This is a genomic window from Acinetobacter sp. UNC436CL71CviS28 (assembly GCF_000620525.1).
GTDB lineage: Bacteria > Pseudomonadota > Gammaproteobacteria > Pseudomonadales > Moraxellaceae > Acinetobacter > Acinetobacter radioresistens.
On the sequence record NZ_JIBB01000001.1, the window covers coordinates 170,625 to 219,414 of the forward strand.

General features: G+C 41.7%; 41 protein-coding genes, 6 tRNA genes and 1 pseudogene (1 of these 48 running past the window's edge). 25 read left to right on the forward strand and 23 right to left on the reverse strand.

Features of this window, described 5'->3' with window-relative positions:
- The 4 genes from ftsI to N518_RS0100920 all read right to left on the reverse strand — a co-directional run.
- A protein-coding gene (ftsI, locus tag N518_RS0100905) for a penicillin-binding protein PBP3 (RefSeq protein ID WP_026443906.1) crosses the window boundary here: on the reverse strand, positions 1-219 show its beginning. 1,605 nt of this gene lie to the left of the window's left edge; the window shows 219 of its 1,824 coding nt (coding positions 1-219); it begins with the start codon at positions 217-219; its stop codon lies beyond the left edge, outside the window.
- Positions 220-229: 10 nt separating this feature from the next.
- Positions 230-577 (reverse strand): cell division protein FtsL, encoded by a 348-nt coding sequence (ftsL, locus tag N518_RS0100910; RefSeq protein WP_005018026.1) that lies wholly within the window; start codon positions 575-577, stop codon positions 230-232.
- A gap of 11 nt (positions 578-588) precedes the next feature.
- A complete protein-coding gene (rsmH, locus tag N518_RS0100915) occupies positions 589-1,500 on the reverse strand; it encodes a 16S rRNA (cytosine(1402)-N(4))-methyltransferase RsmH (protein WP_005024193.1) in 912 nt (303 codons plus the stop codon).
- Between the two features lie 201 nt (positions 1,501-1,701).
- The gene (locus N518_RS0100920; protein ID WP_005024191.1) at positions 1,702-2,718 is read right to left on the reverse strand and encodes a sulfate ABC transporter substrate-binding protein; all 1,017 of its coding nucleotides are present in this window, start codon (positions 2,716-2,718) and stop codon (positions 1,702-1,704) included.
- A gap of 454 nt (positions 2,719-3,172) precedes the next feature.
- Here N518_RS0100920 and N518_RS0100925 point away from each other — a divergent pair, with 454 nt between their 5' ends.
- The 5 genes from N518_RS0100925 to N518_RS0100945 all read left to right on the forward strand — a co-directional run bounded on the left by N518_RS0100925 (position 3,173) and on the right by N518_RS0100945 (position 5,825).
- Positions 3,173-3,514 (forward strand): hypothetical protein, encoded by a 342-nt coding sequence (locus tag N518_RS0100925; protein WP_005024189.1) that lies wholly within the window; start codon positions 3,173-3,175, stop codon positions 3,512-3,514.
- Between the two features lie 113 nt (positions 3,515-3,627).
- Positions 3,628-5,139, forward strand: a complete 1,512-nt coding sequence (gene gltX, locus N518_RS0100930; protein ID WP_005024187.1) for a glutamate--tRNA ligase — start codon at positions 3,628-3,630, stop codon at positions 5,137-5,139.
- Positions 5,140-5,195: 56 nt separating this feature from the next.
- Positions 5,196-5,271, forward strand: a tRNA-Ala gene (locus N518_RS0100935).
- Positions 5,272-5,304: 33 nt separating this feature from the next.
- Positions 5,305-5,380 (forward strand) — tRNA-Glu (locus N518_RS0100940).
- Between the two features lie 106 nt (positions 5,381-5,486).
- On the forward strand, positions 5,487-5,825 hold the full coding sequence (locus N518_RS0100945) for a hypothetical protein (RefSeq protein WP_005024185.1): 339 nt from the start codon (positions 5,487-5,489) through the stop codon (positions 5,823-5,825).
- Between the two features lie 13 nt (positions 5,826-5,838).
- Here the strand turns inward: N518_RS0100945 and N518_RS0100950 are convergent, their stop codons facing one another.
- Positions 5,839-6,765 (reverse strand): cation diffusion facilitator family transporter, encoded by a 927-nt coding sequence (locus N518_RS0100950; protein ID WP_005024183.1) that lies wholly within the window; start codon positions 6,763-6,765, stop codon positions 5,839-5,841.
- A 232-nt stretch (positions 6,766-6,997) separates the two neighbouring features.
- Complete coding sequence (gene ettA, locus N518_RS0100955; RefSeq protein WP_005018007.1) at positions 6,998-8,659, reverse strand: energy-dependent translational throttle protein EttA; 1,662 nt, start codon at positions 8,657-8,659, stop codon at positions 6,998-7,000.
- A gap of 284 nt (positions 8,660-8,943) precedes the next feature.
- Here ettA and N518_RS0100960 point away from each other — a divergent pair, with 284 nt between their 5' ends.
- Both N518_RS0100960 and N518_RS0100965 read left to right on the forward strand, forming a co-directional pair.
- Positions 8,944-10,221, forward strand: coding sequence for an O-acetylhomoserine aminocarboxypropyltransferase/cysteine synthase family protein (locus N518_RS0100960; protein ID WP_005024181.1), 1,278 nt, complete (start codon positions 8,944-8,946; stop codon positions 10,219-10,221).
- Between the two features lie 411 nt (positions 10,222-10,632).
- Complete coding sequence (locus tag N518_RS0100965; protein ID WP_005018003.1) at positions 10,633-11,520, forward strand: SDR family NAD(P)-dependent oxidoreductase; 888 nt, start codon at positions 10,633-10,635, stop codon at positions 11,518-11,520.
- Positions 11,521-11,579: 59 nt separating this feature from the next.
- Here N518_RS0100965 and N518_RS0100970 read toward each other — a convergent pair whose 3' ends face one another.
- The 3 genes and pseudogenes from N518_RS0100970 to N518_RS0100980 all read right to left on the reverse strand — a co-directional run bounded on the left by N518_RS0100970 (position 11,580) and on the right by N518_RS0100980 (position 18,404).
- Complete coding sequence (locus N518_RS0100970) at positions 11,580-13,766, reverse strand: SulP family inorganic anion transporter (RefSeq protein ID WP_010699886.1); 2,187 nt, start codon at positions 13,764-13,766, stop codon at positions 11,580-11,582.
- Positions 13,767-13,985: 219 nt separating this feature from the next.
- Positions 13,986-15,962 (reverse strand): annotated as a pseudogene (locus N518_RS16045) (DUF2075 domain-containing protein).
- A gap of 84 nt (positions 15,963-16,046) precedes the next feature.
- A complete protein-coding gene (locus N518_RS0100980) occupies positions 16,047-18,404 on the reverse strand; it encodes a Tex family protein (RefSeq protein WP_005024174.1) in 2,358 nt (785 codons plus the stop codon).
- Between the two features lie 336 nt (positions 18,405-18,740).
- Here N518_RS0100980 and ompR point away from each other — a divergent pair, with 336 nt between their 5' ends.
- The 3 genes from ompR (at position 18,741) to N518_RS0100995 (ending at position 22,890) form a co-directional block, all read left to right on the forward strand.
- Positions 18,741-19,505: a two-component system response regulator OmpR gene (gene ompR, locus N518_RS0100985; protein ID WP_005017991.1), complete on the forward strand. Its 765-nt coding sequence runs from the start codon at positions 18,741-18,743 to the stop codon at positions 19,503-19,505.
- Positions 19,506-19,715: 210 nt separating this feature from the next.
- A complete protein-coding gene (locus N518_RS0100990; protein ID WP_026443907.1) occupies positions 19,716-21,173 on the forward strand; it encodes an ATP-binding protein in 1,458 nt (485 codons plus the stop codon).
- Between the two features lie 202 nt (positions 21,174-21,375).
- A complete protein-coding gene (locus N518_RS0100995; RefSeq protein ID WP_005017988.1) occupies positions 21,376-22,890 on the forward strand; it encodes an acetyl-CoA hydrolase/transferase family protein in 1,515 nt (504 codons plus the stop codon).
- 71 nt (positions 22,891-22,961) lie between these two features.
- Here the strand turns inward: N518_RS0100995 and N518_RS0101000 are convergent, their stop codons facing one another.
- The 4 genes from N518_RS0101000 to N518_RS0101015 form a co-directional block, all read right to left on the reverse strand.
- Entirely contained in the window at positions 22,962-23,468 is a 507-nt protein-coding gene (locus N518_RS0101000) for a hypothetical protein (RefSeq protein ID WP_005024169.1), read from the reverse strand.
- Positions 23,469-23,673: 205 nt separating this feature from the next.
- Positions 23,674-23,749, reverse strand: a tRNA-Phe gene (locus N518_RS0101005).
- Positions 23,750-23,872: 123 nt separating this feature from the next.
- Positions 23,873-23,948: transfer RNA gene (locus tag N518_RS0101010), tRNA-Phe, on the reverse strand.
- 166 nt (positions 23,949-24,114) lie between these two features.
- Positions 24,115-24,492 (reverse strand): GNAT family N-acetyltransferase, encoded by a 378-nt coding sequence (locus N518_RS0101015; protein WP_005017967.1) that lies wholly within the window; start codon positions 24,490-24,492, stop codon positions 24,115-24,117.
- A 104-nt stretch (positions 24,493-24,596) separates the two neighbouring features.
- Here N518_RS0101015 and hisB point away from each other — a divergent pair, with 104 nt between their 5' ends.
- The 6 genes from hisB to N518_RS0101045 all read left to right on the forward strand — a co-directional run bounded on the left by hisB (position 24,597) and on the right by N518_RS0101045 (position 29,568).
- Positions 24,597-25,190 carry an imidazoleglycerol-phosphate dehydratase HisB gene (hisB, locus tag N518_RS0101020; protein ID WP_005024164.1) on the forward strand — a complete coding sequence of 198 codons (594 nt, stop codon included), beginning with the start codon at positions 24,597-24,599 and terminating at the stop codon, positions 25,188-25,190.
- Complete coding sequence (gene hisH, locus N518_RS0101025) at positions 25,190-25,807, forward strand: imidazole glycerol phosphate synthase subunit HisH (RefSeq protein ID WP_005024162.1); 618 nt, start codon at positions 25,190-25,192, stop codon at positions 25,805-25,807. Before hisB ends, hisH begins: the two co-directional genes overlap by 1 nt.
- A 168-nt stretch (positions 25,808-25,975) precedes the next feature.
- A complete protein-coding gene (locus tag N518_RS0101030) occupies positions 25,976-26,509 on the forward strand; it encodes a DUF805 domain-containing protein (protein ID WP_026443908.1) in 534 nt (177 codons plus the stop codon).
- Positions 26,510-26,582: 73 nt separating this feature from the next.
- Positions 26,583-27,239 (forward strand): 3'-5' exonuclease, encoded by a 657-nt coding sequence (locus N518_RS0101035; RefSeq protein WP_026443909.1) that lies wholly within the window; start codon positions 26,583-26,585, stop codon positions 27,237-27,239.
- A 422-nt stretch (positions 27,240-27,661) separates the two neighbouring features.
- Positions 27,662-28,402, forward strand: a complete 741-nt coding sequence (gene hisA, locus N518_RS0101040) for a 1-(5-phosphoribosyl)-5-[(5-phosphoribosylamino)methylideneamino]imidazole-4-carboxamide isomerase (RefSeq protein WP_026443910.1) — start codon at positions 27,662-27,664, stop codon at positions 28,400-28,402.
- A 218-nt stretch (positions 28,403-28,620) separates the two neighbouring features.
- Positions 28,621-29,568, forward strand: a complete 948-nt coding sequence (locus N518_RS0101045; RefSeq protein ID WP_026443911.1) for a DMT family transporter — start codon at positions 28,621-28,623, stop codon at positions 29,566-29,568.
- Positions 29,569-29,597: 29 nt separating this feature from the next.
- Here N518_RS0101045 and N518_RS0101050 read toward each other — a convergent pair whose 3' ends face one another.
- From N518_RS0101050 to N518_RS0101060, 3 genes are read right to left on the reverse strand one after another with little or no spacing between them, the layout of a single operon-like run.
- Entirely contained in the window at positions 29,598-29,993 is a 396-nt protein-coding gene (locus N518_RS0101050; RefSeq protein WP_005407278.1) for a DUF4870 family protein, read from the reverse strand.
- A 31-nt stretch (positions 29,994-30,024) separates the two neighbouring features.
- Complete coding sequence (locus tag N518_RS0101055; RefSeq protein WP_026443912.1) at positions 30,025-30,642, reverse strand: DUF1294 domain-containing protein; 618 nt, start codon at positions 30,640-30,642, stop codon at positions 30,025-30,027.
- 8 nt (positions 30,643-30,650) lie between these two features.
- Positions 30,651-31,601, reverse strand: a complete 951-nt coding sequence (locus tag N518_RS0101060; protein ID WP_026443913.1) for a homoserine kinase — start codon at positions 31,599-31,601, stop codon at positions 30,651-30,653.
- 112 nt (positions 31,602-31,713) lie between these two features.
- Between N518_RS0101060 and hisF the strand changes: the two genes are divergently transcribed.
- On the forward strand, positions 31,714-32,472 hold the full coding sequence (gene hisF / locus N518_RS0101065; protein WP_026443914.1) for an imidazole glycerol phosphate synthase subunit HisF: 759 nt from the start codon (positions 31,714-31,716) through the stop codon (positions 32,470-32,472).
- Between the two features lie 323 nt (positions 32,473-32,795).
- On the opposite strand, the gene N518_RS0101070 is transcribed toward hisF, so the two are convergent.
- Positions 32,796-33,440: a sterol desaturase family protein gene (locus N518_RS0101070; RefSeq protein ID WP_004797727.1), complete on the reverse strand. Its 645-nt coding sequence runs from the start codon at positions 33,438-33,440 to the stop codon at positions 32,796-32,798.
- A 114-nt stretch (positions 33,441-33,554) separates the two neighbouring features.
- Between N518_RS0101070 and N518_RS0101075 the strand changes: the two genes are divergently transcribed.
- Positions 33,555-34,562, forward strand: coding sequence for an AraC family transcriptional regulator (locus tag N518_RS0101075; protein WP_026443915.1), 1,008 nt, complete (start codon positions 33,555-33,557; stop codon positions 34,560-34,562).
- Positions 34,563-34,601: 39 nt separating this feature from the next.
- Here N518_RS0101075 and N518_RS0101080 read toward each other — a convergent pair whose 3' ends face one another.
- Complete coding sequence (locus N518_RS0101080; protein ID WP_005156717.1) at positions 34,602-34,844, reverse strand: hypothetical protein; 243 nt, start codon at positions 34,842-34,844, stop codon at positions 34,602-34,604.
- Positions 34,845-34,915: 71 nt separating this feature from the next.
- Positions 34,916-35,992 (reverse strand): DNA/RNA non-specific endonuclease, encoded by a 1,077-nt coding sequence (locus N518_RS0101085; protein WP_026443916.1) that lies wholly within the window; start codon positions 35,990-35,992, stop codon positions 34,916-34,918.
- A gap of 262 nt (positions 35,993-36,254) precedes the next feature.
- On the opposite strand from N518_RS0101085, the gene N518_RS17510 reads away from it, so the two are divergent.
- Positions 36,255-36,905: a hypothetical protein gene (locus tag N518_RS17510; protein WP_005024142.1), complete on the forward strand. Its 651-nt coding sequence runs from the start codon at positions 36,255-36,257 to the stop codon at positions 36,903-36,905.
- 123 nt (positions 36,906-37,028) lie between these two features.
- Here the strand turns inward: N518_RS17510 and N518_RS0101095 are convergent, their stop codons facing one another.
- Positions 37,029-38,906 carry a potassium transporter Kup gene (locus tag N518_RS0101095; RefSeq protein ID WP_026443917.1) on the reverse strand — a complete coding sequence of 626 codons (1,878 nt, stop codon included), beginning with the start codon at positions 38,904-38,906 and terminating at the stop codon, positions 37,029-37,031.
- Positions 38,907-39,026: 120 nt separating this feature from the next.
- On the opposite strand from N518_RS0101095, the gene N518_RS0101100 reads away from it, so the two are divergent.
- From N518_RS0101100 to N518_RS0101110, 3 genes are all read left to right on the forward strand, one after another.
- A tRNA-Ser gene (locus tag N518_RS0101100) sits at positions 39,027-39,116 on the forward strand.
- Positions 39,117-39,588: 472 nt separating this feature from the next.
- Positions 39,589-40,647 (forward strand): type II asparaginase, encoded by a 1,059-nt coding sequence (locus N518_RS0101105; RefSeq protein WP_005024138.1) that lies wholly within the window; start codon positions 39,589-39,591, stop codon positions 40,645-40,647.
- 137 nt (positions 40,648-40,784) lie between these two features.
- Positions 40,785-40,860, forward strand: a tRNA-Thr gene (locus tag N518_RS0101110).
- Between the two features lie 27 nt (positions 40,861-40,887).
- On the opposite strand, the gene N518_RS0101115 is transcribed toward N518_RS0101110, so the two are convergent.
- The 3 genes from N518_RS0101115 to N518_RS0101125 all read right to left on the reverse strand — a co-directional run bounded on the left by N518_RS0101115 (position 40,888) and on the right by N518_RS0101125 (position 44,877).
- On the reverse strand, positions 40,888-41,724 hold the full coding sequence (locus N518_RS0101115) for an SAM-dependent methyltransferase (protein WP_010699884.1): 837 nt from the start codon (positions 41,722-41,724) through the stop codon (positions 40,888-40,890).
- A gap of 7 nt (positions 41,725-41,731) precedes the next feature.
- Entirely contained in the window at positions 41,732-43,030 is a 1,299-nt protein-coding gene (locus tag N518_RS0101120; protein WP_005024134.1) for an FAD-dependent oxidoreductase, read from the reverse strand.
- Positions 43,031-43,458: 428 nt separating this feature from the next.
- The gene (locus N518_RS0101125; RefSeq protein WP_005405281.1) at positions 43,459-44,877 is read right to left on the reverse strand and encodes an iron-containing redox enzyme family protein; all 1,419 of its coding nucleotides are present in this window, start codon (positions 44,875-44,877) and stop codon (positions 43,459-43,461) included.
- 670 nt (positions 44,878-45,547) lie between these two features.
- Between N518_RS0101125 and N518_RS0101130 the strand changes: the two genes are divergently transcribed.
- From N518_RS0101130 to N518_RS16645, 3 genes are all read left to right on the forward strand, one after another.
- A complete protein-coding gene (locus N518_RS0101130; protein WP_005405282.1) occupies positions 45,548-46,018 on the forward strand; it encodes a CinA family protein in 471 nt (156 codons plus the stop codon).
- Between the two features lie 52 nt (positions 46,019-46,070).
- A complete protein-coding gene (gene katE / locus N518_RS0101135) occupies positions 46,071-48,194 on the forward strand; it encodes a catalase HPII (RefSeq protein ID WP_005024128.1) in 2,124 nt (707 codons plus the stop codon).
- Between the two features lie 362 nt (positions 48,195-48,556).
- On the forward strand, positions 48,557-48,790 hold a 234-nt coding region (locus tag N518_RS16645; protein WP_202852379.1), incomplete at its 3' end, for a helix-turn-helix domain-containing protein.

Below are 48,790 nucleotides of genomic sequence, written 5' to 3' on the forward strand. Positions count from 1 at the left end.
TTTTAAAGACTCAGTTCTTAAAATATTGGCATTGGCCTTGTTTTGCAGAAAGTCCTTATTAATAATCTGTACATAAAATGCACGCGCAATCAATATGACAAAACACAGTAATACCACGCCCCACATTAAATAGAAGCGCCACATATCAAAGGCAAGAGTAGGTTTTTCCGAAATCGACTGCTGTTTTCTTCGTGTTTGCTTAATTCGCTTGTCTACCATACAGCATGCCTTATTTTTTTTGCTCAGAAGTCATAGGTAAGGAAATCACCACAGTTTGTGAAGCCGGCGGAGAATACATACGCAACTGGGTTACTGCCCGGGTTCCAATCTGGGCAGTGGCACCAAAAGTCTGTTGTTCAATCAGCAGGCGTCCCCATTCTGCGTTCAGGTCATCCCTTTCACGCATATAGGAACTCAGATCTCGGTAATCATGACGATATTGAAAAACCTGAAAAACCACCATGACCGCACTCATAAAAACCAGCAGTACCAGAACTGTGTAAACCACAATTTTCTTGAGAGCCGGTTTCTGCAAGAGAGGTTGTTCAGCTTTTTCTTCAACAACTTTTTTTTTCATTGTGCGCCTTACTATGCTAAGCGTTCTGCTACTCTTAACCAAGCACTACGTGAGCGTGGGTTTTCTTTAACTTCGGCATCACTGGCTTTAATACGTGAAATTTTCTTCAGACGGCGAGTGTCCTGCTGTATTTGCGGCATTCCCCAGCCTGAATCTTCGGCCAAACTTGATTCTTTTTGTATAAACTGTTTGATCAGACGGTCTTCCAGTGAATGGAAACTGATTACCGCCAGGCGTCCATATGGTTTAAGAATATCGACTGCCTGTGGTAGAAACAGCTCAATATCTTCTAATTCTTTATTGATGGCAATACGAATAGCCTGAAAGGTACGCGTAGCAGGATGCTTGTGTTTTTCCCATTTTGGATGGGCAGTTTTCACGAGTTCAGCCAGCTGGCCAGTGGTTGCAATGTAGCCTGCCTGTTTAATTGCGCGGGCTATGCGGCGACTGTAACGCTCTTCCCCATACTGATAAATAATATTGGCTAATGCCTCTTCTTCAATATTGACCAGCCACTCTGCTGCGGTTTGGCCTTGGGAATTATCCATACGCATATCTAAGGGTCCGTCTTGCATAAAGCTAAAACCGCGTTCAGCCTGGTCAAGTTGTGGCGATGAAACCCCTAAATCTGCCATGATCCCATCGACTTCAGTTATACCAATTTTTTCAAGCTCCTGTTTAAGGTCAGCAAAACTGGCATGAATAATTTTAAAGCGAGCGTCCTGCTGCTCGAGCTCGGCAGCAACAGCCAAAGCCTGAGGATCTTTATCGAAGGCATAAACCTGAGCATCTGTATTGAGCTGAGCCAGTAATTCACGGCTATGGCCACCTCGGCCGAAGGTTGCGTCTACATAAATTCCTGTATTGCGCTCTGCCAGTACGGCAGCAACAGTTTCATGGAGTAATACAGAAATATGCGACATAAGATCGGTTCAGACAGCTAAAAATTTAACTGCACATTATTACCCTGTTTTTATAAAGCTCCAAATGGCTTTTTGTAGGGAAATATTATTTTCTATAGAGAAAACCGTTTTGCCGATCTTTTTTAAAGCATCATTAAAAAGCCCTGACAGAATTATTCTGCTACAGGGCTTTTCCAGAGGAACTACTTGAACGACGAATGGTTAGCGACGATCATTATAAATCTGGTCAAATGTTGCCCCATTTACAAAATGGGTTTGCTGTGCCTTGCTCCATCCCCCGAATACTTCATCAATAGTGAAAGTTTTCAGCTTAGGAAATTGAGCAGCATATTTCGCCATAACTTTCTGGTTACGTGGCCGATAATAGTATTTTGCTGCCATTTCCTGGCCCAAAGGAGAATACAGATAATTAATATAGCCGGTAGCCAGCCATTTATTACCATTTTTTTTAACTGTCTTGTCAACAATTGCAACCGATGGTTCCGTTAAAATTGAAATTGATGGATAAACAATATCATATTTATCACGGCCTAAAGTTTTAAGCGTGACTAGAGCTTCATTTTCCCAGGTTAGCAGTACATCACCCATGCCACGTTCGGCGAATGTCGTCATAGAGGCACGTGCAGCAGAGTCCATCACCTTGACATTCTTATACATGCTTTTAACAAACACTCGTGCCTTAGCATCATTACCGCCCGGCTGTTTCAGCGCATAGCCCCAAGCCGACAGATAAATCCAGCGTGGCAAGCCGCCTGTTTTAGGGTTAGGTGTAATAATCTGCACACCCGGTCTGGTTAGATCTTTCCAGTCCTGAATTTTTTTCGGATTACCTTTACGTACCATAAAAACGATAGTTGAAGTATAGGGTGCAGAATTATAAGGAAATTCTTTTTGCCAGCCTGCTTTAATCTGGCCAGATTTTACGATCTCATTAATGTCATTTGCCAAGGCTAAAGTCACTACATCACCTTTTAAACCATCAACTACTGAGCGTGCCTGTTTACCTGAACCGCCATGTGACTGTTTAAATTCAACTGTTTGTCCAGTACGGCTTTTCCAGTAAGCACCATATGACTTATTGAACTCATCATAAAATTCACGTGTCGCATCATATGAGACATTCAAAAATTGACGGTCAGCAGCTTGTGTAACTGAACCACATAGTATTAAGGTGGCTAACATGCCACCTTTTAAACCCCATTGGAAATGCTTTCTCATTTACTTCTCTAGGTCACTTGATAAACAATTTGCAATATACTGAAAATTTTTATAAAACAACAACTCATTATACGGTTGAGTATTGCATTCCATTCAATTGATTAAGTTCTACAATTCCTGATTTTTATATAACGTTGTTTTAGGTACAGTTATCAGGTTTTCTCTAACTGAAACTGTCATCTTTTATTTAGCTTCTAGTACAGTCAAAAAATCCAAGTATCTTGGGCACTCTTAAGTCTCCTATTTTCTCTTCACCTCCTCTACACATTTATCTGTTAAAAATACACTTCCAATACAGCTTAGGGTTTATTGTAATTTTTTAACTAGAGTTAGTTTAAAATTTTGTAATGAATTGTGAGTCTATACTGTAACTGTTAAGACAAAGCTGTTTTAATTCATGCGATTTTCGGCAAACTTTATAAGAATTAGCCGATTTATAGGGGACTCTTCTTACATGAACATGAATTTATTTAAGATTTTTTACTTAAGTTTGAGTATGCTTACACTCAGCCAGATAGGGCATAGCGCAGTTATTGTACAAGGCAACAGTCTTAAAAATCAGGATTTATCTAAAATATCTGGTTCTACCCATGCTCCTGCTAAAACAGGCTCTCTTATCGAAAAAGCTTTAAACCAGCGCCAATCTGAGAAAACTACGCCTTCAGTTGAAAGATCTGAGCTGGATTTAAAAATGTTGACTTCTATGCGTGCTGCTCCTACCCAGAATTTTCTGGCGGCACAGAACCAGCGTTTTAGCCGTCTGGTACAGATTATTTTTCCACAGCAAACCTCTTAATTTTATAATTTTCATAGTCTTTTCTAGCCTGACCTGCCTGGGGTGAATTAACCCTTAAGCTGTCAGGCTTTTTCGTTATAATAGTCTTAATCTGTTATTGAAAATTAAGAGTTATGAACGTCCGCACCCGTATTGCTCCTTCTCCAACTGGCTTTCCCCATGTTGGTACTGCTTATATCGCCCTGTTCAATATGTGCTTTGCCAAGCAGCATGGAGGCGAATTTATATTGCGTATTGAAGATACCGATCAGCTGCGTTCAACCCCTGAATCAGAAAAAATGATTCTGGACTCATTAAAATGGCTGGGACTGAACTGGTCAGAAGGACCAGATATCGGTGGCCCACATGCACCATATCGCCAGTCCGAGCGTATGCATATCTATAAACAGTATGCATTAGAACTAGTTGAAAAAGGTCATGCTTTTTATTGCTTTGCAACTCCAGAAGAACTCGACCAGATGCGTGCCGAACAGCAGGCCCGTGGTGAAAGTCCACGCTATGACGGTCGGGGTCTGCAGCTCTCTCATGAAGAAGTTGAACGCCGTCTGGCAGCTGGTGAACCTCATGTTATTCGCATGAAAGTGCCTGCTGAAGGCGTATGCAAATTTAATGACATGCTGCGTGGTGAAGTTGAGATTCCTTGGGCTCAGGTAGACATGCAGATTCTGTTAAAAACTGACGGACTGCCTACTTATCATCTGGCCAATGTGGTTGATGACCATCTTATGCAAATTACGCATGTCATCCGTGGCGAAGAATGGATTCCATCGGCACCAAAACACCAGTTGCTGTACTCCTACTTTGGCTGGGATATGCCGACAATCTGTCATATGCCACTACTACGCAATCCGGATAAGTCCAAATTATCTAAACGGAAGAACCCAACATCAATCAATTATTACCGTGATATTGGTGTATTGCCAGAGGCCCTACTAAACTATCTGGGTCGTATGGGTTGGTCTATGCCAGATGAAAGTGAAAAGTTTACGCTGGCAGAAATGATCGAACACTTTGACATTAAACGTGTATCACTAGGCGGTCCGATTTTTGATGTTGAAAAGCTTAACTGGTTAAATGGTCAGTGGATTAAGGCATTGTCTCCTGCAGAATTGTTAAATACCCTGCTCAACTGGAAGGCAGACCGTAATAAACTTGAAGAGATTGCTGCAGCCATCCAGCCGCGAATTAACCTGCTTTCTGAGGCAGTAAACTGGGCGGGCTTTTACTTCAATCAGTTCCCGAATATTTCCAAAGAACAGTTTGAAAGTAAAAAACTGACTGAGGAGCAGGTTCGTCAAAGCCTGCAATTTGCCATCTGGCGGCTGGAAAGTCTATTTACCTGGAATAATGATACGGTCAGCCAGACTCTAATGGATCTGTCTAACCAAATGGGCATCAAGCTACGTGATTTCATGCCTGCTTTTTTTATTGCGATTGCCGGTTCAACCTCATCCACGCCTGTCATGCAATCTATGGTGATTTTAGGTCCCGACTTGACCTTTGCCCGTTTGCGTCGTGCACTAGAAATTGTAGGTGGTCCGAGCAAAAAAGAGTTAAAAGCCTGGGAAAAACTTAATGAAAGCCTGAAATTGCCGAAAAATGAAGCAGATGATCAAGGCGAGTAAATATTTGTGTTGACGTATGAGCGCAATGCCCCTAATATTGCGCTCACACAAACGCTGGGGTCATAGCTCAGTTGGTAGAGCGCTACAATGGCATTGTAGAGGTCAGCGGTTCGATCCCGCTTGACTCCACCAGAAGCTGTTCTACTTTGTGTAACTGCCTCATAAGTCCCTATCGTCTAGAGGCCTAGGACATCGCCCTTTCACGGCGGTAACCGGGGTTCGAATCCCCGTAGGGACGCCAAATTCTAAAAGCCACTGACCTATTCAGTGGCTTTTTTTATGCTTACACTTTCGGCTTACCTACACTATTCAGTAAAATAGACAGCAAAAGAGTTTAGGAGTTTTCCATGCAATATCGCTGCCCGCAATGCCAGAGTCCCAAGATCATACCAGTCAGTCAAGGAACCAATACCCCCCGTCCTGTGGTTCCCAAAAGTCTGGTGTTCCTGATTCCAGCTATTTTTATTTTATTACTACTGGTGGTAATCAGTATCGGCATGTGGATTTTTGGTGATGGTGCCGGCAGTACATTGCAAATGGCGACTGTAGCTGTATTTATTATCTGCCTTATAGCCGGATTCCTGTTCTGGCGCGATTTGCCAGACTTTAAACTGTCCATGCAGGCATTTATGCAATCCCAGAAACAATGGAAGTGTCGTGAATGTGGCCATGAGTGGCAGATCTAAACCCTAAAATAACTTAGTGACTGTGTTCATGATCATTCTGATGGTCATGAGCAAGTGTCTGACATGGGTCCTCCTCAATCTGTAACGTCACTTCGGTAATACCATGCTCATGGGTCAACATTTCGAGAGCATTTTGATAAAGTTGGTTCCGGTTTGCATGTGGTGCATACAAATGCACAGTTAGATGCACATTTTTAGAAGTAATAGCCCAGACTTTAAGCTGATGAATGCTCTCGACACTATCGAGTTCCAAGAGGTCATTACGCAGCTTTTCAATATCGATCTCTTCAGGTACGCCTTCAAGTAGAATATTGATACTCTGTTTCAGCAATATCCAGGTCCGTGGTAATACCCAGAAACCAATTAGCACTGCGATTAGGGTATCTACCCACATCCAGCCAGTAAAATAAATAATTAAGGCGCCAACAATAACACCAACTGAACCCAAGGCATCACTCAGAACCTCAAGATAAGCCCCTTTCACATTCAGACTATCTTTCGAACTTGAAAACAGAATGCGCATGGAAATCAGATTGATCACTAGACCAATAATTGCCACGGAGAGCATGCCAAGGCTCTGAATCTCGGGTGGCTGGCTAAAACGCTGGTAGGCTTCATATAAAATATAAATAGCCACCACAAACAACATACAGGCGTTGAAAAGTGCTGCCAGAATTTCAAAGCGTTGATAGCCAAAGGTACGCTTATTATCAGCGGGACGTTTAGCAATTTTAATGGCAACCAATGCAATAGCTAACGCTGCGGCATCGGTAAACATATGCGCGGCATCTGATAACAGAGCCAAACTTTGGGTTATAAAGCCCGCAACTATCTCAATAATTAAGAAGGTCGTAGTTAGTGCCAAAGCAAAACCAAGCTTTTTGGCATTACCTTCAGTGACGACTGCATGACTGTGATCGTGCCCATGATGCGCGCCCATTGACAGTCTCCTCGATTCTTAGTGGATTACTCTACAGTTCTTATCCTCTAAGGTAACAGTATGCTACTGGGATATCCAGTTCACTTCTGACAGTAAAACAATGTTTAATTTACTAATTTGAAAGCCATAGTAACTAATTGTTACTACAGACTTTTCTATTGGTATGGTCTGAGATGTCAAAATCCTATAAACAAAAAAACCAGCCCTCAGGCTGGTTTTTCAGTTGTGGCTATTATCCACTGATTTTTTTATATTTGGCGCGTTTGGTTACAGCTGCATCGCCTAGGCGTGACTGACGATATGCTTCATATTCAGCATAGTTACCCGTGTAAAATTCAGGCTGCTCATTTTCAAACGACAAAATATGCGTTGCAATACGGTCCAGGAACCAGCGGTCATGCGATACCACCATAACTGTACCCGGAAAGACCAAAATTGCATCTTCAAGTGCACGCAAAGTTTCAATATCAAGATCGTTTGAAGGTTCATCAAGCAGGATTACATTAGCACCCTGCTGTAAGATTTTTGCCAGCTGCAAGCGGTTTCGCTCACCACCAGAAAGTTCACCTACACGTTTCTGCTGGTCTTGGCCTTTAAAGTTAAAACGGCCAATATAAGCGCGAGACGCAATTTCGTAATCACCTACTTTCAAGATGTCCAGACCGCCAGAAACCTCTTCCCATACGGTTTTGTTGTTATCCAAGGTGTCACGAATCTGGCCAACATAGGCCACTTTAACTGAATCACCCAGAGTAACTGTTCCGGTATCTGGCTGCTGTTCCCCAGTCATCATACGGAATAGTGTGGTTTTACCCGCACCGTTTGGACCAACAATACCAACAATTGCTGTTGGTGGTACAGAAAAGGTCAGGTTTTCATAAAGCAGACGTCCATCAAAGGATTTACTGATGCCTTCAACTTCTACTACCTTATTACCTAAACGCGGACCAGGTGGAATATAAATTTCAGAAGTTTCATTGCGCTGCTGGAATTCTTTAGAGTTTAACTCTTCAAAACGCTCCATACGAGCCTTGTTCTTTTTCTGCTGGCCTTTGGCATTTGAACGAACCCATTCGAGTTCTTTTTTCAAGGCTTTAGCAAAAGACTCTTCCTGTTTCTGTTCCTGTTCTAGACGGGCATTTTTCTGTTCCAGCCAAGACGTATAATTGCCCTGGTAAGGAATACCATGTCCGCGGTCAAGCTCCAGAATCCACTCAGCAACGTTATCAAGGAAATAACGGTCGTGCGTAATAGCAACAATGGTACCAGGAAAGTCTTTTAGGAAACGTTCTAACCAAGACACAGATTCTGCATCCAAGTGGTTAGTCGGTTCGTCAAGAAGAAGCATGTCCGGTTTAGATAGAAGCAGACGGCAAAGTGCAACACGGCGGCGTTCACCCCCTGAAAGTAGAGTCACGTCAGCATCCCAAGCCGGCAAGTTTAATGCAGCAGCAGCCTGTTCCATCTGGTTATTCAGATTATGTGCATCCCAAGTCTGGATGATGGCTTCAAGTTTCTCTTGTTCTTTTGCAAGTGCATCAAAGTCAGCATCTTCTGCTGCATATTCTGCAAACACTTCATCCAGGCGGGCTAATGCATCTAACGGTTCACGCAGACCATCTTCAACATTTCCACGTACATCTTTGTTCGGATCCAGAGGTGGTTCCTGTTCCAGATAGCCGATTTTAATACCTGGTTGCGCACGTGCTTCCCCAGAGAAATCTTTATCTACGCCCGCCATGATACGGAGCAGAGTTGATTTACCTGCACCGTTAAGACCGAGCACACCAATTTTTGCACCCGGAAAAAATGACAAAGAGATGTCTTTCAGGATTTCACGCTTAGGCGGAACCATCTTCGACACACGGTTCATCGTGTAAATATATTGGGCCACGCAGGACTCCTCAATTGAAAATCAGAATATCGCAAACTGCGAAAAAATAACCAGCGTATTATACGATGAATACCATGAAAACATAAGGCGTACTCTGGGTATTCTGCGGGTTATCTCATAGCCTTTTGTGACTAAAAATTAAACTCACACCAAGATTTTGAGTTTGCTTAAACTCATCACTATACTTATGAAATAAATAGATATAGACAAAGAATAGGAAAGCTTTATTTCATATTAAAAAATGCTAGACTCGATTAGGTTTTAACCCACATCGAAGAAATAATATGACATATAAAGATGAAACTTTGGCAATTCATGCCGGTTATAGTCCTGAAGCGACGACGAAAGCCGTAGCGGTACCTATTTACCAGACCACGTCCTACTCTTTCGATAATACTCAACATGGGGCCGACCTGTTCGATTTAAAAGTCCAAGGCAATATTTATACCCGTATTATGAACCCTACAACAGCGGTTCTTGAACAGCGTATCGCAGCTCTAGAGGGTGGAATAGGTGCACTGGCACTTGCTTCGGGTATGGCGGCAATTACCTATGCGATTCAGACTATTGCCGAAGCAGGCGATAATATTGCTTCTGTTTCCACCCTATATGGTGGTACATATAATCTGTTTGCCCATACATTGCCCAAACAGGGAATTGAAGTGCGCTTCTTCGATTATCAGAATCCAGAAGCATTACACTCTCTGATTGATGATAAAACTAAACTGGTATTTGTCGAGTCAATTGGTAATCCGCTTGGCAATATCATTGATCTGGAAGCCATCAGTAAAATTGCCCATGAATATGGTATACCGGTGGTAGTTGACAATACGGTAGCGACACCGGTTTTGCTCAAGCCTTTTGAATTTGGTGCTGATATTGTGGTGCACTCGCTAACCAAATATATTGGAGGTCACGGTAACAGTATTGGTGGTGCGATTGTCGATAGCGGTAAATTCCCTTGGGGTAAATATCCGGACCGTTTTAAAGTGTTAAATACGCCCGACCCAAGTTATCATGGGGTTAACTATGTCGAGGCGCTTGGTGAAGCTGCTTATATTGCCCGTGCACGTGTTGTGCCTTTACGTAATACTGGCGCCGCCATTAGCCCGATGAATGTTTTCATGATTCTGCAAGGACTGGAAACTTTAAGCCTGCGCATGGAGCGCCATACCGAAAATGCTCTAAAAATTGCCGAGTATTTGAAAGCTCATCCAAAAGTCAAATGGGTAAATTATGCAGGCCTGACAGACCATCCACAGCATGCGCTGGCACAAAAATATGTTCAGGGTAAACCTTCGGCTATCTTATCCTTTGGGGTACAGGATGGACTTGCTGGCGGTACCCGTTTTATTGATGCACTGCAGCTCTTCACCCGCCTGGTCAATATTGGCGATGCGAAAAGTTTGGCTTGTCATCCGGCAACCACTACCCATCGTCAGCTCAATGAACAGGAGTTGAAATCTGCAGGGGTTAGCGAGGATATGGTGCGTTTATCTATCGGGATTGAACATGCTGATGACCTGATTGCCGATCTAGAACAGGCACTTGCCGCAGTTTAAGTTATACACAAGCAGGGTCACTATACATGACCCTGTTTATATTCTCTCAAATACCAGTCAGTCTGACTAAAAAGCTTGAACTCGAATGCTTCTGATAATTAGCCCTACCTGATAGCTTTATTTTAATCCGGTATATGCTTTTACTTTTCATTTATGAACTGCTTTTTTAAAGCTTTATCTTTTCAACCATTTTAACTTGTGTTAAAACACAGTATAAACACATACTCAAATTAGAGTAATTACTCTAAATATTATTTTTAGATTCAATCACTTAACTCTGGATTTTTCCTGTCATTTCGTTAAGATAAAAACCGACTGAGCCCCTTGGCCTATTGCAGGTCATGGCTATAACATATTTAAAAAAAATTATATTTATTTTGCCTCAGCAAATTTTCAGCCAGGAAGATCTACGTGAACAACAAATTAGAGAAACTTTTCAAAGACAAGGTAAATGGCAAGGTAGCACTCATCACCGGTGCTTCCAGTGGAATTGGCCTAACTACAGCCAAGAAACTTGCTCAAGCGGGTGCACATGTGCTGCTGGTTGCCCGTACTGAATCTACCTTGCAAGAAGTTCAGGCCGAAATTGAAGCAGAAGGTGGAAAAGCAACTATTTTCCCATGTGATTTAAATGATCTGGATGCTATTGATGCATGTTCCCAGAAAATTCTGGCGTCTGTAGACCATATTGATATCCTGATTAATAATGCTGGACGTTCTATTCGCCGTGCCGTCCATGAATCAATTGACCGCTTTCATGACTTTGAGCGTACCATGCAGCTGAATTATTTCGGTGCAATCCGTCTGATTCTAAATATATTGCCGCAAATGATGCAGCGTCGTGACGGACAGATTATTAATATCAGTTCAATTGGTGTGCTGGCTAATGCAACCCGTTTTTCTGCTTATGTGGCTTCTAAAGCCGCGCTAGATGCTTTTAGCCGCTGTCTGTCAGCAGAAGTGCATTCACACAAGATTGCAATCACTTCAATTTATATGCCTCTGGTGCGCACGCCCATGATTGCACCGACCAAAATTTATCGTTATGTCCCTACGCTGTCGCCTGAGCAGGCAGCTGATCTGATTGCCTATGCCATTATCAAGCGTCCGAAACGCTTGGCTACGCATCTTGGCCGTTTGGCATCCATTACTTATTCGATTGCTCCTGAAATCAACAATATGTTTATGTCAATTGGCTTTAATCTGTTTCCAAGTTCCAGCGCATCAGTGGGTAAACAGGAAAAACTTAACTGGGTTCAACGCGCTTATGCCCGTATTTTTCCAGGTGAACACTGGTAAATATAATTACTTTATCAATAAAAATGCCTCCTATTCTGGAGGCATTTTGCTAGTTTCTTTTATTCCAGAAAATTGACCCGACCGGTCTGCACATCATAAATTGCTCCCACAATGGCTATTTCTCCACGTTCAAGCATCTCTTTTAAGACAGAGCTGTGGTTAACAATATACTGGATATTGTAATGAACATTCAGGGTAGTTACCTGATCAATAAAAGGCCGGTTCAGCTCACGCGGCTGCATAATATCGTAAGCGCTCTGAACCGAATGCATTAGCGGCCCCAAGATATACTGAATATACGGCATTTCTTTAATATCAGAAATACTTTTATGCTGTAACCGCAGCTGGCAGGCACTAGTTACTGCTCCGCAGTCAGTATGGCCCAGCACCACAACTACTTTTGAACCCTTAGCCTGACAGGCAAACTCAAGAGAGCCTATGACTTTCTGTCCGGCCACATTTCCTGCAATACGCAGGCTGAATAAATCCCCAATTCCGACATCGAACAGCATCTCTGTAGGAGCTCTTGAGTCCATACAGCCGAGTACGGCAGCAATCGGATGTTGACCCTGATCAGCAGTGACCCGGATCTGCCGGTAAATATCACGTTGTAAACGTTCATTTTTCACAAAGCGCTCATTTCCTTCCTTAAGCAAGTTCAGTACTTGGGCAGGTGTCAGTTGCTGCTGCAAATCGCGAGTACTGATATCAATATCTAGTACTGCGTCATCCAGTTCATGATAATGCTGTTTGAATCCGATTAGTTTTAAATCAATCTTGCGTTTAATGGCAGTTTCATTCTGATACTCCTGAATAACTTGATAAATATCTGGATCGATTGAATCGGACTGAGTCGCATCCAGAATTAACTGCTCATCTTTATGAACATGTTCGAGAGCTGAAATGAGTGCTGAACGGTTTAAAAAAGTAACCTGTGAAGGCAGTTCAATCCGTGTAACAATACCGTGCAAATGCTTTTCCTTATATACACGTACGCCCTTATTCAAATTACCGTATAGGATAAAAGCACTACTGACCAATAATCCAATTAGAATTCCAGTGAGCAGATCTGTGAGTAAAATCGCAACTAATGTGATAATAAAAGGCAAAAACTGTTTCCAGCCCTGCTGATAAAGCTTTTTAAAGAGTTTTGGATGGGTAAGTTTAAAACCCGTTAAAATTAAAATCGCAGCTAGAGCTGATAAAGGAATCATATTCATCAATGGCACAAAAAACATCACTGCCAGTAGCAGGAAAATGCCATGAATAATGGTCGAACATTTACTGCGTGCGCCAGAATTGGCATTGACGGAGCTACGTACAATTACCGACGTAATTGGCATACCTCCAATTAAACCGGAAACAATATTGCCTGTGCCTTGTGCCCATAACTCGCGGTTCGGTGGTGATGAACGTTTTTGTGGATCAAGTTTGTCTGCCGCTTCGAGATTCAGAAGTGTTTCCAGAGAAGCGACTACCGCAAGGGTAATAGCTCCGGTGTAAATCAGTGGTTCTGCTAAATAGCCAAAATCCGGGAAAATCAGTACATCTCTTGGAGCTTCCAGTAAATTAGGTAACTGAATCAAGTTATGATTCTGAACTGCCAAAGGAGAACCCATCGACATTAAAATAAAATTTAATAGCGCAGCGGCAACCACAGCTACCAGTGCCGATGGCAGAACCAGTTTTTTAAGAGGACTACTGTCCCAAGCCAGAATTAAAAATAGACTGAGCAGACCAATCAGTGCTGCGCCTTTATCAAGGGAGCTAAAATTTGAAAAAAATGTTCCAGACCAAACTGCTGACCATGAGAAATCATGGATACCCAATAAATAAGGTAATTGGGTTGCTATCAGAATTACGCCAATTGCTGCGAGCAGCCCTAAAATAACGTTATTGGGAATAAAATTAGCAAAAAAACCTAGCTTGAATAGACCAAAGCCAATTTGAAGTAAACCGGCAAAAATAATACACAATAAAAAAGCGGCATAATTGCCGCTTAATTGATCCAGTTGTACCAGAATGACTGCCGTGAGCCCGGCCGCCGGGCCTGCCACACTGATGTGTGAGCCACTCAACACCCCGACGACAATTCCGCCTACAATCCCCGCAATAATACCGGAAATAATGGGTGCACCTGAGGCTAAAGCTATACCTAAACACAAGGGTAATGCGACCAGAAAAACGACAAGTCCAGAGAGTATATCTTTTAAATAAAAGGGTTTTCTCAAATTTAAAACTGACATAAAACAACCGTTTGGAATAAAAATTAGAATCGACTTCGAGGTCAGATGTAACACTAACATCGATGTTTTTATAAAAAGCGAGTTGATATTGTCTGACAATCTTTCTGAATTAAAGCCTGATTATGCTACTATAATGTGTGATTTTTACACTATTTTATTTAACTTTTATCTAACTCTGCCTTATGCTTGCTAGAGTTGGATTTTTTTCATCTTACTTTTTCATTTTAAGGTTTCGAAACCGCAATCCATTAAAAATTGATACGTAGAATTATAATATTTCGCTGGCCGGGTCCAGTCGGCCTGCTCTATTTCAGGCACATAAATTACCATGCCTTGTCGCGCGCGAGTCAATAAAACCCGATACGCATTTAGCAAGTATTTTTGCTTGGCTTCATTTTTAATTTTCTGCCATGTACTACCTTTGAAAGCCTGATACTTCCACTCCTGATCAAAATAAAAATTAATATCCCAAGCAACACAGGTATAGTCAATTTCCAGACCCTGTATATCAAATTCGGTAGCGACCTCTTCTAGGTAATATGAAGAGCGTACATCTGTATCTAGATTTAGAAACCAATGTTCAGGAGTAATTTTACTTTTAATATCTATTCCATCTGCTCTTAAACGCTTTGCCCCAGAGCTTGCTACAATACCGTAACGCTCCGATCCTTTTGCCCTGGTTTTTAACCATTGCTTAGCTTGCTTCAAATTTCTGCTCAATACGACAGGATAATCAGAACTGATCTCTGAATAGAGCTGTTGAGCAGCCTAAGAATTCCCCTCTAAAATATATTGAATTAATTGTGATACCCGCTCACTTCTAAATGAACGTACAGAGACAGCTAAATGTAAATCCTGTTCATTAATGCCTGTAGTTTGTAGCCAGTTCCTATGTTCTGTAGAGTCCAAATAAACGCTGTCTTCTAATATCTTTTCGGAATAATAAATTTGCCACTCAGAAAACTTCTGTTTCAAGGCTTCTAACCATTCAGTAACGCCAGCTTCTCCTGTATTGATTTCTTGACCACCACCGATTAAACAGACTACAACACACCAATCTATATGCCGGTTCATCACATTGATCAAAAACTCGGGTTCAGACATAGTAAAATTATCAATTCCCTTTTTGAGTTTCATAAAATTGGAAACCTGTTCTTTTTGCCAGGCCCGCTGCGCCTCATCAAAAACCACTACCTGCTCAACAGGTATTTCTGTAGAGCGTAAATAATAATCTCGAAAATGATGAATATTCTGTATAAACGCTTTTGCTGAACGCTCTGCCGCTAGACGACTTTTTGACAGGCCCTGCAATTTAAAATTTTTTACTGTATCGCGCACCAATGCTTCACGTAATACATCGACCAATGGCCCATTACCTGAAAGAAAAACAGCATGCTCTGTCTGATCCTTTTTCAATCGCTGATTCGCAATATTTAGACCAGCAAGCGTTTTGCCTGCACCCGGTACCCCGGTTAAAAAGCAGATCGACTTTATGTTATTCTGCTTGGAGTATTCAATGATTTCCTCAATCTTATTAGAGGTAATTTCAAGATTAATCGTACCTGCATCACTACGAGAAATCTCTTGGACTTGATGGCCTTTATATAAAGCTTGTGCTGCTTCAATAATTGTCGGTGTCGGTTTGTAGGGAGCTTCCAGCCAAGATTGGGTATTAATGACTGAATTATGAGAAAATTGCTGAATAATTTCAGAAAATATCTCTCCAAAATTTTCTGCATTACAGCATGCTACCTCATTTAATGAGGCTATTTCCTCCCAATTCTGCCTAGTTTCTGCTGCCTGTGTAGCCACCAAAACTGGAATTACTTTCTGATTATGACTACCTGCATGAAAATTAAGTAAGTCCAAACAGTAATCAATTACTTGTATTTGTGCTGAGTGACTGTATTGCGTATCTCCCACTTTGAATTCAATGACCAAAATTAAATCTTGAATGATCAAAATATTATCTACACGTTTCCCCATACGTGGAATATGAAATTCAAAAAAGATCTCGCCTTGATCAAGTATACAAAGAGCTCTCTTTAAAATCGTAATTTGCTTAAGCCATGCACTTTTTTGTAATTCATCAAGACTGAACTCATGCTGATAAGCCAGTGAACCTAATATAGCCTCTTCATTTTCATTCCTGAATTCTAAAAAATTATTCTGGTAGTAACTTTGTGCAAGACCCATTCTTTTTAGCCAAACTTTCTTCAATTTATTTTAGATAAAAAAGAAAACCTCCCACTTGGGAGGTTTCCGTTTACTTCGCAGAGATTATTTAGATCCTTTAATACCTGCTTGCAATAATAAAGCGCCTAATCCGCCAATTTTCTGTTCCTGCGGTTTAGCTGCCTGTGGTTTCTTCCCTTGTGAGCGTTCACCTTGCGGACGGGCATGTTGAGGACGTTTACCTTGTGGCTTACGCTCAGGACGCTGCTCCTGATTTTGTTCACGACGCGGACGTGGTGATGTTTTTACCGGCGCAGCAGCACCCTCAGGTCGCATAGAAAGATTAACGCGATTACGCTCTGCATCGACCTGAATCACACGTACCTGTACGATTTGTCCCGGCTTTACAATCTTGTGCGGATCTGAAACAAATTCGTTTGCCAATTCTGAAATATGTACCAGTCCATCTTGGTGTACGCCAATATCAACAAAAGCGCCAAAGTTAGTAACATTGGTTACCACGCCTTCCAGTTGCATACCTTCAGTCAGCTGTTTTACATCAGTAATATCATCACGGAACTTGGCAGTACGGAATTCAGGGCGCGGATCACGACCCGGTTTTTCCAGTTCGGCCAATACATCCTGGATAGTAGGCAGACCAAACTTGTCATCAATAAACTGGTTAGGGTCTACCTGACGAATAATTTCACTATTTCCAATAATATCTTTTACAGTAGTGGCTTTGGCTTCAACAATTTTCTCAACCAGACCATAACTTTCCGGATGAACAGAAGATGCATCTAATGGCTGATTACCTTCTTGAATACGCAGGAAGCCAGCTGCCTGTTCAAATGTACGATCGCCCAAACGGGGAACTTTTTTCAAGTCCTGACGGTTGTCGAAGCGACCGTTCTCTTTACGGTATTCTACAATTTGTTGGGCAATTGCTTTATTTAAACCAGCAATATAACCTAAAATTGCAGAAGAGGCGGTATTAACGTCTACGCCCACCGCATTTACACAATCTTCAACTACCGCATCTAACGTTTTTGCAAGACCGGCCTGATTTACATCATGCTGATACTGCCCCACGCCGATTGATTTCGGATCAATTTTAACTAGCTCAGCCAGTGGGTCCTGTAATCGACGGGCAATAGATACTGCTCCACGAATAGACACATCCAGTTCAGGCAATTCCTGAGAAGCCAGCTCACTCGCTGAATAGACTGACGCACCGGCTTCACTTACAGTCACACGGGTCAGTTTTAGATCCGGGTTGGCTGCCATCATTTCAGCCACTACAGCTTCAGTCTCGCGGCTGGCTGTACCATTACCAATTGCAATCAGTTCAATATCAAATTCACGGCACAAACGCGCAAGTTCGGCCACTGAACCTTCTTTATCTTCTTTTGGAGCAAACGGATAAATCGTACTATGGGCGAGTACATCACCTGACTCATTCACTACTGCCAGTTTTACGCCAGTACGTATACCCGGGTCTACGCCCAATGTACGTCGGCTACCTGCCGGTGCAGACAAGAGTAAATGACGCAGGTTTTCTGCAAAGACCTGCATAGCTTCATTTTCAGCAGCTAAACGCTTTTCGGTCAGTAATGAATGCTCAACCTGTGGACGTACTTTACCCATCCAGAACAGTTTTGCAGTTTGCTTGAGAAAATCCTGACGTGTCTGTGGCTGAATTTGATCCAACTGATATTCAACCTCAATACGCTGAATCGCCGGATCATTTTCACCATCAACTTTAAGGCCCAGCACATTTTCCTGACGTCCGCGCAACATGGCCAGTAAACGATGTGAAGGGACTTTGTTCAAATTTTCTGAAAATTCAAAATAGTCACGGAATTTTTTGCCAACTTCTTTCTTCTCTTCACTTGCTACTGCACTTTTCAAAACGGCAGTTTTTGCAAAGTTGGCTTTAAGCTCAGCCGTCAGCGCAATATTCTGTGCCCACTCATCAATAATAATATGCTGAATGGCATCCAGCTGGCTTTCCAGGTCTGGGTACTCTTCATGCGAGAACCCTGCAAGTGCTTCACTCGGGTCAACCTGTTCAGCCAATATTTTCTCAGCAACCGGCCCTAAACCAGCTTCTCTTGCCTTGAAAGATTTGCTGGTCCGTTTTGGACGATAAGGTGCATAAATTTCTTCAAGAGCATTTTTGGTTTCGACGGCCTCGACCCGGGCCAGCAAGTCATCGCTTAATTTATTCTGTTCTTTCAGCGATTCGATGACTTTAGCGCGTCGCTCATTTAAATCACGTAAATAGGATAAACGCGTATCAAGCTGACGTAGCTGCGTATCGTCTAAGCCTTGTGTCACTTCTTTACGGTAACGGGCAATAAAAGGAACACTGGCACCTTCATCTATAAGCTTGATGGCAGCTTCAACCTGATCTGGACGTACGGCAAGCTCGCTTGCCAGCTGCTGAACTAAGTCAGTCATCGTGTTTGATTCCACAAGGATAAATACTAAAAGCTGTGATTATAAAGACCAAGGCCATAAAATCTACTATTGTTTTATCTAAATTACACATCAGCAATAATGCTAATTTAGTGAAGTTCCATGGTTTTTATGCAATTTTACGACAAAATTCCCGTAAATTACCAAGATCTGGCCGTTCCTGTTTATTTTTTACCTGTATATATTTGGTATCTATGTCTTGATTTTTACTGCAATATTTGGTGCTTTAGAGCATAGTAAAACTCATTGTAAGCATCGTATACTCAATACTGTATATGGGTCTGATCACGATGACAATAAACAATAAAGGAGCACATCATGAGTCTAGTTGTACCTGCTGAACATACAGATGCTGTACAAGCCGATACAGATCGCGTTGAACGTATCCTCGTGGTCGATGATGATGTGCGTTTGCGTACTCTGTTACAACGTTTTTTGGAAGATAAAGGCTTTGTCGTTAAAACTGCACATGATGCTACCCAGATGGATCGTCTGCTACAACGTGAACTGTTTTCACTGATTGTACTCGACTTTATGTTGCCGGTTGAAGATGGCTTGAGTATTTGCCGTCGTTTACGACAGTCCAATATTGATATTCCTATTATTATGCTGACCGCACGTGGCAGTGATTCTGACCGCATTGCCGGTCTTGAAGCAGGTGCAGATGATTATCTGCCTAAACCATTTAATCCAAACGAACTTCTTGCCCGTATCCGGGCAGTTCTGCGTCGCCAGGTCCGTGAAGTACCTGGTGCTCCTAGTCAGCAGGTAGAGGTCGTAAGTTTCGGACCATGGTCTCTAGATTTATCGACCCGTACGCTGACACGTGAAGGTCAGGTGGTCACTTTAACCACTGGTGAATTTGCAGTACTTAAGGCATTGGTTCAGCATCCACGTGAGCCACTAACACGTGACAAACTGATGAATCTGGCGCGCGGTCGTGAGTGGGGCGCTATGGAGCGTTCAATTGATGTTCAGGTGTCTCGCCTGCGTCGTCTGATTGAAGAAAATCCGGCACGTGCACGTTATATTCAGACAGTCTGGGGCGTAGGTTACGTTTTTGTACCAGATGGCGCTGAATAACCCGTTTATTTTATGATCGGAATTATCCTAATGATTTGTACATGCCATTCACTACTGGGAGGTTTTATATCTGCCAATAAAGTGAATGGCTAGTTCGTATAAGAATGCTTAAAAAACCGTATTGTCTATGGCCTTTGAGCCAAGACAAGCCGCTAAAATTCTGTCATAAAATTACAGTCTGAGTATAAAATACACTTATAGGAATCCAGAGTGAAACTCGACCCTATTGATCCGCAAGAATTTACTGACTATGTAGCTTATTCAGAGAAAAAACGCACCCGTGGGGAACGTTTCCTGGACAAGATCAAGCCACGCTCCGCAGCAATGCGTACTACAGTTCTGGTCGGTTTTGTGGTGCTGTTCAGTCTGGTCATGTCACTCTGGTTTTTCTGGCGTACTTTATATTTACCTGAAATTCAGCAACATGCCCGTTATCTGGCTGTTGAGCTTGAAATTATTAACAACCCCAAACTGCGTATCTTCCATGACAATGTTGAAATGGATATAGATACCTGGCTCAAAAATCGGGTCGGAATTGAATATGTCACTGACCCTAAAGAGTATCCCAATGTTCGGGAAAAGGTGATCGCCGAATTCTTTACTAACCATATTGAAGAAAAGCTGGCTAGAGAGTTAAAAGTCGATAATGTTACGGTGTATTTCCAGTTTAAGCCAAGCCCAAGAATCTGGATACAGACCCCCGAAATGCACGGAAACTGGGTCCGTGAACCATTAAAAACTTATGCCAACTATAGCCCTGAACTGATTTTTGGTTGGCTGCTCGGTGTTCCAATTATTGCATCTATTATTATTTTGACATTGGTTCGGCAGTTAAATCGCCCCTTACGTCGGCTGCAAAATGCGGCAAACCAGTACAGCAAAACCGGGAAGGCACCTTATCTAGAAACTAATCATGGTCCACTAGAAATCCGTCAGGTAAATCAGGCCTTTAATCATATGGTTTATACACTGGAGCAGACAGAGCGCGAGCGGATGATCATGCTAGCAGGTATTTCACATGATTTACGTACACCGTTGACCCGAATTCGTCTGACTGCTGAAATGTTACCGGATGAATTCCTGCGTGAAGGGCTGATTTATGACGTTGACGATATGGATGCAATTTTGAATCAGTTTATCTCCTATATGCGTGATGGCTCTGACGAAGAATTAAAAGACACCAATATCAACATCTTGCTACAGGAATTGATTGTACAGTTCAAACCGCTAGATATTCGTTTTGAAGCACAGGATGTTCCTATCATTCCAGCACGTAGCCTGTCATTGAAACGCCTGATTGGCAACCTGATCAATAATGCCAAGCGTTATGGTGCTGAACCAATCGAACTCTCTGCCTATACAGAAAATGACCGGATTATCATCAAGGTAGCAGATCATGGCGAAGGGATTCCAGAAGACCAGATTCAGGATCTGATGCAACCTTTTGTGCGTGGAGACTCCGCCCGTACCGTACAAGGTAGTGGTTTGGGCTTAGCAATTGTCAAACGTATTGTTGATATCCATCAAGGTGAGCTTAAAATCCATAATCGTCCTGAAGGCGGATTAGAAGCTATTATCTCACTGCTGATACCTAAAGAGAAAACTGAAGAAAACAATAGTCATAATCCGCTAGAAAAGATCAAGCAAAGTCTAAGTGACCGTTTTTAATCATGATTAAATTTTAGACATTTGAATTTTACAATTATCTTAGCCTTTAAAAATATTTATTTAAAAAATAGTAGTTTAAAAAGCATCAAAAATATTTATACCTTCATTTCCTGAAAAAATTAGACCTTAGCCTAACAGGCATGCACAATTTGTTTTTTGGGCGGTACAATCCGTCTAGTTTCGAGCATATTGAGAGTAAACCATGTCTTTAGATCGTATTCGATTAGCCTCCCTTCATGACAAAGTAATCAGTGCAGATCAAGCTGCCGAGTTCATCCAAGATGGCATGACTATCGGTATGAGTGGCTTTACTCGTGCAGGTGAAGCCAAAGCAATTCCTCAGGCACTGGTAAAACGTGCCAAACAGCATCCTTTAAAAATCTCCCTAATTACCGGTGCAAGCTTGGGTAACGATCTGGACAAACAGATGACTGAAGCTGGTGTACTGGCTCGTCGCATGCCATTTCAGGTAGATAACACACTGCGCCGTGCGATCAACAATGGCGAAGTAATGTTTATTGACCAGCATTTGTCTGAAACTGTAGAACAGATGCGTAACCTGCAGCTTAAACGCCCGGATATTGCAGTTATTGAAGCAGTTGCAATTACTGAAGATGGCCATATTGTGCCAACAACTTCTGTAGGTAACTCTGCAAGCTTTGCTATTTTTGCAGAAAAAGTCATTATTGAAATTAACACTTCAGTAAGTGAAGAATTTGAAGGTCTGCATGACATCTATATTCCGACTTACCGCCCAACCCGTACACCAGTACCTTTAACTCAGGTAGATGACCGTATCGGTTCAACTGCGATTCCAATTGATCCTGCAAAAATCGTTGGTATTGTATTTAATGAAACACCAGATTCTCCATCTACAGTAACACCACCAGATGTGGAAACTCAGGCAATTGCCAATCATTTGATTAATTTCTTTGAAAAAGAAGTTGCTGATGGCCGTTTACCGAAAAATTTGGGCCCTTTGCAAGCAGGTATCGGCTCAATTGCCAATGCTGTACTGACCGGCTTTAAAGATTCAAACTTTGAAGATCTGGTGATGTATTCAGAAGTATTACAAGACTGTACTTTTGAGCTGATCGATGCCGGTAAAATGAAATTTGCTTCTGGCTGTTCAATGACATTGTCTACCCAGTGTGGTGAGCGTGTTTTCGGCAACCTGGAAGCATATAAAGACAAGTTTGTATTACGTCCACAAGAAATTTCAAACCACCCTGAACTGGTACGCCGTTTAGGTATTATTGGTATTAACACTGCGCTTGAGTTTGATATTTACGGTAATGTGAATTCTACCCATGTTTGTGGCACCAAGATGATGAATGGTATTGGTGGTTCAGGTGACTTTGCCCGTAATGCACACTTGGCAATTTTTGTAACCAAATCGATTGCAAAAGGGGGCGATATTTCTTCAATCGTTCCAATGGTATCTCATGTTGACCATACCGAACACGATGTTGATATTCTGGTTACAGAACAGGGTCTAGCTGACCTTCGTGGACTGGCTCCACGTGAGCGTGCTCGTGTAATTATCGAGAACTGTGTACACCCACTTTATAAAGATGCCTTGAACGACTATTTTGACCGTTCAACTGCTAAAGGTGGCCATACACCACATCTGCTTCGTGAAGCGCTGCAATGGCATATTAACTTTGAAGAAAATGGACATATGCTGGCTGTTGAGCCTGCAGTAAAAACTGCTTAATAGCATTCAGTTAAAAAACGCCCATCTGGGCGTTTTTTCTTGTCTGAATTATTGCAATAGCAAGAACTGGATTAATTTATGCGAAGGCGGGGTGTAGTGGTAACTGGCTGACTAAAGTCTATCTCTCTAAGGGCCTGAGTCTCTAGTGTACCTAGCGAAACCTTACCCAAATCCCACTGAATCTGTCCTGATTCATTACGAAATGGCTGTAACATGATCTCCAGCCCACGCATCGGGTTATCTGACTGTAAACCTGCTGCTATCGCCAGTAAATGCTGTTGTAAGGCTAAGGGCAGATGATCCATATTAACCTCTGGCCTGCCCTCACTCGCTTCAATATTCCGCACCGGATGGGCATTAACAGTGATATTCTGCAAGTCATCCTCAATCTGCATCATCCGATGCTGTAAAGCACGCTGCTCGCTTTTCCTCTCCTGATAGGGAATAAACCCAGTTTCCTGGCGCATCTCAGGCTCAGCCATGACTTTTAATACTGGCAGTTCGACACTTTGTGCAAAAACTGCTGTCGAAGCATTTATGCTAAAAACCATCAGAACAATGTATTTAAAGAAGTGCATAACTATGTCACTCCAGAGCTGGTATCAGTTCAATATATGATTCATTTTTTTCATTTTGTATAAGAATTAACCATCAATTCTGTTACGCTCAGTTAAATCAGTATCTAAATATTAATAAAGACCGCTGATTTTGCCCTTTAGCTATATTCATCATTTTTAATCAGCATAAAAAAAGCCCCATACAGTATATGGGGCTTTTCAAATATGGTGGCGTGAGGCAGGATCGAACTGCCGACACACGGATTTTCAATCCGTTGCTCTACCGACTGAGCTATCGCGCCGATGAGGTGTATTAAGCCGTATCTGCTGGCAAGAGTCAACAAAAATCAGTTTTTTTTAGTTTAAATGCATATATTTTAAGCAAAAAAAATCCCTGATGGGATCAGGGACTGAAAACACAAATATGGTGGCGTGAGGCAGGATCGAACTGCCGACACACGGATTTTCAATCCGTTGCTCTACCGACTGAGCTATCGCGCCGATGTGGGGCGTATTAAACAATCTAATTAACTGATCGTCAAGTCTTTCCTTTATAAAAATATTTAAAAGTTTATTTTTCATGCAAAATTAAAAAGATTGAACAAGCAGTAATAGCGAGACTGATAAACTTAACATCCTCTTAAACTATATTTGCCTAGTTATATCTTTACAGTTTGCCTAGATGTGCCAAGCAACGATGGATAGCCCCACAGCCTGGCTCAAACCTTTTGACTTCTTTTGCCTCTTCATAGCGGCAGACTTCACTGACCAGACGTTCAGCAACTCCACGACCACGATTTGCCGGATGTACTACGATATATTCCAGAGTTTTGCTCTCCCCTTGTCCCGTACACCAGATTGCACCTATAATTTTGGTATTAAACTCTGCTGTATACAACGTTGTATACTGGGCCAGATGCTGTTCAAGTTGCTCGACCGCATCCTGCCCGTCTCCGAATTCGGGACTGGTGTCATACAATCGCTCAAGCTGACTGCGGACTTCTGCATTTTCTAGAGAAGTATGAGCATGTACGGTAATAGGCATTGATTAACCCTCCTGAGCAATCTAATATGCTGTGGCTTTGACCTTGATCAACACAGCGCAAGTTTTCACATCAAACATTTTTGACGTTTTTGAGGAATGTGTCCATGACGCAACGTATCAGTGAAGTGGTAAGAAATACTAACGAAACCAAGATTCGAGTTCGTCTCAACCTTGATGGTACGGGTCAGGGCACCTTAAATACTGGCATTCCCTTTTTAGATCATATGATTGATCAAATCAAGCGTCATGGTCTTTTTGATATTGATATTCATTGTGATGGTGATCTGGAAATTGATGACCACCATACAGTAGAAGATTGTGGTATTACGTTAGGTCAGGCTTTTGCCCAGGCACTGGGTGATAAAAAGGGATTGCGCCGCTATGGACACTTTTATGCGCCACTGGATGAATCACTGTCACGTGTTGTAGTCGATCTCTCTGGCCGTCCGGGTCTGTTTATGGATATTCCATTTACCCGTGCCCGTATTGGCAGTTTTGATGTAGACCTGTTTTCTGAATTCTTCCAGGGCTTTGTCAATCATTCCTTAATGACCTTGCATATCGACAATCTGAAAGGGAAAAATTCACACCACCAGATTGAAAGTGTATTCAAAGCCTTTGCACGTGCCCTGCGTATGGCATGTGAAGTCGATCCACGTGCAGAAAATACTGTGGCCTCAACTAAAGGTAGCCTGTAATGACCCGTATTGCTTTACTTGACTATGGCATGGGCAATCTGCACTCAGCCGCGAAAGCACTAGAGTATGTGGGTGCTACTGTTGATGTCACCAATGACCCTAAACTCATTGCTCAGGCAGATAAAATTGTGTTCCCCGGTGTTGGGGCAATGCGTGACTGTATGCAAGGTATGCATGAAGCCGGAATTGATGATGTTGTTAAAAATGCAGTATTCAATAAACCGGTTCTAGCTATATGTGTCGGCATGCAGGCATTAATGCAATATTCTGAGGAAAATGGTGGCGCCGATGCCTTGGGTATTTTCGCAGGCGCAGTGAAGCGTTTTCCTGAGATTGAAGGTTTAAAAGTTCCCCACATGGGCTGGAACCAAGTTAAGCAGACTGAACCAAGTCATCCAATGTGGAAAAATATTGCTCAGGATAGCCGTTTTTATTTTGTGCATAGTTTTTATGTCGAACCACAGAACCCTGAACTGGTTGCAGCAACCTGCCATTATGGACTGGACTTCTGTACAGCTATCCAAAAAGATAACCTATTCGCCACCCAATTTCATCCGGAAAAAAGCCATACTGCCGGTCTACAGTTACTGAAAAACTTTGTGGACTGGAAGATTTAAACAGGTCTGAAAATTTTTACCATAGCTCATCATCAGGTGGGCTTTTTTATTGTAATTCAGCTTTAAACCTATAGTTTAGAAGTTTTCACTTTTCCTTTTGTTCAAGCTTGTTTATGATGCCTACTGCTTTAAACAAAAACTTAATAAAAACATTAAGGATTATAAAAAATGACTTCCAGTTTCAGTTCAACTACAGATTCACCTTTAAAAGCACATGGCCGTTTTGGACGTCTGTCCTTTTTAGGATGGAACATGCTGATGAGTTTCGGCGTTATCCTGCTTGTTTTCTTAATAGGGCTTTTTGCACCGGGTTTATTTAATACTGCTAAGGGTGCAGAGAACATCTCTATACCTGGTCTGATCATGATGGGGATCTTGTATATTGTCCTGATATACTTTAGCTTTATTTTTACCATTCGGCGTCTGCATGACCGCAATCATACCGGCTGGTTATCACTGCTGATGCTAGTACCGCTGGTGAATCTGTTTTTAATATTATACCTGTTCTTTGCCCGTGGTGATGAAGGCATAAATAACTATGGGCTGCCGCGTGCAACCGCAACTTGGGAAAAGGTGCTAGGCTGGTTATATATACTAATTGTTCCACTCGGAATTTTAACAGCTATTGCTGTTCCAGCTTATCAGGACTATGTACAAAAAGCACAATATAGCCAGCTTGAAATACAGCAACGGGCCGATTAGCAGGCCTATACTCAAGCCATGTATAGGCTGGAGTATTATAAATAATTGATACTTTTACTCGGGAGCTTTTTTTATGCCTGAAAGCACTGAACTTCCTCTGCTCCCGAATAAAGAAGAAATCAACAAGCTTCCTCTCTTTAAAAATTTAGATGCTTCACATATCTATGTGCTTAGCAGTCTGAAAGACTGTCTACCTCTGCAATATGAGCTAGTTACGGCTACTGTACTGGGTTTTGATTCAGAATCTAAACCGACTTTTAGACGTGGCGAGATTTCAACGGGACCTCATCTTATCCAACTGGCCACTGCAGAAAAGGTGTTCCTGTTTCAGCTTAACCCAGACATCCTCAATTTTCTCAGGCCAATATTGGTAAATCAGAAACAGGTGAAGGTCGGTTTTGGCTTAAAAAATGATGTCCACCTGTTCCGGAAAAAAGGTATAGAACTGCAAAGTACAGTAGAACTCTCAAAATGCTTTTCTGCATTTGGCTTTAAACAGTCTGTAGGTTTAAAAAATGCTGTGGCCCTGCTATTCCAGCAAAATTTTCCTAAATCTAAAAAAATCAGTATGTCTGACTGGTCTAATATGCGTTTAAGCTCAGCACAAATCGACTATGCAGCAGCAGATGTTTATGCAGCACTGCTGGTATTTCAGGAACTCAGAAAACGTAGCCTATTGCCTGAGCATACTTTACGGCTGCTTGAACAGGTAAACTGTTTAGACCAGTGACCGCGTCATGGTTATCCAGATTTTCTGTTTTATAGATGATGTGCCTAATCTTATGTAAAGATAGCTGCATCTATGAATAGAATTTTAATTGATCAGCAGCGAATCAGATAAGTGATTTGATATTCCCTTTAATTGCGGGACATAGTTACTAGTTCAGACTGGTAATAGCAGCTCAATTACCACACCTTATCATTTGGATACTTAGCCTAAAGTTAATTGCTGAATTCACTTAATAACATGTTTATTTTTATATAGAATGCCATACTGAATAATACAAAAACATAACTCTAAGCTGACAATATCTAGCCTAATTTAAGTCAGTCTTATTTTATTGATAGATAAAAATATAGCATTTAGAAAATTCAAGTTTATTGTTAAGATTAGACCAATAAAATTCAACAGGTTAAGCAAGGAGCGAAAGCATGCTGATCATCCCGGCAATTGATCTAAAAGATGGTAAATGTGTCCGTTTAAAACAGGGCCGTATGGAAGACGATACGGTGTTTTCTGATGATCCGGTAGCAACTGCACAGCATTGGGTCAATGAAGGGGCACGTCGTTTACATCTGGTCGATCTGAACGGTGCTTTTGCAGGTACACCCATTCATAAACCTGTAGTTGAAGCTATTGTACGGACACAACCAGAACTGCCTGTGCAAATTGGTGGCGGAATCCGCTCTCTGGAAACGATTGAACATTATCTTGAAGCCGGGGTGTCTTTCGTTATTATTGGAACTAAAGCAGTTCGAAATCCTGAATTTGTTGAAGAAGCCTGTAAAAAATTTGCTGGACGCATTATTGTGGGTATCGATGCCAAAGATGGTATGGTCGCTACTGATGGCTGGGCTAACGTTACTGATGTTAAAGCGACAGAATTGGCCAAACGATTTGCAGATGCGGGTGTATCCAGTATTGTATATACTGATATTGCGCGTGACGGGATGATGCAAGGTGTAAATATTGAGCAGACCGTAGCCTTGGCCCAGTACTCGGGGTTACCTGTTATTGCGTCTGGTGGCGTAACCAATATGGAAGATATCCGTATGCTGAAAGACCAGCCAGGCATCTTAGGTGCAATCACCGGTCGTGCAATCTATGAAGGTACGCTCAGTCTGCGTGAAGCACAATTGCTTCTCGACGAGCAATCGCCTGTAGTGCTGTAAATTATACAGCCAGATTTAAAGAGGCCATCTGGCCTCTTTTTTATATTAACTGAAACCTCTTTTTATAGTGTATTGCCGCTTTATAAATGAGCAGCAAGTGAAACAGAGTAAAAATATAATATCTGCTTATGAATAGGGTTTAACTGGAAACTAGCAAAGGTTGTATCTGGTGCAGGCTTATCGCAATATAGGCAGGCCTTAAAACCAAGCCAGATGTAATGAATACTGCAAATTTATCCAAACTCGCTTCCTCTTCACTGCTGCCACAACTGGCCCTGATTCTGATAACAGTGATCTGGGGTGGAACTTTCCTGACAGTCCAGTTTGCTCTGAATTATAGTTCACCAATGTTTTTTGTAGGCTGCCGGTTTGCAGCCGCAGCTTTGGCGGTGCTGCTGCTATCCTGGAGAATTATGCGGGGCCTTAATCTGCGAGAATTGTTAGCAGGCTTCCTAATTGGCTGCACCATTGCGATTGGATATGGTACGCAGACTATTGGTTTACAGACTATTAGTAGCAGTGAGTCAGCATTTCTTACAGCAGTCTATGTTCCGCTTGTTCCATTTTTACTCTGGATTATTTTTCGCAAAACACCACATATCATGACCTGGATAGGTGTCATTCTGGCCTTTAGCGGATTGGTACTCTTGACTGGTAATGGTTTTATGCAGATCTCTTTTAGTTTTGGGCAGGCACTCACTTTATTTGGTGCTATCGCCATTGCACTGGAAATTATCCTGATCGGCTATTTTGCAGGAAAGGTAGATTTGCGGCGGGTAACAGTTATTCAGCTGGTTTTTACTTCGGTGTTAAGTTTTATGAGTATGCCATTTCTGGGAGAGCAAAGTATTCCGGTATTTTCCTGGCAGCTTGCAGTAGCAGCTTTTGGTTTAGGAATAAGCAGTGCGATTATCCAACTGGTCATGAACTGGGCACAGCGTTATGTAGAGTCATCCCGTGCGGCAATTATCTATGCAGGAGAACCCATCTGGGCCAGCCTGTTTGGCCGGCTGGCAGGTGAGCGTCTGGCGCCATTAGCTTTAATAGGCGGTGCTCTGGTTGTTCTGAGTATTATCATAAGTGAATGGCGACCTAAATTTTTAGGTTCAAAAGATATAGAGCCTGTTACTGAAGATTTAAATACTTTAAATAATAAAAAAGCCTGATGTTTCAGGCTTTTGAAATTAATTTAAAATCATTCATACATGGCTTTATTTTCATTTAAACGTAATAAACCTTTAATAGCACGGTATACAATCCATAGCCATGCTAACCCGATTACTCCTACACAAAAACCTGAGGCAAGTAGCAGAACAGAGGCAAAAGCATCGGCATTATTATCTGTAAACAGCAAAAAGATAAAAGGAATAAAAGCCACAATATTCCAAATCAGATACCACCAGAATGTCCGAATCTGCCAAGTAAAATGACTTTCATAAATACTGCCGCGCATCTGGTCTTGTTTAACATAATTGATCACTAGCGCCACTACAGCCAGCAATCCAGCTGTGAAAATCGCCAGAATATAAAGAATATACAGACTGAAAGTCAGACTGCGTCTTGAGTCATTCATGACAGAACCAGAATTCATTTATTTTTCCTTTTTTAAGTATGAATTTGAATCAATAGGGATTCAAAGGAGAAATCAGCCATAAAACCAACAGGATATTTAGAACTATAGTAATCCAATATATTTTTCGAAAAGGTTGTTTTTGTGTTTTATGTCGCAGTTTCTGTTGGGCTAACCAGGCAGCAGGCCACCCTCCCAGAAAGGATAATATATGTAGAGTCTGCTCAGATATACGGCGCCGTCCAGCCTGTGCTGCTTCTTTATCCTGAGCATAAAACCAGTAAGTTGCTACATTCATGAGCATAGTAAATAATAAAAGCAGTCCATTTATAAGACCACTCGCAGTCACTATACCCAACATTATAAAATAGACTGCGATCAGAAGCTGAAAGGGCTGCAAAGCTTTTTTAGATTGTGAACGTGTCTGCTGCCGGGCTGGTTTTTTACGGGCCTGTGCAGCTGTGAGATAGGTCACCTGCTGAGCACGATAGCGGCCCTGTGCATCCAGAATAACCAGATATTCTAGTGCACAACCAATAATTGGCCGGGGTCCAGGTCGGGCAAAATCCTTTATATGTAAAAATACCCGTCCTTTATCAGGCTCATTGGGTTGAATGAATCCATAACCTTTTTCATCAAACCACTCTACCAGTCGCCCCTGATCACGCATCATTTGCCTTACTTCCCGATAAGTGCCAGACGATTTTGTAGCATATTACGCATTTCTAGCGGGTCTTTTTGCAAGATATCCTCTCCACCTCGCTGTTCCTGCGCATTCTTCTGTGCTACTTGCAGACGCATTAACCAGAAACGGCAGGCTGCCATGGCCAGATAAACCGGCAGACAGGCTTTTTCATCTTCTGTCAGCATACGCACAGTCTGATAATTTTCCAGATATGCTCGTACCCGTGTCTGATCAAGTTTCACCGCCGGATAATCGCTACAGAAATCATTAATCGTAATGGCAATATCAAACAGCAATTCATCATGGTTTAGTTCATAAAAGTCCAGAATTCCCTTTAAAGTGTCACCCTCGAATAAGGTATTGTCACGAAACAGATCGGAATGAATGAAGCCAAGCGGGCGCTGCGGGTATTTGGCCTGAAATACTTCAAACTGCTGAAATACACTATCCAGTAAAAGCTGGTCTTGTACATCCATGTCAGGTCTTAGTTCAGCAGCAACCTGACTCCAGTAACTATGATTACGGTAGCTCTGGCGCTCAAAATCAAAATCCTGTAAAGCGACATGCAATTTTGCCTGTGCTCTGGCAACCTCAGCTGTCTGGGCAGTATTGGCCGGTATAGGGTGCTCTCCTACCAGTCGTGGTGCAATCTGGGCAGGCTTTCCGGCAATCTGGCCAATTGCAGCTTTAGCCTGTTTTAAGGGCACCGCAACTGGCAAATGTGCATTGCCCAGATGCTCAAGTACTGGCACCAGTTCACCTGCCTGTGCTGCATTCATCTCTTCAAATACTGTAAGTACAAACTGCGAACCATCCTCGTTCACTAAAAAATAGTTTGTATTCTGAATACCGCCTTGAATTGGAATCAGTTCCTGAACCTTTAGTCCATAAGGTGCTGCGAAGGACTGAACTTCCTTTAAACTCAACGGCGTATAAACCGACATAGAAAACCTGCAAAAAAATATATCGAATTTGATAGAATACCTTCTCCCTCTATCAAGGTGTAGCATCTGCGGAGGTGAGTTTCATAATCGGCTGTTATAATTGGAAAAATTTATGCTCGCAAAACGTATTATCCCCTGCCTGGACGTTGATAATGGCCGAGTGGTAAAAGGCGTACAGTTTCTTGATATCCGCGATGCCGGTGATCCGGTTGAAGTCGCCCGCCGTTATAATGAACAGGGCGCCGATGAAATTACCTTCCTTGATATTACTGCAACCCATCATGGGCGGGATACGACTTATCGTACAGTCGAACGTATGGCCGAAAGTGTGTTTGTTCCCCTTACTGTTGGCGGCGGTGTGCGCAAAGTCGAAGATATCCGTTTATTGCTTAATGCCGGTGCAGACAAGGTCAGTATTAATTCTGCTGCCGTATTTAATCCTGAATTTGTTCAGGAAGCATCCCAGCGTTTTGGTGCACAATGTATTGTCGTTGCAATTGATGCCAAAAAAACCGGTGAAAATAAATGGGAAATTTTTACCCATGGGGGCCGTAAACCGACAGGTATTGATGCCATTGAATGGTCTGTCAAAATGGCAGAATACGGCGCAGGCGAGTTATTAATTACCAGTATGGATGCCGATGGGACTAAAGCCGGTTATGACCTGCAACTGATGCGTGCTATTAATAACCGGGTGAATGTACCAACTATCGCATCTGGTGGTGTGGGTGATCTTCAGCATCTGGCAGATGGCATTTTAAAAGGTGGAGCTGATGCAGTACTGGCCGCAAGTATTTTTCATTTTGGCCAGCACACTATTCCTGAAGCAAAACAGTATCTGGCAGAGCAAGGGATTGAAATGCGTCTTTAAACGCGAGTATTACTCAAAAAACCAACCTCTCAAAATCATCGTTTGAGAGGTTTTTTATTCACTCAACATTTCCTCAGGCAAAAAAATACCTTGCCTAAGCAAGGTATGGAAACTGCGTTTATACAACGCTAGAGGGTAAACGTGAATTTTGTCATTTTGAAAATTCTGTGCATTTCAAATGCTTGAATCAAAATAGCTATAAAATGAACAAAAATATTGACATTAAAAACAGATTTTATTGACAATTCACGACATGGACGACTGAAGTATTGTCGTGATTCGTCAAAATTTTGGTGCTTTATTGTCACACTTCGCATTTTTCACTAAGCAACTGATTCTTGTTGCTCCGCATCGGCTACAGGTGGTGTCACTAACTTTGGTTTTTGCTCAACCCACTTCGCAGGGAAAACCGATTCAATCGCTTGAGTCAGCGCTTTGGAAAGTGGCGCAGGTAGAGGTAAACCGAGTGGATTGGCTTCTTTTAAATCAGCAGATGAAACCACGCGTGTGCCCATGACATAATCAAACCATGGACGGGTCACACACCAATTCGCATCTTGATTTGAGTTCATGTGATGATCATAATGCCAGGGAATACGTTTTTTTGCCCATTCTGGCTCTAAATGAGAACGGCGATGCACATAATAATAATTACCTGCACAATACCAGAATGACAGCGCCATCCCTTTGGAGAATGGATAGGCTGCCGCACTCAACACGGTTGCAACCACAGCCAATGACATAATTTCATTACGTGTACGCCAACTGTCTAGACCTTCCACATAACAATCATCAGAAAAGTCTTGTTTACGGACTTCACGATGATGTGCCCAATGCGATTCCATCTGTTTTGGCGTTGGACTGAAACGTGGCTTGCCTTTACGGTGTACCCCATGCAATAGATATTTATGAGCAAACCATTCATATGCATTTACAACTGCCAAACCTGCAACAAAACCCTTCAACATGGTTTTCTCCAAATGTTTCCTTATTTTTTTAAAGATATAAATTTTTGTAGGCGAAGTATTGACGATACGATATATTTATATTGACAAAACACGACAGAATAAGGAGTAGACAGGATGTCCCAACTCAAGAACTATACAGGCTCTGTTTATGGCGGATTAGGGCATTTATTAAAGGCTTATTGCGAAACAAAAAATATTGAAATTCCTGAGCAATTACAACAAGTCCAAAATCTTGAACGTTTTGATTACGTCATTTGGCGTGACTTACTTGAAGATCTTAATCGTTTAAATCCCAAGACAGGTTTAGGCTTAGAAATTGCAGAGCACGTACAACCTAAACATTTAGGAATTATTGCTTATCTCGCACTGTCATGTGAAAACTTGGGCGAAGCATTGGCGCGTTATCATGATTTTCATCGCTTAATTTATGATGGTAGCCCTCTCGTCGTTGAATTTAACCCACCCTACGCATCAATCCGCTGGGAAGCTCCAGAACCCAACCCAACCCAATTAACAGATGAAATTGCAATTGCGCTGATGGTGCAATTCCATAAGTTATTTCTGTCAGGTGAAGATCTCAATCTACACGAAGTGCATTTTGTGAATACCGCACCGAAAAACATTATGGTTTATGAGCAGTATTTCCGTTGTAAAGTCCGTTTTGATCAGCCTAAAACTCAGCTACTTCTACCTGTTACCGAAGCCTTTAAGCCACTTCGAACAGGCGATCACACTTTACAGCAATTGTTGCTACAACAAGCTCAAGCTTTATTGGATAAGCTTCCCAATTCCACTCAACTCGATCAACGTCTACAACATGCAATTTTGACTGGATTACAAAAAAATCAATATCAAATCGATTTTATTGCAGAAAAATTAGGATTATCGGTAAGACAATTACAACGCCACTTACAACAGCAAAACACCACCTTTCAAGAACGTGTGCAACAAGTACGTTTTATGCTCGCAACGGAATATTTAAAAGATCCGCATTTGAGCCTACAAGAAATTGCCTTGCTACTTTGCTATTCGGAACAAAGTGCTTTTCAACGTGCATTTAAAATTTGGACTGGTTTAACTCCACAACAGTGGCGAAAGAACAATACCATTTATAGTTCTTAATCAAATTGATAAGGAAACGATGGTTTCTTAAAGCATTTTTTATAGAAATGGATTTTCGATTTCCTGTTCAGGTGGGCGCTGAATTTTCTCAGGGAGATTTTCCTGCTCCAGGGCTGTCACCACCTCATTCATAAAGGCCTGCAACTTTCTGGCAGCCTGTAAACCAACCTGATCTTTAGTGATCTGTAGGTTTCCATATAGACTGACACAATCGACCTGATTTTCCAGCGTCAGGTCATAGATTGCCGAAGACTCATTTCCATCCACAAAAGGCTTAAACATCTCGTTCCCTCATTGTTATTCTCTTTTCATCACAGTGAGCCAAACCCTGATAATTTTCAATAGGCCCTACATTATCTCAACAATTGTAAAAAATACTGCACCATCGCATCAACCAACTGCTTGATGAGGGCCTGCTTGGTTTCCTCATCAATCTGTGGCAACTTACTTTCAGCAGTCTGGGACTGTCCTGAAGCAAACTGCTTTTGTTGAGCCTGAATGCTGGCGGTATCGGCTTCTTCCGCACACTGGCTTTCCGCATCCCAACGCATATATTTAATGTCTTGGCTGGCTTTCACCTGAGCTGCGCTCAACGGTAACTGATAGATGTTGCGCTTCTGCTGCTCGGTCAGTTGTGGGAATAAATTAATGCCTAGCTTCTCTTCCAGATAACAGATACTGACCACTTTGACCTGCTGGGAATCATTATTGGGCGCATAGTAGGCACCACTAATGCCCTGCTTGGGCAGATAGACCGCCTTATACACGGCAGTTGGCACAATCACGCCCTGCCCAATGGTTTTGAGTCGTTTTCCCTCAAACACAGGCCCTGTAACAACATAAGCATCCCTATGCTGTTTGGTTACAATCGCACGCACGGCTTCCTCCAGCTTGCGCCAGACTTCCTGATTATTTTTAGGCGATTGCGGTACCATGTTTACCAGTGAGAAGCTGTCATACTGCGCCCCCCCACTGCTCATATCTCCATTCGGTGCCATGTGTCCACGGTCATAGCCTGAACCTCGATAATCAGAGAGCAAGGCCCGGTGGCGCTCTGCTACGCGACTCTCTTCATGAAAATTGTCTTCACGCTTGATTTTGGTACTGAGGCGCTGTGGATTTAAATATTCTGCAACCCAGAGTGGTGTTTTCGATACTCCTGAATACATGACATTAAACCCGTTAAAACAAAGCGGATAACTGTCTTTCTTCAGACTTTCCTTTACCAGATAGGGCGGCACTTCACGATAGAACTGGTTTAGGCAGGCCGCATTTGATGTCCCGGCTGTAAACAGCTGACCGATTTTTTCTTCACCGAAGGCTATGGCAAAACTTCCGGCCGCAAGCACACCTAACAACCCTTTAGACAGGCGGCTATTTAAAAATGGGGTCTTCGATCTACTCTTACTACGTGTCTTACGAGTGGCCATATCTTTGTATCAAAACAACGGTTTCCGGCAGCTTAACAAGCCCTCTATATGAAGTATATTGCATATACCTTTATTTGATTAAAGCGTCATCAAAATTGCATGAAAAAGTCCGTAAAAAACGTAACATTTTGTTCGCTTTATTAAAGGGTTTCTGAATACTCTTTTAAGTATTACGTATGTTTGATTGAAAAGAAAAAGTGCTTTATGAGAAGGTAATGATCTCCCGATTAAAACAAACACAAGTGTTCATGAGGAGTTTAATATGCGTTCTAAACTAATCGGCCTAGGCTTCATTACCGGAATGTGTAGTATAACAGCTTTCGCAGAACCTCCAGTACAACCTGGAGATACTCTGGAAAGCCTATCGAAAGTCCGGATTAATACTACAGTGAATGGACAGCCAGGTTCACTCAGTGAAATGATGGGTAATGGTCAATACCGTTCTTCATCCCAGTCTGCTATCTCGGACAGCAATACACTGGCACGTGATTCGTCCAGCACACGCAGCATGGGTAGCACTGGCAGTACTACAGGTATTAATACTAATAGCCGTACCACTGGTGTTGGTACTACAGGCGGAATGAGTGGCTCGATGGGTACAAACAGCATGGGCACTTATGGCGGTACTCCGAGCACAGGCACCTATAGTGGAACCAGCTCAGGTACTTCTTCCGGTACCACTACCGGCACCAGCTCGGGTTATAGCAACTCAGCTGGCACCAGCTCAGGCTATAGCGGTACAGGTGCGACCAGCAGTACGACCAGTAACGGCACTACAGGTACGAGTCGTATGGGAAGTGCAACTGGCAATAGCAGCATGAGCGGTACAGGCAGTATAGGCGGATCAACTGGTACGGGCAGTGGCACAGGTAGTTCAGGCTCAACCGGTAGTGGCAGTGGCGCCGGTCGTTAAGCCTTGTCTAGTCGTTCTATAAGATACATATTCAAGCTCAAAATTTTAACTACTCCTCCAGAGTAAAAAAACCAAGGCCTATGTGCCTTGGTTTTTTTATTCTTACTATTTTATTTAAGAGACTCAGATTTCAATCTGGCTGCCCAGTTCTACTACACGGTTAGTAGGTATTTTATAGAAGTCACTCACCGGGCTGGTATTACGTTGCATGGAAATAAACAGCTTTTCACGCCAAGGTGCCATACCGTCTCCAACTGTACTAATAATCCGTTCACGTGAGACAAAGAAACTAATCTGCATCAGGTTATATTCAAGCTCAAGTGCCTCATAGACTGCTTCCAGAGCATGAGGAATATTCATCTCATCCTTAAAACCATAGTACAGCTCAACCCGATAAAAATGTTGATTTAGTACCTCTACATGAAAGCGCTGTTCGTCAGGCATATAAGGTACATCCTGTATCTTGACTGTCAGAATAATATTTTTCTGATGCAAGACCTTATTATGCTTCATGTTATGCAGCATCGCATGTGGAACTACAGTAGGTGTACCGGTCAGGAAAACTGCTTCTCCTTCTACCCAGTTAGCCTGATCACCGATACTCTCGACAAATAGCTCCAGAGGCAAGGTATCCTGCTGTAATTTTGCAAAGGTCAGCTCACGCCCCTGTTTCCAGGTAATCAGCAGAAGAAAAGCAACTCCACCGATCAATAATGGCACCCATCCGCCCGAGAATACCTTTAGTGAGGTAGCACTGACCAGTACCAAGTCCAGTATCAGAAATGGAATGATCAGCAGCATCAGCTTTGGCATTTTCCATTTCCAGCTGTAACGGATAAATGCAGCAATCAGCAAAGTGTCACACAGCATGGTTAAAGTTACAGCCAGGCCATAGGCATTAGCGAGGCGCGAGCTGGTCTGGAAAATCAGGATTAAGACAATAATAGAAGCAAGCAGTACCCAATTGAGCAATGGCACATAAATCTGGCCCTGTTCTGAATCCGAGGTATGCTTAACAGTAAGGCGTGGTAAATAACCCAGCTGGATAGCCTGACGCGCCAATGAAAATACGCCTGAAATCACCGCCTGAGAAGCAATTACTGCAGCCATAGTGGCCAGAAAAATCATTGGATACAGCGCCCATTCCGGCACTAGCAGATAAAATGGATTTTCAATAGCATTCGGATTTCTCAGTAATAATGCGCCCTGTCCTGCATAATTAAGTACCAGACATGGCAAGACTACAAAAAACCAGGCCAGACGGATGGGTACAGGCCCAAAGTGTCCCATATCGGCATAGAGCGCCTCACCCCCTGTCACAGTAAGTACTACCGCTCCCATAATAAAAAAAGTCATGAGCGGATGGCTTACAATAAACTGAAATGCCCAGTGTGGGCTGAACATTCCTAGTACCACAGGTGTCTGAATAATACTGGAAATGCCCAATAAGCCGAGCGAGAAAAACCAGAGCAGGGTTAATGGACCAAAAAATTTGCCAACAAAAGCAGTACCATACTTTTGCATGATAAACAGGGTCGTCACGATGGTAATGGCGATTGGAACAATATACGGATCCAGAGCATCTGTTGCGATAGATAGACCCTCTACGGCAGATAGTACTGAAATCGCAGGTGTAATAATGCCATCACCAAAAAATAGTGAAGCCCCAATAAAACCAATAGCAATTAAAAGTAATTTTTTGCGGTCACTGAAACGGGTATTACGTAAATTCAATGCAAGAAGCGCCATGATGCCGCCCTCACCATTGTTGTCTGCACGCATTATAATAGCGATATATTTAATGGTAATGACCAGTGTCATTGTCCAGAAGATAATCGACAAAATACCTAATACATTAGCTGTACTGATTCCTAAACCATGAGCTGCATGGAATGATTCCTTAAGTGCATAAAGCGGACTGGTCCCAATATCCCCAAATACCACCCCTAATGCTGCCAAGGTAATCGCAGGCAATGCGGCTTTTTTTGCAGAACTTTGCATATTTTGTCTTCATAACAGATGCCATTTTTGCGCCATATTATCACCGAGTTATTTATTTTTCTTCAAATCAATTGTTTCAACTTGGCAGGCGCGGTTTTTTTAGTTATTATCGCACGCCTTGGTGAGGTGTCCGAGTGGCTGAAGGAGCACGCCTGGAAAGTGTGTATACGTTTACGCGTATCGAGGGTTCGAATCCCTCTCTCACCGCCATATTTTATTCTCATGATGATTCATGAGGTCTTAAAAAGCTTAAATCTAAAGGGTTTGGGCTTTTTTTATTGCCTTATGTTTTCCAGTTGACCCTATTGAACCTTAAATCAGTTGGGATATAACTGGGGGTATAATGATTAATTTATAAATCTAAAGAAGCTTGAATCAGTCAATAAAAAAATTTCTTATCATTGAGCTCAATGCCAAAAATTTATAAATTAAGAATAAAATAATCTCAAGCTTATCTAGTAATGCTTAAATATCTTTTAAACCTCCTTAAACTTCTTTTAATCTTTTAAAATTGAATTTATATCTCAACGTTCTATTTAAATATCGAAATCCTCATCACTGAATATTTATTAATCTAAAAACAGTATTTTAAATTTATATGACTAAAGTCTGCTGCTTTGTATTAACTTATAAATGGTACAAAAAATACTTGGAATGTACATAAATCTTAAAAGGAAAAATGATGAAAAAAACACTCTCCGCTCTGACTTTAAGCTTGGGCTTACTCTTGCCTTTTTCTGCTTTTGCCAAAAATAATGTTGTGGTTGTAGCGACTGGAGGAACCATTGCTGGTGCTGGTGCCAGCTCAACCAACAGTGCTACCTATACAGCGGCTAAGGTACCCGTTGATGACCTATTAAACGCAGTACCACAAATCCAGAATCTGGCTAATGTTACTGGAGTACAGGCTCTTCAGGTAGCTTCCGAGAGTATTACTGATAAAGAATTACTGACAATTGCCCGTAAAGTTAATGAGCTGGTTAAAAGACCTGATGTTAACGGTGTAGTGATTACGCATGGGACAGATACTCTAGAAGAAACTGCCTACTTTCTAAGCCTGACCGTGCATACTGATAAACCGATTGTAGTGGTAGGTTCTATGCGTCCACCTTCAGCGCTGTCTGCTGATGGGCCTTTAAACCTGTATAGTGCTGTTGCTCTGGCAGCCGCAGACAATGCAAGAAATAAAGGCGTATTCGTGCTCATGAATGATAATATTTTTGCAGCACGTGATGTCAGCAAGACAATTAACATCCATACCGATGCCTTTGCCAGCCAATGGGGACCGTTAGGTACACTGGTGGAAGGGAAACCTTACTGGTTTAGAAGCGTAGCCAAACGATTTAACAATACATCTGAATTTAATATCGAGAATATTAAGGGCGATGCTCTGCCGCTGGTCCAAATTGTTTACGGTTCTGGCAATATGTTGCCCGATGCCTATACCGCATATGCTCGAGCAGGCGCAAAGGCAATTATTCATGCGGGTACAGGCAATGGCTCGGTAGCCAAAAATATTGTACCTACCCTGACTGAGCTCCAACAGCGTGGTATACAGATTATTCGTTCATCTCGTGTACCCCAAGGTTTTGTATTAAGAAATGCCGAACAGCCAGATGATAAATATAACTGGGTGGTTGCACATGATTTAAATCCGCAAAAAGCCAAATTGCTGACTGCACTTGCACTCACTCAGACCAGAGATGCTAAAGAAATTCAGCGTATGTTCTGGGAATATTAATTTTTAAATATTAATTAAAGAAGGTATCTTCCGATACCTTCTTGATGCTCGGAAAGCATTAAACTTAGACAAAATTCATTTGTTCATTTTTTCGCTTGTGAAAATCAGGTGTTTTTCGGTAGAATCTACGCCACAGTGCCGGCATAGCTCAGTTGGTAGAGCAACTGACTTGTAATCAGTAGGTCCACAGTTCGAATCCGTGTGCCGGCACCATTTCTCTTCTACTCTTCTTTTCTCGATTTATTCAGCTTTTATTGCACTAATCTGTACATAGCGAATTAATCTATCAGCGTAAAGCTGGGCGCAAAGTTTGGCTGTCATCTGGATTTTATAATAATCTGTATTTTTTATGGTGGATTGTCCAGAGTTACGTAGTTTTGCCACGTATTTGGAAAAGCCCTGCAAAACTTCTGAAGATATATCTTGGATCATTATTTGCTCATAACCATAATTTTCTAGCAAATTTACCATTTCAGTTTGAGTTTTTAAGTCTTTAAGTTTGAGATCAGCTGCTTTGACCAATAACTGGTATTTACTTTTTTGCCAGAGGCCTGCCTGTTGCCAGTCATCTGACAACATCAAATAATGGAATCCTAGATGACCATGCTGCTTTAAATGGCCAGTTACACTATTCAGAAAATGGCTTAGTGCATGATGGTAAGCAGCATCAATACAAAGAACGACATCAAACTGCTGAGTAAATTGTATTAGTTTTAAGGCAAGAAAAGACTGGTTATAAATCGCTTTTAAGGCTGGCAGATGATATTGACCAATCTTTTTGACACAGTTTTGCTGTAATTCTACAGCTTCTATATATTGAACCTGGTACTGATTTTGCCAATGCAGCAGACTCGCTCCCTGGCCGCAGCCCAGATCTAATACAGCATCCTGAGCCTTAAGCTGTACTGCCTGTGCTAACCGGTCAGCCAGCTGCTGGCAGGCCTGAGGATAATTTTCCTCAGCTTGCCAGTAACCTAGGTTGGTCCAGGCCAACTCTACCGAGTCACCCAACTGTGCTGCATCAATAGCATATTTATGCTGGGGTAAATACTGGCAGAAAATCTGGGCCCATTTCATGAGATTTTTAATAACCAAGTTGCGGTGCGATCTCCACTTTAGGTTCTAAACCTAAAAATGGCAAAGGTGCATCAAAGATCTTGGCAATATGAATAGCCGAAGTGACAGCAGACTCCAGGATCGGCAGACCATCACATGACCATGAACCACAGTAGAATACCTTACGGTTCGGCTGTAAATGCCGTTGCTGGACTTCTTTGTTTAATGCCACAGTTTTGGAATCAACTACTGCCCGAGTCAACGTTACACTGGAAATCACTTTTTTCGGATCAATTTCAGTAACCGGGCGCCATGTCTGAAATACCGGAGACTTACCGACCAAACTTGGCTCAACTGCATTAAGCCAGACGGTAAACTGTTGTCGGGTAAAATGGCGGTCCATCATATAACTCAGTACACACCAGTCTTTACGGCGCGGCGGCATCACTGAGCTATCTGTATGTATTACCAGTTCTCCCTGCTCAAACTTAAACTGTTTGAGAAGCTCAATATCATCCGCAAATTGTTGCGGATTCATGAACTCTTCAAGTTTAGTGGTCGGTGTTGCAACTACTACCCGGTCAAAGACCGACTGCTCACCATCCTGTTTTTCCAACAGAACTTTTTCGCCCTGTTCTTCCACCTTACAGATTGGAGAGCCACTCTGAATACGAATACCTTCGATCAATTTATCTACCAATGCAGGTGTTCCGCCTTGCATACGGATCAGGGCATCTCCATCAGTCAATTGACGCAGAAAAATTAGTAACGGTTTGACAGGCCAGTCTCCGATTGTTTTCGGATTACAGGTACAGATGGTATAGAGTACCGGCATTACTGCACCATGCCAGAATACTTCTTCAATATCATGCTGGTTAATGAACTCAGCCAGTGTAATGTCCTGATTTTTAGACTTGAAGAACTGATGAATTGCTGTTTTTAGCTGCAGCATACCCTTAACCAGACGCCAGCCATACTGCTTGATGCCCTTGCGGTTATTAATAATGGGAATATTACCAATGCGGGTACGTGAAGTTGTGAGCCAGGTTTCAGTACGGTCTTCAAATAACCAGCTACAGGCCATATAGGTACGTACCGGAAAAGTTTTAATGCCCAGGTAACTGGCCAGACTCAGTGTATTCTTCCATAAATAGGGATTCATAACCCGTAGCGGGGCATCAATCAGCCCCCCCTCAAACTCTAGACTATGACTGTCCATACCTCGGCCCGGGAGTGCCTCGAAAATAGTAATTTCATGCCCTGCATCTTTCAGAATTCTTGCGGTAGCAAGCCCAGCCATGCCACTACCGATTACTGCAATATCCAAAGTTATTATCCGTCAGTTAACCGTTTTCCAGATTATGTACCAACGCTCTTAGAAACGCCGTATTAAAAAATGCCAGAATTCTAAATTGTCTATCTCAAGTATTAAGCAAACTGGAGGATAAATTCATCTAACTAAACAATTCGGCCTAATAATTAAAAAAATATAACCCATTAATAAATAATATTTTTATAAGACGAATTCCCACTGAAATAGAAGAAATAAACTTAAAAAGCTTCTTTCAGGATTAAAAAAATTAAGTACAAATTTCTGTATATATAATGTTAATTTCAGTATTTACATAAAGGTCAACTGGCTCGATGGTCAGATCTTGCTATAGTTCATTTTCACAAAATAATTCGGGTATAGAATTGCGCTATACCCGATCATGTAAGAACTTTATATTCAAGAAAATTCCCGCCTAACTGAACTTAAACAAAAGAAGCTTTCAGAGCTGGAAACAGTGATCGTGTAAACTGATCCGTACTCCATAGCCCTACCGGGGTATGATGCATATGAGGTGCCAGATAAGGAAGTAACATATTCATACGCTTCTGGAAATCAGTTTCAGCCTGATAGGACTTCTTCAAAAAGGTCAGTTCAAAATCGACTATATCTTCTGGACGGTCCTGATTCTGGTTCTTCTGCTCATGCTTTCTTGCCCAACCACGCAAGCTGGTAGTTGAAGTACTTTGTGGACCCTGAATCCAGTCATAAATCATCTGTTTTTCAGGATAGCTAAATACACCGAACATTTTACCGCGGTCATCATCAATCAATTTCCAAAAACGACTTTCCTGTACATCTTCCCCCGGCTTGATCCAGTTTTTACGGATGAGGGCATCCAAGAAGGCCACTGTACTCTCATCATCCTGTAACCAGTCATTAATCTGCCGGTTTTCTATACGGCATTTATCACCATGAATAAAACGACCCACTTTGGCTTTCTTGACCAGAATTTTTTCTACATTACTGCGCAGATCAAGATTTTTAACTACCGCAGTGGAACCTATACCTACATCATTTAAGTAATAGCCAATTTTTACACGGCGCAAAAATTCTTCTTTATCCTGATAGCGCTGGGCAACTTTAAGTACACCTTCTAGGGCTTTCTGGGCATGACCATTATCAAAGTTATCAATCGTGATATGCAAATTAAAATAATGTGAGTCAATACCAAGTTCTTTTAACTCATAATTACTGATGAGTAAATGTAAGGGAAGCTGCTCATATCCCATGTTAAATCCTAACACTTCTGGAATATATTCAGCAGGTGCATAGGCTAAAGCCAATTGCACCGCGGCTTGGATATAATGTTCATCGTTCAAAAGATTTTCAAAATCGTTAAGTTCAAGCTGATCCAGTAATTGCTGATAGAGGCAGACATGGTTGAGTGAAGAAGATCCGCCTCCCAGCTCATCCAGGTAAATCGAGATCGCTTCATTGTAAACAGGATTTTGCCAGTATTTGCACAAGCTATAGAGCCAAGAACCATCAACCATTTTGGTCGGGCCAATCTTGACCAGAAATTCTAGAGCTTCACCGACGTTTTTAAAATATTCACGGGTACCATTTTGCCTCCTTCGTTCCAGATAGCTCTGAAAAGATTCACATGCCTGAATATTTTTATTGTTGAGCCATGCCCCTAAATCTTCTAAATTTTGTGGAAACTCCTTTTCTTCAAGTGTAATTGTATCAATAAAACGCTCTAAATAAATTTCGGCGAATTTTTCCTTTTCAGCCGTATCCCGCTCAGGTTCAGAAAAAAATTTTACTGTTTCTTTATGAGATAAGGCCGGGCTTTTCTTCTGGGTCAGCTTTCTCACTGGCTGCGTTGTTGTGGTAACCATATTTCATTATCTCTTTTTTTAATCCACTCCTGTTAGGAAATAGCATTCCCCTCTTCTTTTAAATAAAGTTTGTGTTATCTCTGGTTAAGAACACGTAAAAATAAAGTTGTGTTTTAATAAATTACTTTTATTTTCAAAAAACTAAAGACTATAAACTCTACTTTTATTTACATTTTAATATTTTGAAACACCTGAGATATTATTGTAGAAGTTTTTCATTAAATTTATTAATTCTAATATTCCCACAAATAACAATAAACCAAAAATATAGATTAATTTATTGATTTATATAAATAATTTAATAAATCTCAAATGCAGAAATTTTATTTCTATTAATCATGCATGATTATATTTTTAAAGGAATGACCACCTTAAGTTTTAACTTTTAATTTAATGTGTAAGGATTGTGTATGTTGGATATATTTTTATACAACTGTTTATATAGCGATATGTAAATATTATAGAAATACAGAGAAACAATTATACTTAAGTCTTTATTTTTATTTATTTTATATTAGAAAACCCTATTTAACTTTTATATTCAAAAAGTATTAAGTATGTAAGTTGCTAATTCAATTTTGCCCATTTTCTGTTTTTATCTACCGACATCGCAATAAATTTAAAAAGCATTGCTCTAGAACTAAACCTAATAAGACAAGGGAGCTTCTAAATGTTTTATGTCTGTTGCAAGCACTTGGCAGATCTAGGCTTAAAAGTTGCGTTCATCGGAAGTGCAACAGCAGGTTATCTGGCTTATCAGTTTTCACTTAACCCGCATTCGGGTGAAGTTTTAATTGGCAGTTTGGTCTGTTATGACTTAAAAGTTAAAGAAAAAATCTTAAATATTCCTAAAGACCTGATTGAAGAGTATACGCCTGAGTCTCAGGAAGTTACTCATTATCTGGCTGAGCATGGTCATCATTTCTTTGATGCCGACATTATTGTGGCTTGTACAGGTCTGGTGAAACCTGGTGGTTCGGAAACACCGGAAAAACCTGTCGGGACCTTTTTCTATTCTATTTACTATAACGGCAAGCTTCATGATTTCAGATTCTATGCAGAGGGTGCGCCTGAAGAAAAGTTGCATAAAGTCCTGAATCAGGCTTGCCGTGAATTAAATCAGCTGATTCAACCTGAATAAAGGTTGTCTTTGAAGTTTGTAGTACACACACCTAAAACAATAGAGGCATGGTATGACGAATCAACATTATTCTAAAAGTGAGCTGGCAGGCGCCGACACACCAGATAAAGAAAACGATAACCTCAAGACTTTTGACTTAAATAGTGCACGAAGTGATGCTACGGGTCATGCACTGACGACCAATCAGGGTTTAAAAATTGCAGATAACCAGAATACGCTAAGAGCAGGTTCGCGTGGCTCTGCCCTGCTTGAAGATTTTATCATGCGGGAAAAAATTACCCACTTTGACCATGAGCGTATTCCGGAGCGGATTGTACATGCCCGTGGTTTTGGTGCACATGGCGTATTTCAGGCTTATGAAGGAAATGAACGGTTTACCAAGGCGGCCTTCCTGACTAATACCCAAATTACCACACCTATGTTTGTACGCTTCTCGACTGTACAGGGCTCACGCGGTTCACCAGATATTCCACGTGATGTTCGCGGTTTTGCCATGAAATTTTATACCACTGAGGGAAATTATGACCTGGTGGGTAACAATATGCCGGTCTTCTTTATTCAAGACGGGATAAAGTTTCCAGATGTCGTACATGCTGTTAAACCCGAACCACACAATGATATCCCTCAGGCAGCTTCAGCACATGATACTTTCTGGGACTTTGTTTCACTTACACCAGAGACAGCGCATCATGTAATCTGGCTAATGTCTGATCGTGCAATTCCACGAAGTTTCCGCGGCATTCAGGGTTTCGGGGTGAACACTTTCCGCCTGATCAATGCTGAAGGTAAATCTCACTTTGTGAAATTCCACTGGACCCCGATGCAAGGTGTATTCTCGGTACTCTGGGATGAAGCACAAAAAATCAATGGTAAAGACCTTGATTTTAACCGCCGTGAACTGTGGGATGCTATTGAAAGCGGTTTATATCCGGAATGGGAACTCGGTGTTCAGCTCATTCCTGAAGAGGATGAGCATAAGTTTGATTTTGATATTCTGGATGCCACCAAATTAATACCAGAAGAGCTGGTCCCTGTAACTCCAATTGGTAAAATTACACTAAACCGTAATGTAGATAATTTCTTTGCAGAAACTGAACAGGTAGCTTTCTGTCCGGCACATGTTGTACCGGGTATTGATTTTAGTAATGACCCGTTACTACAGGCACGACTGTTCTCTTATACAGATACCCAGTTAATACGCCTTGGGGGTCCAAACTTCCATCAGATTCCAATTAACCGTGCCGTTTGTCCTTTCCATAATAATCAGCGTGATGGTTATCATCAGCGGATTGTGCATCAAGGTCAGGCAAACTATGAACCTAATTCGATTGATAACAACTGGCCACGTGAAACTCCACCTGCACCAAGTGGCGGTGGTTTTGAAAGCTACTATGAACGTGTAGATGCACATAAGGTACGTGAGCGTAGTGAGTCTTTTAATGATCACTTTAGTCAGGCACGTCTATTTTATGTTAGCCAGACTCCACATGAGCAACAGCATATTAAAGATGCTTATGTATTTGAGCTTACCAAAGTTAAACGTGCTTATATCCGTGAACGTATCGTCAATGAAATGCTCAGCTATATCGACGATGACTTGGCGAGCTATGTTGCACAGAAGCTTTCACTTCCTATGCCACCAAAACGCGAGCTAGCAACTGTTACTCCGTCAAAACGCCTGAGTCAGGAGGCCTTCCCGCCACTTGATATTCGTGCACGCCGTCTGGCCCTGCTGGTACAAGATGGCTTCAGCATGCAGGAATTTGAAACTATTCAGGACTGGGCAATCAAGGAAGGCGTTATCCTTGAATGTATCAGTGATCATAGCGGTTTCGTGACTTCTGATACAAACGCGACTTTACCGCTCAAAGGAAACTATCAGTCAGAACCTTCGATTTTCTATGATGCAACTGTAGTACTTGGTGGTACCAAGGAAGTTGTACCAGATCAGGAAGGCTATCTGATGCATTATATTATGGAAACCTATAAGCATCTGAAACCACTGGTCTTCCTGAACGGGAATGAAAGATTAATTACTACCATGCCTCTTATTGAACCTGATGAAGGTGTAATTACTATGCCGAACTTTACAGCTGTTCAAGAACAGCTGAAAACTGCACTGCTCAAACATCGCGTCTGGGCTCGTGAAATGCAAGCCAAAAAGATTCCGGCATAATTTTCTAAACTGTAATAATAAATAATAATAGGAAAAGCACTAAAGTGCTTTTCCTATTTTTTTTAATAAAGCAAAACTCATCTAGATAATCTTTAAATCTTATTTATATGTAACCAATGTAATATTAAATTAATTTAAGATTAACCTAAAACATAACAACTTCCTATTTTAATTACCTAATTCTATATTCTTATTTATTTTAAATAATTCATTTTAATTATTCAGCAACATGCTTAAACACTTCATAACCTGGCAGAGTAAAACTTGAAGTGCGACATAAACCACCTAATTAATTTAAAGGGTTTATGGAGTATATAAAATTGTCATACCATCATCTTAACTTTGAAGATCGTACTGCATTAATGCTTGAGTCAAGAAAAGAAGGCTTTTCAGCCAGAAAATTTGCTGAACTCATTAAAAGACATCCTAGTACGATCTATCGTGAGCTTAAAAGAAATAGCATCAATGACGTTTATCAAGCTCGATATGCTTCTGATAACACCTTCGCTAGACGTAGACGTGGTCACAGAAAACTCAAAATCGATTCAATCCTCTGGAAATTTATTGTTGAAGCGATCCGTTGTTTATGGTCTCCT

Excerpts from the sequence above, each read along its gene's own strand:
- ftsL (WP_005018026.1), bottom strand. The coding sequence starts at position 577 with ATGAAAAAAAAAGTTGTTGAAGAAAAAGCTGAACAACCTCTCTTGCAG.
- rsmH (WP_005024193.1), bottom strand. The coding sequence starts at position 1,500 with ATGTCGCATATTTCTGTATTACTCCATGAAACTGTTGCTGCCGTACTG.
- N518_RS0100920 (WP_005024191.1), bottom strand. The coding sequence starts at position 2,718 with ATGAGAAAGCATTTCCAATGGGGTTTAAAAGGTGGCATGTTAGCCACC.
- N518_RS0100925 (WP_005024189.1), top strand. The coding sequence starts at position 3,173 with ATGAACATGAATTTATTTAAGATTTTTTACTTAAGTTTGAGTATGCTT.
- gltX (WP_005024187.1), top strand. The coding sequence starts at position 3,628 with ATGAACGTCCGCACCCGTATTGCTCCTTCTCCAACTGGCTTTCCCCAT.
- N518_RS0100945 (WP_005024185.1), top strand. The coding sequence starts at position 5,487 with ATGCAATATCGCTGCCCGCAATGCCAGAGTCCCAAGATCATACCAGTC.
- N518_RS0100950 (WP_005024183.1), bottom strand. The coding sequence starts at position 6,765 with ATGGGCGCGCATCATGGGCACGATCACAGTCATGCAGTCGTCACTGAA.
- N518_RS0100960 (WP_005024181.1), top strand. The coding sequence starts at position 8,944 with ATGACATATAAAGATGAAACTTTGGCAATTCATGCCGGTTATAGTCCT.
- N518_RS0100970 (WP_010699886.1), bottom strand. The coding sequence starts at position 13,766 with ATGTCAGTTTTAAATTTGAGAAAACCCTTTTATTTAAAAGATATACTC.
- N518_RS0100980 (WP_005024174.1), bottom strand. The coding sequence starts at position 18,404 with ATGACTGACTTAGTTCAGCAGCTGGCAAGCGAGCTTGCCGTACGTCCA.
- ompR (WP_005017991.1), top strand. The coding sequence starts at position 18,741 with ATGAGTCTAGTTGTACCTGCTGAACATACAGATGCTGTACAAGCCGAT.
- N518_RS0100995 (WP_005017988.1), top strand. The coding sequence starts at position 21,376 with ATGTCTTTAGATCGTATTCGATTAGCCTCCCTTCATGACAAAGTAATC.
- N518_RS0101000 (WP_005024169.1), bottom strand. The coding sequence starts at position 23,468 with ATGCACTTCTTTAAATACATTGTTCTGATGGTTTTTAGCATAAATGCT.
- N518_RS0101015 (WP_005017967.1), bottom strand. The coding sequence starts at position 24,492 with ATGCCTATTACCGTACATGCTCATACTTCTCTAGAAAATGCAGAAGTC.
- hisB (WP_005024164.1), top strand. The coding sequence starts at position 24,597 with ATGACGCAACGTATCAGTGAAGTGGTAAGAAATACTAACGAAACCAAG.
- hisH (WP_005024162.1), top strand. The coding sequence starts at position 25,190 with ATGACCCGTATTGCTTTACTTGACTATGGCATGGGCAATCTGCACTCA.
- N518_RS0101030 (WP_026443908.1), top strand. The coding sequence starts at position 25,976 with ATGACTTCCAGTTTCAGTTCAACTACAGATTCACCTTTAAAAGCACAT.
- N518_RS0101035 (WP_026443909.1), top strand. The coding sequence starts at position 26,583 with ATGCCTGAAAGCACTGAACTTCCTCTGCTCCCGAATAAAGAAGAAATC.
- hisA (WP_026443910.1), top strand. The coding sequence starts at position 27,662 with ATGCTGATCATCCCGGCAATTGATCTAAAAGATGGTAAATGTGTCCGT.
- N518_RS0101045 (WP_026443911.1), top strand. The coding sequence starts at position 28,621 with ATGAATACTGCAAATTTATCCAAACTCGCTTCCTCTTCACTGCTGCCA.
- N518_RS0101050 (WP_005407278.1), bottom strand. The coding sequence starts at position 29,993 with ATGAATTCTGGTTCTGTCATGAATGACTCAAGACGCAGTCTGACTTTC.
- N518_RS0101055 (WP_026443912.1), bottom strand. The coding sequence starts at position 30,642 with ATGCGTGATCAGGGGCGACTGGTAGAGTGGTTTGATGAAAAAGGTTAT.
- N518_RS0101060 (WP_026443913.1), bottom strand. The coding sequence starts at position 31,601 with ATGTCGGTTTATACGCCGTTGAGTTTAAAGGAAGTTCAGTCCTTCGCA.
- hisF (WP_026443914.1), top strand. The coding sequence starts at position 31,714 with ATGCTCGCAAAACGTATTATCCCCTGCCTGGACGTTGATAATGGCCGA.
- N518_RS0101070 (WP_004797727.1), bottom strand. The coding sequence starts at position 33,440 with ATGTTGAAGGGTTTTGTTGCAGGTTTGGCAGTTGTAAATGCATATGAA.
- N518_RS0101075 (WP_026443915.1), top strand. The coding sequence starts at position 33,555 with ATGTCCCAACTCAAGAACTATACAGGCTCTGTTTATGGCGGATTAGGG.
- N518_RS0101080 (WP_005156717.1), bottom strand. The coding sequence starts at position 34,844 with ATGTTTAAGCCTTTTGTGGATGGAAATGAGTCTTCGGCAATCTATGAC.
- N518_RS0101085 (WP_026443916.1), bottom strand. The coding sequence starts at position 35,992 with ATGGCCACTCGTAAGACACGTAGTAAGAGTAGATCGAAGACCCCATTT.
- N518_RS17510 (WP_005024142.1), top strand. The coding sequence starts at position 36,255 with ATGCGTTCTAAACTAATCGGCCTAGGCTTCATTACCGGAATGTGTAGT.
- N518_RS0101095 (WP_026443917.1), bottom strand. The coding sequence starts at position 38,906 with ATGCAAAGTTCTGCAAAAAAAGCCGCATTGCCTGCGATTACCTTGGCA.
- N518_RS0101105 (WP_005024138.1), top strand. The coding sequence starts at position 39,589 with ATGAAAAAAACACTCTCCGCTCTGACTTTAAGCTTGGGCTTACTCTTG.
- N518_RS0101115 (WP_010699884.1), bottom strand. The coding sequence starts at position 41,724 with ATGAAATGGGCCCAGATTTTCTGCCAGTATTTACCCCAGCATAAATAT.
- N518_RS0101125 (WP_005405281.1), bottom strand. The coding sequence starts at position 44,877 with ATGGTTACCACAACAACGCAGCCAGTGAGAAAGCTGACCCAGAAGAAA.
- N518_RS0101130 (WP_005405282.1), top strand. The coding sequence starts at position 45,548 with ATGTTTTATGTCTGTTGCAAGCACTTGGCAGATCTAGGCTTAAAAGTT.
- katE (WP_005024128.1), top strand. The coding sequence starts at position 46,071 with ATGACGAATCAACATTATTCTAAAAGTGAGCTGGCAGGCGCCGACACA.